Source organism: Flavobacterium hydatis, assembly GCF_000737695.1.
GTDB lineage: Bacteria > Bacteroidota > Bacteroidia > Flavobacteriales > Flavobacteriaceae > Flavobacterium > Flavobacterium hydatis.
Genome location: NZ_JPRM01000004.1, coordinates 1 through 57,671, shown reverse-complemented (window position 1 = coordinate 57,671; position 57,671 = coordinate 1). Strand labels below are relative to the sequence as shown.

At 32.3% G+C, this 57,671-nt stretch carries 52 protein-coding genes (1 of these 52 running past the window's edge); 20 read left to right on the top strand and 32 right to left on the bottom strand.

Annotated features, from left to right (window positions below; genetic code table 11):
* Together IW20_RS03730 and IW20_RS03725 are read left to right on the top strand one after the other, a co-directional pair.
* On the top strand, nt 1–790 hold the 3' portion of the coding sequence (locus IW20_RS03730) for a glycosyltransferase family 2 protein (RefSeq protein ID WP_035618994.1). The gene continues 95 nt to the left of window position 1, outside the view; 790 of the gene's 885 nt are visible here — the last part of the coding sequence; its start codon lies beyond the left edge, outside the window; the stop codon is at nt 788–790.
* Between the two features lie 5 nt (nt 791–795).
* Entirely contained in the window at nt 796–1,731 is a 936-nt protein-coding gene (locus tag IW20_RS03725; RefSeq protein WP_035618991.1) for a glycosyltransferase family 2 protein, read from the top strand.
* Here IW20_RS03725 and IW20_RS03720 read toward each other — a convergent pair.
* The 8 genes from IW20_RS03720 to IW20_RS03685 all read right to left on the bottom strand — a co-directional run bounded on the left by IW20_RS03720 (nt 1,718) and on the right by IW20_RS03685 (nt 9,994).
* Nucleotides 1,718–2,131, bottom strand: coding sequence for a sugar 3,4-ketoisomerase (locus IW20_RS03720; RefSeq protein WP_035618990.1), 414 nt, complete (start codon nt 2,129–2,131; stop codon nt 1,718–1,720). The genes IW20_RS03725 and IW20_RS03720 overlap by 14 nt on opposite strands.
* Complete coding sequence (locus tag IW20_RS03715) at nt 2,115–2,951, bottom strand: glycosyltransferase family A protein (protein ID WP_051885533.1); 837 nt, start codon at nt 2,949–2,951, stop codon at nt 2,115–2,117. Before IW20_RS03715 ends, IW20_RS03720 begins: the two co-directional genes overlap by 17 nt.
* A gap of 147 nt (nt 2,952–3,098) precedes the next feature.
* Nucleotides 3,099–4,184: a glycosyltransferase gene (locus IW20_RS03710; protein ID WP_035618987.1), complete on the bottom strand. Its 1,086-nt coding sequence runs from the start codon at nt 4,182–4,184 to the stop codon at nt 3,099–3,101.
* A 199-nt stretch (nt 4,185–4,383) separates the two neighbouring features.
* On the bottom strand, nt 4,384–5,844 hold the full coding sequence (locus IW20_RS03705; RefSeq protein ID WP_035618985.1) for a lipopolysaccharide biosynthesis protein: 1,461 nt from the start codon (nt 5,842–5,844) through the stop codon (nt 4,384–4,386).
* Nucleotides 5,845–5,949: 105 nt separating this feature from the next.
* The gene (locus IW20_RS03700; RefSeq protein ID WP_035618982.1) at nt 5,950–7,278 is read right to left on the bottom strand and encodes a CDP-glycerol--glycerophosphate glycerophosphotransferase; all 1,329 of its coding nucleotides are present in this window, start codon (nt 7,276–7,278) and stop codon (nt 5,950–5,952) included.
* Nucleotides 7,279–8,382 (bottom strand): DegT/DnrJ/EryC1/StrS family aminotransferase, encoded by a 1,104-nt coding sequence (locus IW20_RS03695; RefSeq protein WP_035618980.1) that lies wholly within the window; start codon nt 8,380–8,382, stop codon nt 7,279–7,281.
* Nucleotides 8,379–9,356: a GNAT family N-acetyltransferase gene (locus IW20_RS03690; protein ID WP_035618978.1), complete on the bottom strand. Its 978-nt coding sequence runs from the start codon at nt 9,354–9,356 to the stop codon at nt 8,379–8,381. Before IW20_RS03690 ends, IW20_RS03695 begins: the two co-directional genes overlap by 4 nt.
* A gap of 32 nt (nt 9,357–9,388) precedes the next feature.
* Nucleotides 9,389–9,994, bottom strand: a complete 606-nt coding sequence (locus IW20_RS03685; RefSeq protein WP_035618977.1) for a trimeric intracellular cation channel family protein — start codon at nt 9,992–9,994, stop codon at nt 9,389–9,391.
* A gap of 177 nt (nt 9,995–10,171) precedes the next feature.
* On the opposite strand from IW20_RS03685, the gene IW20_RS03680 reads away from it, so the two are divergent.
* The 6 genes from IW20_RS03680 to nudK all read left to right on the top strand — a co-directional run bounded on the left by IW20_RS03680 (nt 10,172) and on the right by nudK (nt 17,523).
* A complete protein-coding gene (locus IW20_RS03680; protein ID WP_035618974.1) occupies nt 10,172–10,969 on the top strand; it encodes a TrmH family RNA methyltransferase in 798 nt (265 codons plus the stop codon).
* 10 nt (nt 10,970–10,979) lie between these two features.
* The gene (locus IW20_RS03675) at nt 10,980–12,521 is read left to right on the top strand and encodes a serine hydrolase (RefSeq protein WP_035618971.1); all 1,542 of its coding nucleotides are present in this window, start codon (nt 10,980–10,982) and stop codon (nt 12,519–12,521) included.
* A 219-nt stretch (nt 12,522–12,740) separates the two neighbouring features.
* Nucleotides 12,741–14,963 carry a RelA/SpoT family protein gene (locus IW20_RS03670; protein WP_035618968.1) on the top strand — a complete coding sequence of 741 codons (2,223 nt, stop codon included), beginning with the start codon at nt 12,741–12,743 and terminating at the stop codon, nt 14,961–14,963.
* Nucleotides 14,964–15,054: 91 nt separating this feature from the next.
* Complete coding sequence (locus IW20_RS03665) at nt 15,055–15,510, top strand: Fur family transcriptional regulator (RefSeq protein ID WP_035618963.1); 456 nt, start codon at nt 15,055–15,057, stop codon at nt 15,508–15,510.
* A gap of 102 nt (nt 15,511–15,612) precedes the next feature.
* Nucleotides 15,613–16,884: an adenylosuccinate synthase gene (locus tag IW20_RS03660; protein ID WP_035618960.1), complete on the top strand. Its 1,272-nt coding sequence runs from the start codon at nt 15,613–15,615 to the stop codon at nt 16,882–16,884.
* A gap of 57 nt (nt 16,885–16,941) precedes the next feature.
* Complete coding sequence (nudK, locus tag IW20_RS03655; protein ID WP_035618958.1) at nt 16,942–17,523, top strand: GDP-mannose pyrophosphatase NudK; 582 nt, start codon at nt 16,942–16,944, stop codon at nt 17,521–17,523.
* A 13-nt stretch (nt 17,524–17,536) separates the two neighbouring features.
* Here nudK and IW20_RS03650 read toward each other — a convergent pair whose 3' ends face one another.
* Genes IW20_RS03650 through IW20_RS03615 form a run of 8 tightly spaced genes read right to left on the bottom strand, consistent with a single transcriptional unit; the run spans nt 17,537 to nt 26,424 of the window.
* Nucleotides 17,537–18,256 (bottom strand): urease accessory protein UreH domain-containing protein, encoded by a 720-nt coding sequence (locus IW20_RS03650; RefSeq protein WP_051885531.1) that lies wholly within the window; start codon nt 18,254–18,256, stop codon nt 17,537–17,539.
* 2 nt (nt 18,257–18,258) lie between these two features.
* The gene (hypD, locus tag IW20_RS03645; protein WP_035618955.1) at nt 18,259–19,335 is read right to left on the bottom strand and encodes a hydrogenase formation protein HypD; all 1,077 of its coding nucleotides are present in this window, start codon (nt 19,333–19,335) and stop codon (nt 18,259–18,261) included.
* A 1-nt stretch (nt 19,336) separates the two neighbouring features.
* Nucleotides 19,337–19,966 (bottom strand): FKBP-type peptidyl-prolyl cis-trans isomerase, encoded by a 630-nt coding sequence (locus IW20_RS03640; RefSeq protein ID WP_051885529.1) that lies wholly within the window; start codon nt 19,964–19,966, stop codon nt 19,337–19,339.
* Nucleotides 19,967–22,240 (bottom strand): carbamoyltransferase HypF, encoded by a 2,274-nt coding sequence (gene hypF / locus IW20_RS03635; RefSeq protein ID WP_035618953.1) that lies wholly within the window; start codon nt 22,238–22,240, stop codon nt 19,967–19,969.
* Nucleotides 22,241–22,246: 6 nt separating this feature from the next.
* Nucleotides 22,247–22,756: a HyaD/HybD family hydrogenase maturation endopeptidase gene (locus IW20_RS03630; RefSeq protein ID WP_051885527.1), complete on the bottom strand. Its 510-nt coding sequence runs from the start codon at nt 22,754–22,756 to the stop codon at nt 22,247–22,249.
* 10 nt (nt 22,757–22,766) lie between these two features.
* Nucleotides 22,767–23,531 (bottom strand): Ni/Fe-hydrogenase, b-type cytochrome subunit, encoded by a 765-nt coding sequence (cybH, locus tag IW20_RS03625; RefSeq protein WP_035618949.1) that lies wholly within the window; start codon nt 23,529–23,531, stop codon nt 22,767–22,769.
* 15 nt (nt 23,532–23,546) lie between these two features.
* The gene (locus tag IW20_RS03620; protein WP_035618947.1) at nt 23,547–25,283 is read right to left on the bottom strand and encodes a nickel-dependent hydrogenase large subunit; all 1,737 of its coding nucleotides are present in this window, start codon (nt 25,281–25,283) and stop codon (nt 23,547–23,549) included.
* Nucleotides 25,284–25,299: 16 nt separating this feature from the next.
* Entirely contained in the window at nt 25,300–26,424 is a 1,125-nt protein-coding gene (locus tag IW20_RS03615; protein ID WP_051885525.1) for a hydrogenase small subunit, read from the bottom strand.
* A gap of 199 nt (nt 26,425–26,623) precedes the next feature.
* Here IW20_RS03615 and IW20_RS03610 point away from each other — a divergent pair, with 199 nt between their 5' ends.
* The 4 genes from IW20_RS03610 to hypE are packed head-to-tail and all read left to right on the top strand — an operon-like array spanning nt 26,624 to nt 29,113.
* Nucleotides 26,624–26,965: a hydrogenase maturation nickel metallochaperone HypA/HybF gene (locus IW20_RS03610; protein WP_035618945.1), complete on the top strand. Its 342-nt coding sequence runs from the start codon at nt 26,624–26,626 to the stop codon at nt 26,963–26,965.
* Between the two features lie 5 nt (nt 26,966–26,970).
* The gene (gene hypB, locus IW20_RS03605; RefSeq protein WP_035618942.1) at nt 26,971–27,849 is read left to right on the top strand and encodes a hydrogenase nickel incorporation protein HypB; all 879 of its coding nucleotides are present in this window, start codon (nt 26,971–26,973) and stop codon (nt 27,847–27,849) included.
* Nucleotides 27,850–27,853: 4 nt separating this feature from the next.
* Nucleotides 27,854–28,090, top strand: a complete 237-nt coding sequence (locus tag IW20_RS03600; RefSeq protein WP_035618940.1) for a HypC/HybG/HupF family hydrogenase formation chaperone — start codon at nt 27,854–27,856, stop codon at nt 28,088–28,090.
* 9 nt (nt 28,091–28,099) lie between these two features.
* Nucleotides 28,100–29,113, top strand: coding sequence for a hydrogenase expression/formation protein HypE (hypE, locus tag IW20_RS03595; protein ID WP_035618938.1), 1,014 nt, complete (start codon nt 28,100–28,102; stop codon nt 29,111–29,113).
* 117 nt (nt 29,114–29,230) lie between these two features.
* On the opposite strand, the gene guaB is transcribed toward hypE, so the two are convergent.
* From guaB to IW20_RS03570, 5 genes are all read right to left on the bottom strand, one after another.
* Entirely contained in the window at nt 29,231–30,703 is a 1,473-nt protein-coding gene (gene guaB / locus IW20_RS03590) for an IMP dehydrogenase (RefSeq protein WP_035618937.1), read from the bottom strand.
* 232 nt (nt 30,704–30,935) lie between these two features.
* Nucleotides 30,936–32,339 carry a DUF5723 family protein gene (locus IW20_RS03585; RefSeq protein ID WP_035618935.1) on the bottom strand — a complete coding sequence of 468 codons (1,404 nt, stop codon included), beginning with the start codon at nt 32,337–32,339 and terminating at the stop codon, nt 30,936–30,938.
* Complete coding sequence (locus tag IW20_RS03580) at nt 32,336–32,887, bottom strand: hypothetical protein (protein WP_035619137.1); 552 nt, start codon at nt 32,885–32,887, stop codon at nt 32,336–32,338. Before IW20_RS03580 ends, IW20_RS03585 begins: the two co-directional genes overlap by 4 nt.
* Nucleotides 32,888–32,986: 99 nt before the next feature.
* Nucleotides 32,987–33,319 carry a hypothetical protein gene (locus IW20_RS03575; protein ID WP_035618933.1) on the bottom strand — a complete coding sequence of 111 codons (333 nt, stop codon included), beginning with the start codon at nt 33,317–33,319 and terminating at the stop codon, nt 32,987–32,989.
* Between the two features lie 21 nt (nt 33,320–33,340).
* A complete protein-coding gene (locus IW20_RS03570; protein ID WP_035618931.1) occupies nt 33,341–34,207 on the bottom strand; it encodes a hydroxymethylglutaryl-CoA lyase in 867 nt (288 codons plus the stop codon).
* Nucleotides 34,208–34,639: 432 nt separating this feature from the next.
* Here IW20_RS03570 and IW20_RS03565 point away from each other — a divergent pair, with 432 nt between their 5' ends.
* Together IW20_RS03565 and IW20_RS03560 are read left to right on the top strand one after the other, a co-directional pair.
* The gene (locus IW20_RS03565) at nt 34,640–35,251 is read left to right on the top strand and encodes an RNA polymerase sigma factor sigma-70 region 4 domain-containing protein (protein ID WP_035618926.1); all 612 of its coding nucleotides are present in this window, start codon (nt 34,640–34,642) and stop codon (nt 35,249–35,251) included.
* Nucleotides 35,248–35,961, top strand: a complete 714-nt coding sequence (locus IW20_RS03560) for a DUF3307 domain-containing protein (RefSeq protein ID WP_035618923.1) — start codon at nt 35,248–35,250, stop codon at nt 35,959–35,961. The genes IW20_RS03565 and IW20_RS03560 overlap by 4 nt, the downstream gene beginning before the upstream one ends.
* Here IW20_RS03560 and IW20_RS03555 read toward each other — a convergent pair.
* Nucleotides 35,947–36,966 (bottom strand): quinone-dependent dihydroorotate dehydrogenase, encoded by a 1,020-nt coding sequence (locus tag IW20_RS03555; RefSeq protein WP_035618920.1) that lies wholly within the window; start codon nt 36,964–36,966, stop codon nt 35,947–35,949. The genes IW20_RS03560 and IW20_RS03555 overlap by 15 nt on opposite strands.
* Before the next feature lie 155 nt (nt 36,967–37,121).
* Between IW20_RS03555 and IW20_RS03550 the strand changes: the two genes are divergently transcribed.
* Both IW20_RS03550 and pepT read left to right on the top strand, forming a co-directional pair.
* Nucleotides 37,122–38,258, top strand: coding sequence for a formylglycine-generating enzyme family protein (locus tag IW20_RS03550; RefSeq protein WP_035618916.1), 1,137 nt, complete (start codon nt 37,122–37,124; stop codon nt 38,256–38,258).
* 126 nt (nt 38,259–38,384) lie between these two features.
* Nucleotides 38,385–39,662 carry a peptidase T gene (gene pepT, locus IW20_RS03545; protein ID WP_035618913.1) on the top strand — a complete coding sequence of 426 codons (1,278 nt, stop codon included), beginning with the start codon at nt 38,385–38,387 and terminating at the stop codon, nt 39,660–39,662.
* A gap of 129 nt (nt 39,663–39,791) precedes the next feature.
* Here the strand turns inward: pepT and IW20_RS03540 are convergent, their stop codons facing one another.
* On the bottom strand, nt 39,792–40,748 hold the full coding sequence (locus tag IW20_RS03540; RefSeq protein ID WP_035618911.1) for an aldo/keto reductase: 957 nt from the start codon (nt 40,746–40,748) through the stop codon (nt 39,792–39,794).
* 180 nt (nt 40,749–40,928) lie between these two features.
* Nucleotides 40,929–41,531, bottom strand: a complete 603-nt coding sequence (locus IW20_RS03535) for an HdeD family acid-resistance protein (protein ID WP_035618910.1) — start codon at nt 41,529–41,531, stop codon at nt 40,929–40,931.
* Nucleotides 41,532–41,821: 290 nt separating this feature from the next.
* Between IW20_RS03535 and IW20_RS03530 the strand changes: the two genes are divergently transcribed.
* Nucleotides 41,822–42,328, top strand: coding sequence for a C40 family peptidase (locus tag IW20_RS03530; protein WP_035618906.1), 507 nt, complete (start codon nt 41,822–41,824; stop codon nt 42,326–42,328).
* 96 nt (nt 42,329–42,424) lie between these two features.
* Here the strand turns inward: IW20_RS03530 and IW20_RS03525 are convergent, their stop codons facing one another.
* Nucleotides 42,425–42,832 (bottom strand): DUF1573 domain-containing protein, encoded by a 408-nt coding sequence (locus IW20_RS03525; protein ID WP_035618903.1) that lies wholly within the window; start codon nt 42,830–42,832, stop codon nt 42,425–42,427.
* Nucleotides 42,833–43,001: 169 nt separating this feature from the next.
* Here IW20_RS03525 and IW20_RS03520 point away from each other — a divergent pair, with 169 nt between their 5' ends.
* Together IW20_RS03520 and IW20_RS03515 are read left to right on the top strand one after the other, a co-directional pair.
* Nucleotides 43,002–44,264, top strand: a complete 1,263-nt coding sequence (locus IW20_RS03520; protein WP_035618900.1) for a sensor histidine kinase — start codon at nt 43,002–43,004, stop codon at nt 44,262–44,264.
* On the top strand, nt 44,261–44,950 hold the full coding sequence (locus IW20_RS03515; protein ID WP_035618897.1) for a response regulator transcription factor: 690 nt from the start codon (nt 44,261–44,263) through the stop codon (nt 44,948–44,950). Before IW20_RS03520 ends, IW20_RS03515 begins: the two co-directional genes overlap by 4 nt.
* A 397-nt stretch (nt 44,951–45,347) precedes the next feature.
* Here IW20_RS03515 and IW20_RS03510 read toward each other — a convergent pair whose 3' ends face one another.
* Nucleotides 45,348–47,552, bottom strand: a complete 2,205-nt coding sequence (locus tag IW20_RS03510; protein WP_035618894.1) for a B12-binding domain-containing radical SAM protein — start codon at nt 47,550–47,552, stop codon at nt 45,348–45,350.
* A gap of 167 nt (nt 47,553–47,719) precedes the next feature.
* On the opposite strand from IW20_RS03510, the gene IW20_RS03505 reads away from it, so the two are divergent.
* Entirely contained in the window at nt 47,720–51,793 is a 4,074-nt protein-coding gene (locus tag IW20_RS03505; protein ID WP_035618891.1) for an Ig-like domain-containing protein, read from the top strand.
* Nucleotides 51,794–51,837: 44 nt separating this feature from the next.
* Here IW20_RS03505 and IW20_RS03500 read toward each other — a convergent pair whose 3' ends face one another.
* The 6 genes from IW20_RS03500 to IW20_RS03475 all read right to left on the bottom strand — a co-directional run bounded on the left by IW20_RS03500 (nt 51,838) and on the right by IW20_RS03475 (nt 57,660).
* Nucleotides 51,838–52,362, bottom strand: coding sequence for a hypothetical protein (locus tag IW20_RS03500; protein WP_035618887.1), 525 nt, complete (start codon nt 52,360–52,362; stop codon nt 51,838–51,840).
* A 35-nt stretch (nt 52,363–52,397) separates the two neighbouring features.
* Nucleotides 52,398–53,087 (bottom strand): peptide chain release factor H, encoded by a 690-nt coding sequence (gene prfH / locus IW20_RS03495; RefSeq protein ID WP_035618884.1) that lies wholly within the window; start codon nt 53,085–53,087, stop codon nt 52,398–52,400.
* On the bottom strand, nt 53,075–53,680 hold the full coding sequence (locus IW20_RS03490; protein ID WP_035618879.1) for a hypothetical protein: 606 nt from the start codon (nt 53,678–53,680) through the stop codon (nt 53,075–53,077). The genes prfH and IW20_RS03490 overlap by 13 nt, the downstream gene beginning before the upstream one ends.
* Before the next feature lie 14 nt (nt 53,681–53,694).
* Nucleotides 53,695–55,086, bottom strand: a complete 1,392-nt coding sequence (locus IW20_RS03485; protein WP_035618877.1) for an RtcB family protein — start codon at nt 55,084–55,086, stop codon at nt 53,695–53,697.
* 15 nt (nt 55,087–55,101) lie between these two features.
* Nucleotides 55,102–55,875, bottom strand: coding sequence for a hypothetical protein (locus IW20_RS03480; protein WP_051885523.1), 774 nt, complete (start codon nt 55,873–55,875; stop codon nt 55,102–55,104).
* Between the two features lie 507 nt (nt 55,876–56,382).
* A complete protein-coding gene (locus IW20_RS03475) occupies nt 56,383–57,660 on the bottom strand; it encodes an MFS transporter (RefSeq protein ID WP_035618874.1) in 1,278 nt (425 codons plus the stop codon).
* Nucleotides 57,661–57,671 lie beyond the last annotated feature (11 nt).

The window sequence follows — 57,671 nt, the reverse complement described above, 5'->3', positions numbered from 1 at the left end:
AATTATTTGTTTGGATGATGCTTCAAATCTGCACTTAACTGAAAACAACCAAATAAACTACTTAAAGAACAATTCTTATACTATTTTAGAGCATAATATAGGACGTAGTGCCATTCGAAATTTGTTGGCTCAGAAAGCTCATTTTGAAAACCTACTTTTTCTGGATGCTGATACGTTACCAATTCATTCTGATTTTATTTCTAATTATATCCTTCATATAAATAACATAGAAAAAGTTATTTACGGCGGAATTCAATATCAAAAAGAGAAACCTATAAAATCTGAAATTCTAAGATGGATTTACGGTAAATCTAGAGAAGCTTTATCTGTCGAAAAAAGACAAGAAAATCCATATCTTTCTTTATTAACATTGAACTTTTTAATTTCAAAATCAATCTTTAAGAAAGTACATTTTAATGAAGAAATTCCAAATTTACGACATGAAGATACTTTATTCTCTTATGAATTAAAACAAAATAACATTCAAGTAATTCATATTGAAAATCCTGTATATCACTTAGGAATTGAAAGTAGTGAAACTTTCCTTAAAAAATCTGAAGAATCGGTTATTGGATTAAAATATCTAGTCGACAAAAAACTTATCAATGTAGAATATGTCAAACTTTCACATTATTATAGAATACTAGAAAAGTATAAACTTTCTGGCTTTTTCGGAAAGTTATTTTCATATTTTAAATCATCCATAAGTAAAAATTTATTGAGTGATAATCCGTCACTTTTCGTTTTTGATTTATATCGCTTGGGCTATTATTTCACTTTGAAAAAATAAAAAATATGACATTTTTTTCTATTATTATACCTCTATACAATGCATCAAATTACATTGAAAAAACTTTAAAGAATGTTTTCGACCAAACCTTTACGGATTATGAAATTATTGTAGTTAATGATGGTTCTATAGATGATAGCGAAATTAAGGTTCTTAACCTAAATGATTCCCGAATACATCTATACTCTCAGAAAAACCAAGGTGTTTCGGTTGCCAGAAATTTAGGAATCGAAAAATCTAATGGGAAATTAATTGCTTTTCTGGATGCAGATGATTATTGGTATCCAAATCATCTAGAAATACTATTTAATCTATATAACGATTTCTCTGATTGTGGTATTTATTGTTCTCGCCATAAAATAAAAACAATATCAAAGCATTTTCTAATTCCTTATCACAATGGAGTCGAAAATTCGTTCTCGGGAATTGTTGAAAATTACTTTTATTCGAATATTCCATTTCGAATTACATGGACTTCTAGCTTAGCAATTCCAAAAGAAATCTTAGAAAAATTTAGAGGTTTTACACCTGGAGTTACAAATGGTCAGGATTTAGAATTATGGACCAAAATAGGTATTCATCACGATGTGGCAATTAGTAATGAAATTACAGCTATTTATAATTACGACATCCCTAATAGTTTATCAAAAAACAACATTAATACTATGAAATTAATGGATTTTCAACAGTTTGAAATATTCGAACAACAAAATTCTTCTCTTAAACGTTTTTTAGATTTATACCGAATCGAATATGGTTTAAGATATTACATGTTCGGTTTTACGACTAAAAAGAACTTTTACATAAAAGATGTTGATAAACAAAACATGAGCTTAAAGGTTCGTGCTCTATTAAATCTACCTCCCTTTTCTTTACGCTTATTTCTTAAACTAAAAAGCTCTTTAAAAAAGATTGGTATAAATTTTTCTATTTATCAATAGTATAACTCATAAATTCTTCAAAATCTCTAATATAATCATCTTCAATATAAACCTCTGAAGCAACTACCAAACAAACCGATCCAGAAGAAAAATTTTGAAGTTCTCTCCAAATCCCTTGATGAATCAAAAGTCCTTCATAAGGCTTATTTAAGGTAATAATTTGTTCCTTTTTCCCATCTTTTAGAACTACATCAAAACTACCGCTTAAAGCAATCAAAAATTGTTTCAGGTTTTTATGTGCATGCCCACCACGCTCTGCTCCACTTGGGACATCGTATAGATAATAAACCCTTTTAATATCAAAAGGAATAGTATCATTTTCTATTACTGAAAGATTTCCTCTTCGTTCTTCTATTTTAGGAATTGGGATAATTTGTACTCCACTATTTTTTATTTCCATACCTTATTATTTCAAATTTTTCATGTCCTCTTTTTGCAGTTTTCAAAGCAATTTTAATATTTTTAAATTGTATTTTTTTCTGTTTTAGATCAAAAAACAATTTGATAAAAATCCAAAAAATATATTTATTTTTAAATATTCTTGAGAATAGCGCACCTTGAATATAATATTTATTAATTATATTTTTCTTTTCTGAAGAAGTTTGACTTTCATGCATTACAATTATTTGCGAATCAAAAACAAGCTGCTGATGTATTTCTTTTAAATCAGATAGAAAAACAGCTTCCTCTCCCATTTCAAAAATTTCTCCTAAACCAAAATTTTCATCAAATCGAATTTTAGATGCATCAATAATAGCTTTGTTTAATGTCATTTCTATTGAGCTCACATTCAGTATATCGAAGATATTCAAATTAACTTTAGAAGTGGAAGGATATTTTTTAATTAAATCTTTATTTGAATTTATCACTGAAAAATTTATTACTGCTGCTTCAGGGAACTTATGATAAGCATTCACTATTTTAGCCATAAAGCCTTCCTGATAAACAATATCATCATCAGCAATAACAAGAATTTTTCCAATAGAATTATCAAGAGCTAAATTTCTACTTTTTGTCAAACCTCTTTCAAACGAATTTATAACTCTTACTTTAGAATAATTCGAAGTTAGAATTTTCTCATTTTGAGTCTGATTAATGATTAAGATTGAAAAATTAGAAAAATGTGTAAACGGAAACATTGGAACCAAAAAATCCAATGAATTTTGATTCATTGTAGAAATTAAAATCTCAATGTCATTTTCCAGAAAAATCTTTATCATTTTTAATTATATACTTACAAATATAGATGTTATTTTAAAAATAAAACAAAGCAGAATTACAGTAAAAAACAGAAATTTATTGATTATAAAAATACTGTACATTATAATTATTCTGCATTTCTAATACTTTTTTTGGAGAATAAATTACTATTTACTATTCCAAAAATCAACATATTGTTGAGCCACTTGTATATAATTATGATGCTGTTCTACAAAACTTCTACTATTACTTGAAATTTCAGGAATAACCTTTTTATTCTCTATTAGTTTTTCCAATTTGTTGTAAATATCCTCTTTCGAAGGAAATACATTTACAATCGGACGATTATTATTTTCATTTAACAATTCATACATTTCTGGTTCTCCTCCCCCTACTAAAACCAAACCTTGCGCCATACCAATCAAACCATTCATACCAGGAGTGTATGAATAAAGCTGATCTAATAAAACGTCTGATTCTGACATAATTTTCACATACTCCATCCAAGGTAAGGAAGTGACTTTATTTACCACAACCTCTTTCGGATAAGCTTGCTGAATTTCCATCACTTCTTCAAGAAATAAATCAGTGCCTTTCAATTTCGTTTTAAACTTTTGAATACCAACAAAAATTTTGATTTTATCCCTTTGAATTCCTTTTTGTTTATACTGAAGCAAGTCAGTATTAATAGGCAGGGGAATATATTCTAATTTATTTTTATAGTAAGGTTCGTATGCTTTATAATATTCATACAAACAAGAAATTACACCATTACAGGTTTCTGCAACTTCGACATTTGCATCTTGAAATTGATTTCCAAACCATTCACATTTATATATATCAAGAGGTTTTTCTCCAATAAATAAATCAGTATATCTAAGTGTTTTATTTTCTACACATAACTTCTCCCAAAAATAATCCGTTCCAAATGCACCTAAAAAAACTTTGGCATTATTTTTTAATAAAAACCTGTAAAAATGAAGGTTTCTTTTAATCTTTAAATCCAAAAATGAGGGATTATTAATCTGTACGACATCATAATCTATAAATTTTCTGAAGATATTTTGTACTCTTCTCAAGTATTTTACTGAGTTGAAAAAATCATATCCAGGACGAAACAAATCAATATCTCTATCATTTCCCATCCATTTACATCCATCAGAAGCTACCGTAACATCATGCCCTAATATCCTTAGCCCTTCTGCCAATGTATTATGAAGAGCACTATATTCACCTAATAAAAGAATTTTCATATTTTTTACATTATTATATTCAGCAAAAAATTAAAATAATCTTTCCTGAAATAAACACTTCAAATTACAAAATCAAAAGAAACACATTTCATTAACATAGTATTTGATTCTTATTTTTTATTAGAAATTCTATGCTTACTTATGTTATAAAAATAATTTTATAAATTATAACCAACGAATACATAACTATTATAACATATTAAATTTTTAAAGTATTATCTTTTTTTAAACTCAAAAATAATTTAAAAACTTCTTTTAGCTCTTCTAGTTTTAATATCCAGCAAATGAATAAATACGCTAAAACGCCAAAAGCACCTCCTAAAAATAACTGAAATATTAAATTATCTATAAAGTAAGATATCGCAAATACTAAGACTGCCATTCCTGTTGTTGCTGCAAAAATGGGTAGCATGTCCTTTAATTGTTGTACTGCCCCATAACCATAAAACTTACCTGGCAAATATGCATTTATTATGAATGATATTGCTGATGTAATAACATGACCAATAATAATTGATTTTACGCCCAATGGAATTGTAATTATCATTGCTATGATGGTTAAAGGTAATTTAGACAGATCAACTTTCAAAAATAAATCTGAGCGACCAATCGCATTTAATAAATTCATGTTAAGCGAACTCATAGGAAAAAAAATACGAGCAAAAACCATCCATTGCAAAAGTGGAATTAAAGAGATCCATTTTTCTGTAAGTAATAATATAACAATTGGTTTTGCCAACAAAGCAATCAGGGTCATTAAAGGAATAATAAAAAAAGCAGACATTCGAATCATACGGCTGTAAACAGAAACTAGTTTCTCTTTATCATTTTGTAATGATGCAAGAACCGGAAAAGTGGCTTGTTGCAAAATGCTGACTATAGTTCCAGCTGATAAATCGGCAAAATTCTTTGCTCTTGTATAATAGCCTAGTGAAGTAATTGGATAAAACTTACCTAAACAAATATTATATATATTACTAAGAACTTGAGCATACAAACCAGCTATTAATAATTTTGATCCATAACCAAATAAAGATTTAAATGCCGTTTTTGAAAAAGTAACAGAAGGCACCCAATTACTTAAAAACCAAAAAGATAAAGATGAGCTAAAAGCTCCAATGAGCATCTGAATAACTAATGACCAAACTCCATATCCATTCATTGCAGCTACTACTCCACACAATCCGCCAGCAATAATTCCAATAACATTACTTTTTGCAATGGATTTGAAATCAATCTCAATTGTCAGTTTAGTTCGTTGAACTATTGCAAAAGCATTTAAAAACAAAACCAATCCTAAGATTCTTGTCAAATCAATTAATTGAGGTTGCTTAAAAAAAGAAGATATAAAAGGTGCTGAGAAAAATAATACCAAATAAAAAAGACTGCTTATAACTAAATTGAATACAAATAGAGTTGAAAAATCAACTTTAGATCTATTTTGTCGTTGAATTAAAGCTACTCCTAATCCACTTTCGATAAAAGTCTGTGATAGCGCTATAAAAATAGTTAACACCCCTATTAAACCAAAATCCTCAGGCAATAAAATGCGTGCAAGTATTACACCTACAACAAATTGGCCGAACTGAGCAGCAAATTTATCTACAGCAGACCAAATAATTCCTCTAGTAGCTATTGCTTTTAAAGAGATCTTGTGCATTTATTAAATGTTTAATTTATTTGTATATAATTTGTGTTCAATCAAAATATCATTATACTCTTTACTAATTATAAATAAAATTTTAAACTTAAAAAACAATCAAAATCATTTAAAGATTTGATTCTCTAAATAATCCAAAATATTTCGGGAAGCAGTTTGTTTGTTTTCTGTAATCAGATTATTTTGCACAAAGTCATTACGCTTCTCTTTCATACAATCATTTTCATTCAGGACAACATTTTCAATAAAATCTATAACCTGCTCTTTATTTCTAGATTGATAATGTGCTCCGATTGCTTTTTCTCCAAAAGCATTCCAATAGTCCATAACCGATTCATCTCTAATCATGAAAAGCGATGGTTTTCCTGTAATAAGGTATTCTGCCATAAAAGAGCCACTGTCATGAATAAGTGCATCTGAAGTTAAAAAAAGATCGATGTAATAACCATCTCCAAACTGACCATTTTCAAGATTTATCCATTTATTAAAGTAACAATCGGTTTTTTCTTTGCCCCAATTTGGGTCGTTTTCTAATTTAACCCTTAGTAAAGGATGCGGATTGAATGCAATTTGTAATTTATCCTTATAATTAATGGCTAATTCTAAAAAGAAATCATGATACTCTAAAAAATTAGAGACTTTGCTTAATTCGTTCATTAAATGATGTGGAGTCCATATAACTTTTTTTAAAATTGGATTTTTATTTTTCCAAACCTCCTTTGGCTTTTTATTAATTAAAAGCGGATCAAATGCTGGATAACCTGTTACAATTCTATTAATCCCTTTATTTCTTTGCTCTTTGGACGCCATTTTTTGATGAATCTCTGTTTCCGAAAAAATTTTCCAAACTAGATTGTGAAAATCTAAATTATAGGTAAACTCATAATTAACCGTTGGGATACTATAAGGTACATAACATGTTAAGGTGTTTGAAAATTGATTTATATAGTATCTGTAATCTTGTATCCCTTTATAAGGACTAGTGTAGAATACTATATCAGGTGAAAAACTTTTTTTTATATCTAAATACTTTCCTGTTTCATTATCATATGTTTTGATAACTTTATATCCTTTATTTTTAAATGATTTAAACGATTTGTTCATTTCAAAAAGCATATTTTCCACACCATAATTAACAATTGGACAAACAAATATTTCTGGTTCGAATCTTGGATGCTCCAACATTAAATTAAAAAGCATATCATATTTCCATACTGATTCATGCGTCAAAAAGAAAGCGACTCTTATTTTTTCTTTTTTTCTAACAATTTCAAGTGCTTTTCTATGTCTATCAGGTGCTTTTTTTATTAAATATCCTTTATAGATGTATCTAAGTTTTAATGATTCATATATTTTAAAAAATGAAAGCCAGATTTTTTCTGGTACATATCGTTTAATACTTAATTTAAGTTCATGCCTTTTTGCAAAATCCATTTAATATTGGTTTAAAATATCAACTATATAACTAACTTCTTCATCCGTCAAAACTGGACTTATTGGCAAACTTAAAACCTCATTATGTATTTTTTCAGTAATAGGAAAAGACAAATTATTCCATTGCGGGAATGCCTTTTGCTTATGTGGAGGAACTGGATAATGAATCATGGTTTGGATACCATTCTCTAATAAATAAGATTGTAAATCATCCCTATTTTGAGTTCGAATAACAAACAAATGGAATACATGATTCTCTGAAAAATCCCAAAAAGGTAGTATTATTTTCTCGTTTTTTATCTCAGCTAAATATCTCTTTGCAATAGTTCTTCGTTGCTCATTTTCAGCATCTAAATTTGGTAATTTCACATTCAGAAATGCAGCTTGTAATTCATCTAATCTCGAATTTACACCAACAAAATCATTATAATATTTTGTTTCTGATCCATAATTTCGAAGCGAAAATAGAATCTTAGCCAACTCTGGATCATTCGTTGTAATTGCTCCACCATCTCCCAAAGCTCCTAGATTTTTCCCTGGATAAAAACTATACCCTTGTGTATTGCTGCTCTTGATTTTTGACTCTTGACTTTTGACTAAAAAAGCGCCGTGTGATTGTGCAGCATCTTCAACTACCAAAAGATTGTTTTGGTTTGCAACCTCATTTATTGAATCCATTTCTGCCAATTGTCCATATAGATGAACTACTAAAATTGCTTTAGTTTTTGGTGTAATTTTTTTCTGAATTAAATCTGGATTAAGATTATATGTTTCTAACTTTGGTTCCACTAAAACGGGAACTAAATCCGCTTGTAAAACAGCTAGAATACTGGCTATATATGTATTTGCAGGAACAATAACTTCATCTCCTTTTTGTAATTTCCCTAACTGAATATAACCTTTAAAAATTAGTGTTAAAGCATCTAGACCATTCCCTACTCCAATACAATATTTTGCACCACAATACGATGCGAATGATGCCTCGAACGCTTTGACTTCTTTTCCTAAAATATACCAACCATTGTCCAAAACTGCATTCATTTTTTCTTGAAATGCCTTTTTGTATGGCTCGTTTATTTTCTTTAAATCTAAAAAAGAAATCATAGCAAAGTGTTGTTTAATAAACTACTATTTATTGTTTCTACTTCGTAAAAATCGTGAACAATTGTACTGGCACCAAAACTTTCTTTCCAATATGATAATCCTTCATTCAGTTTTTTTCCTTGATTTTCATTGGATATTCCAAAATCAAAAAAATGCTTTTCAACGAAAGCTTCTTTTATCAAAAACTCAAATAAAAAATCTAAGCTTCCTAGATTACCTTGATTTTCATTCTTAGAAATATACTGGCAATGTGCTACATTTTTACTTTCAAAAACTGTGGTTCCAGCTACAATTTTATCATTATGATATACATTAAAATGACGAATACTATCTGGAAAAATACTTTTTAGATAATTTATCTCTTCTAAAGTATGAACTGGATTTGTGTTATGTTTTTTATCTAAATTAGGAATCAGAATTTCATTCCAAAATCCTTCTAAATAATCTTCTTCTTTAATTATTAATTCATTAGATAAAGCTTTTTGAATACCTCTTTTCCTAATTTTAGATATTTTATTTTCTTGAGATAAATCTAAAACAGAAAGCGAATCCCGACGAACCAATTTAGCTTCAGCTAAAAATAAAGCATATTGAATTTCTTCTGCAGGTTTTAAATGATAAATAGATGGAAGAGTCTTTAGATGTAATTTTGTAATAACATTCTCTTTAAAAAAAATCAAAATCCTCTTAAAAATTTCAATGATCGAAACCAATTTCGTGTTTTCACCATAAACCAAACCTCCATAAGTCAATCCTTGATGAGAATAAACAATATCATTGACTCTATTTGCAGGTAAAACTGAAACTAATTTTTCATTTTCATAAATCAATAAAGAGAAATCTTCAAATCTGTCTTTATGATATTCCATAAAATCACGATGAAACAAGAAAGTAGCATTTTTGGCTTGACCTATAAAGTCATTCCACTTTTCATAATCTGTTTCCTGATATAATTTTACAGTATAGTTTTTCACAATTTATTATTAGAAATCATTAAAGAAATCATTTAGCGTTTGTGTTCTAAAGCTGGTAAATACCATTTGTATTTTACTGCCATTAATCGAACTAAAATAATAACTACACAAGTTACAAGATATAAGATATCATCATTGAGATTTAATTTTTTTAATGCAAAAAAAACAATTCCACCTAGAATACAAATTGTAGCATAAATTTCTCTTCTGAAAATTACCGGAATTTCATTACATAAAATATCTCTAGTCACACCTCCAAAACAAGCTGTCATGGTTCCTAATGCGATACAAATTATAGGATGCAAACCAGTAATTATTCCTCTTTCTAGACCTATTAAAGTAAAAACACCTAAGCCAATAGTATCAAACAAAAACAACGAAGTTCTTAGTTTATCAAACTTTTTTCTAAAAATAACAGATAAAATAAATCCTAGGATAATAACATACACATACTTTAAATCAAGCATCCATCCCACAGGCGTTCTACCAATTAAGACATCACGCACCGTTCCCCCACCTACCGCAGTTACAAAGGCAATTATAAAAACCCCAAACGGATCCAATCTTTTGTTCATTGCCGTCAACGCGCCAGACATAGCAAATGCCATTGTCCCAATGATATCTAATAAGCTAAACATTTATATGTTTTTAAAATGAAATAAAATCTACAATTCTGACAAAAATAAAGAAATCCCCATTATAAATGTGTGCTAACTCTAATTAATAAATTGTAGTGATTTTGAAAAAATAGTATTGAATTTAAAATTTAAAAAATCTTATTACCTTAGCCACTTACAAACTCAGCACTTTTTCCCTTGAAACAAATTACTTCGATACAAAACCCATTTATAAAATCATTAGTGTTATTGCAAGAAAAAGCAAAAGCACGCAAACAAACCGGAACGTTTTTAATAGAAGGAAAACGCGAGATTTCATTGGCTATAAAAGGCGGTTATGAAATAGAAACTATTTTGTTTTTACCCGAATTAATTTCTGAAAACGAAATCAATAAACTAACTGGTAAACAAGTTGACTTAATCGAAATCAATAAAGAAGTTTATCAAAAACTAGCTTATCGAGATACGACCGAAGGTATTTTGGCTATAGCCAAAACCAAATCGTTACAATTATCTGATTTGAAACTATCTGATAATCCGTTAATTCTTGTTGCTGAAGCTCCTGAAAAACCAGGAAATATTGGTGCTTTATTGCGTACTGCAGATGCAGCTAATTTGAATGCTGTAATTATTGCCAATCCAAAAAGTGATTTATACAATCCAAATATTGTTCGCTCAAGCGTAGGTTGCTTATTTACTAACCAGATTGCTACAGGAACAACTTCTGAAATTATTGCATTTTTAAAAGAAAATAAAATCAATTTTTACTGCGCTACATTACAAAATTCAACTTCATATCACACTCAGGATTTCACAACTCCAACCGCTTTGGTTGTTGGTACCGAAGCCACAGGATTAACACAAGAATGGAGAGATGCAGCTACACAAAATATCATCATCCCGATGGAAGGCGAAATAGATAGCATGAATGTATCTGTTGCAGCAGCCATATTAATTTTTGAAGCAAAAAGACAACGAGGTTTTAATCAATTATAAATTTTAAAGTATGAATTATAAATTATCACTTTTAGCACTATTATTCGGTTTCTCGGTTTCTGCACAAATCACCAATAAAGAGGTTGATGCCTTGGTAGAAAACACTTTAAAAACTTTTAATGTTCCCGGAATTGCTGTTGCCATTATTAAAGATGGAAAAATCGTTCAGGCACAAGGTTATGGTGTAAAATCTATCTTAACTAAAGAAAAAGTAGACGCAAATACGTTATTCGGAATTGCATCTAACAGTAAGGCATTTACAAGTGCTGCCTTGGCAATGTTAGTTGATGAAGGAAAGATAAAATGGGATGATAAAGTTGTAAAATACCTTCCTAATTTTAAGATGTATAACGAATATGTTACACAAGAGTTTACGATTCGTGATTTACTAACTCACCGCAGCGGTCTTGGTCTTGGTGCTGGAGATTTAATGATTTGGCCTGACGGAAGTGACTTTACTGCACAAGATATCACTCAAAACTTACTATACTTAAAACCTGTTTCGGACTTCAGAACCAAATACGATTATGACAATTTATTGTATATCGTTGCTGGTGAAATCGTACACGTAGTTAGCGGAAAAAGCTGGTGTGATTTTGTCGAAGAACGCATCATGAAACCATTAGAAATGAATCATAGTGCTGCTTCATTTTTACGTTTAAAAGATTCTACAAATATTATTGCTCCTCACGTTCCTATTGATGGTAAACTAAAAGTTATAAAGAGATATAAAAACCAACTTTTTGATGCTGCAGCAGGAATTTATTCAAGTGTAAATGACTTGAGCAAATGGGCAATTATGCAAATGAATAACGGTAAATACGGTCCTGACAACACACAATTGTTTTCAGAAAAAGAGCATGACGAAATGTGGCAATTGCAAACTATTATCCCTGCAAGAACAAGACCTCCATATAACACCCATTTTAGCGGGTATGGCTTAGGCTGGTTCCTAAGTGATGTAAAAGGATATAAACAAGTTACTCATACTGGCGGATTAGAAGGAATTGTAACTCAAGTTACTTTAATTCCTGAACTACAATTAGGAATTATTGTCTTAACAAATCAGCAATCTGGAGCTGCATTTACTGCAATTACCAATACAATAAAAGACAGTTATTTAGGTATTAAATCTGAAGATTATGTTGCATTATACAGCAGCAAAATAAAAGCCAACGAAGAAACTGCAGACAAAGTAACCGATGAAGTTTGGGCAACTGTTGCAAAAAACAAAAAGGATAAACTAAAAACTGATTTCACTAAAATTACAGGAACTTATAAAGACAATTGGTTTGGAGAAATTACCATTACAGAGAAAAAAGGAAAAGTATATTTTGCGTCAAAACGTTCTCCACAATTGGCTGGTGAAGTATTCTTTTATAAAGATGGAAATTATGTGGTAAAATGGGATAATGCTTATTTTCATGCAGATGCTCATTTGTTCTTCAAATACGATTCTAATGGGAAAGCTTCTAATTTAAAGATGCAGGCAATCTCTGAATTAACTGATTTTAGTTACGATTTTCAAGACTTAGATTTCACTAAAATTTAGTCTGATTTTTAAACATTTATGAATACAATTTATAAAAACTAATATAATTTTACCATAATGTTAAATGAAGCGGAGTCGAAACTTTTTTATAAAAAAGAATCGTTACTCCGCTTCATTTATTATACCTAGATTTTTAATCTAAAATCTAAAATCAACACTTCATTCCCTTGTGTATATTGAAACTTATTCTTATTTTTAGGGAATTGAACCAGGCGAACTATGATAGAGATAGATATTGAAAAAGAGAATAAAGCAATTGCACAGGAATACAAAGAATTACTTCGAATTAGTTACCAGACTTTAAGTCCTACAGATAAAAAACTAATACGGAAAGCTTTTGATGTTGCTGTTGATGCTCATAAAGAACAACGACGAAAATCAGGTGAGGCGTATATCTTTCATCCTATTGCTGTTGCAAAAATTGTAGCTTCCGAAATTGGTTTGGGAGCCACCTCAATTGCTGCTGCCTTATTGCATGATGTTGTCGAGGATACTCCACTAACTGTTCAGGATATCGAGCGTTTATTTAATCCCAAAGTAGCACAACTTGTAGAGGGATTAACAAAAATATCGATGGTTCAAAGGGATTTAAATGCATCGATGCAAGCGGAAAATTTCCGTAAAATGATTCTTACCCTAAATGATGATGTCCGTGTTATTTTGATAAAATTAGCCGACCGTTTGCATAATATGCAAACTATGGATTCGATGGCTGAATACAAACAAACCAAAATAGCATCTGAGACTTTATACATTTATGCCCCACTTGCTCATAGATTGGGATTATATAACATCAAAACTAAACTTGAAGATTTAGGATTAAAATATACTGAACCAGAAGTTTATAATGATATCGTAAGCAAAATTCGCGAAACAAAAGAAGAGCAAGATGCTTATATCAAAGACATTTCAGATGTTCTTAAAAAATCTATGGATGAAGAAGGAATTGACTATATCATAAAAGGTCGTCCGAAATCTATTTATTCCATCCGAAGAAAAATGCGCGCTCAAAACGTAAGCTTCGACGAAGTTTATGACAAGTTTGCACTTCGAATTGTCTATAAATCCAATCCTCATGACGAGAAATTTCTGGCATGGAAAATATATTCTATCGTAACCGACCATTATAGACCAAGCCCTAGCCGATTACGTGACTGGATTTCGTCACCAAAATCTACTGGATATGAAGCCTTGCACATAACAGTTATGGGACCAAAAGGGCGTTGGGTCGAAGTACAAGTTCGAAGCGAACGTATGGATGAAATCGCTGAAAAAGGATATGCAGCACATTACAAATATAAAAACGGAGCTACAGAAGAAAGCGGTCTTGATGTTTGGCTGAACTTACTTCGCGAAGCTTTAGAGAATTCTGAAACCAATGCGGTAGATTTTGTTGAAGATTTTAAAATGAATTTATATTCAAAAGAAATCTTTGTATTTACCCCAAAAGGAGAAATTAAATCTTTACCCAAAGGAGCAACTTCATTAGATTTTGCTTTTAGTATTCACTCCGAAATAGGAATAAAAACTCGTGGAACTCGTGTTAACGGAAGGTTAGTTCCTCTTAACTACGAATTAAAAAGTGGTGATCAGGTAGAAGTTATTACTTCTCAAAACCAAAAACCAACTGTAAACTGGTTGGATTATGTTACCACATCCCGAGCTAAAAATAAAATCAAGAATGTTCTAAACGAGAACACCAAAAAGATTGCTGAAGAAGGAAAAGAATTACTTACTCGTAAGCTTAAACACTTAAAAATTACGATTAGCGAACAAGTTATAAACGAGCTCGTTAATTTCTTTAAACTTAAAACAAGTTTAGATTTATTTTATAGAGTTGGTGTTGGTGCAATCGAAAATCAGCAATTAAAAGATTATGCTGCTCAAAAAGGTAATACGTTTATTAATTTCTTCAAAAACAAAATAAAACGTAATAATACCAATACAGCCGATACTGATATTCATAAACCTGAAATTAGCAGTAATTATGATATGTTGGTTTTTGGAACGGAGCATGACAAACTAGATTACAAATTATCTCCTTGTTGTAACCCAATTCCTGGCGATGATGTATTTGGTTTTGTAACGATAAACGAAGGTATAAAAGTCCATAAAAAAGATTGCCCTAATGCCATTGGAATGCAATCTAACTATGCGTATCGTATCATGACTGCTAAATGGATTGATTCATCTCAAGAAGAATTTAAAGCCATTATCAACATCACCGGAATGGACGTCTTAGGGCTTACCAACCAATTGACCAAAGTAATCTCTAATAATATGAATGTAAACATCCAGAGTATCTCTTTGAGTACCGATGCAGGGATTTTTCATGGTCAGATTGCCGTAATTGTACGAAACAATTCTATTCTTAAGAAAATGATTAACAATATCAAAAAAATTGATGGTGTAGATAAAGTAACGAGAGAATATAGAACATAAGTGTCTGAATTTTCACTATTAAACATTTGAATGTGAAACTTTAAACAGGAAACTTTTATTCATTTAAAATAATAAATTATCTTTGCAGGATATGACACTCATTTCAACTGACAACAACAAAAATCAAGAAATTGTAAAAAATGTTTTTACATTATATCTTGAACAAAAAGGGCATCGTAAAACTCCTGAGCGTTATGCTATTCTTCAGGAAATATATGATAGTGAAGAACATTTTGATATTGAAAACTTGTATATCAAAATGAAAAACAAAAATTATCGTGTAAGTAGAGCTACTTTATATAATACAATCGAATTATTATTAGATTGTGCTTTAGTTCGTAAACATCAATTTGGGCAAAATCAAGCCTACTACGAAAAATCGTATTTTGATAAGCAACACGATCATATTATTATGACTGATTCTGGTGAGGTAATCGAATTTTGCGATCCTAGAATTCAGACCATAAAAAAAACAATCGAAGAAATATTTGATATCGAAATAACGAATCATTCCTTATATTTTTACGGAAACAAAAAACAAAAATAGACAATCACTAAAAAGATTGTTCTCGAAAATATTTAAATAAATAGATAACTGATTAATCTGTGCAGGCGGTAAAACTGCCTCGACAACAAAATTAAAAATAGAATGACCGTAGATTTATTACTAGGATTACAATGGGGAGATGAAGGTAAAGGAAAAATTGTAGACGTTCTTACCTCGAATTATGACATTATTGCTCGTTTTCAAGGTGGACCAAATGCAGGACATACTTTAGAATTCGACGGAATAAAACATGTTTTAAGAACTATTCCATCTGGAATTTTTCACGAAAAGTCAATTAATATTATTGGTAATGGAGTTGTAATTGATCCTGTAGTTTTCCAAAAAGAAATTGAAGGTTTAGAGAAATTTAATTTAGACATCAAAAGCAAATTAATTATATCTAGAAAAGCACACTTAATTTTACCAACGCACCGTTTACTTGATGCAGCTTCTGAAGCTTCAAAAGGAAAAGCAAAAATTGGTTCTACATTAAAAGGAATTGGTCCAACTTATATGGATAAAACTGGTAGAAACGGTTTACGTGTTGGTGATATCGAATTAGAAGATTTCAAAGAGCGTTACAGAGCATTGGCAGACAAACATGAAGCTATGATTGCTTTTTATGATGTTGCTATTCAATACAACTTAGCAGAACTTGAAAAAGAATTCTTTGAAGCTATCGAAGAATTAAAAAAATTAGATTTTATTGATAGTGAAGAATATATGTACCAAGCTCAAAAAGCTGGTAAATCTATTTTATGCGAAGGTGCTCAGGGATCTTTATTAGATGTTGATTTTGGAACTTATCCTTTCGTAACTTCATCTAATACTACTGCTGCTGGAGCTTGTACTGGTTTAGGAATTGCGCCAAACAAAATTAAAGAAGTTTACGGAATTTTTAAAGCTTATGTAACTCGTGTAGGAAGTGGTCCTTTCCCAACTGAACTTTTTGACGAAGTTGGAGCTACTATGGCAAAAATCGGAAACGAATTTGGATCTGTTACAGGAAGACAAAGACGTTGTGGATGGTTAGACTTAGTTGCTTTAAAATATGCTGTTCAAGTAAACGGTGTTACACAATTAATGATGATGAAAGGTGATGTACTTTCTGGATTCGAAACTTTAAAAGTGTGTACAGAGTACAATTACAAAGGACAAAACATTTCTCATTTCCCTTATAATATCGAGCCAGAAAATGTAACTCCTGTTTACAAAGAGTTTAAGGGATGGCAAGCTGATTTAACTGGAATGACAACTTATGATCAACTACCAGTTGAATTAAAAGAATATATCGAGTTTATCGAGAAAGAAGTTGAAGTGCCTATCAAGATTGTTTCTGTAGGTCCAGACAGAAAACAAACGATACTTAAATAAAAATATTAAACGCTCTGAAATCCAGAGCGTTTTTTTTGCCAAAAAAATATTTTACACATGAGCAATCCTAAAATAAATATAACTGAGACTAAATTACTATCTGATAATTGGTATGTTTTAAACAAAGTAACTTTTGACTATCAAAAGAATAACGGCAAACAAGAAACCCATAATCGAGAAGTTTATGATAGAGGAAATGGGGCGGCAATTTTGCTTTATAATTCCGAAAAGAAAACTGTAGTCTTAACGAGACAATTCCGTATGCCAACTTATCTTAACGGAAATGAATCTGGAATGATGATTGAAGTTTGCGCAGGACTTCTGGACAAAGACAATCCTAAAGAATGCATTATCAGAGAAACGGAAGAAGAAACAGGCTATCGCTTAAAAAATGTAGATAAAGTAATCGAAACTTATATGTCACCTGGATCTGTAACCGAGATTTTATATCTATTTACAGGAGAATACGACGAAAGCATGAAAGTAAGCGAAGGCGGCGGACTTGATATCGAAAATGAGAACATCGAAGTAATGGAAATGACTTTTGATGAAGCATACAATATGATTGCAACTGGAGAAATAAAAGATGCCAAAACTATTTTATTATTGCAACACGCTAAGATAAAAGGGCTGATTTAAATCTAATTTAATCTTATCCTAAAAAATTCTCATAAGCAACCTTAGCTCCATAAGTAATACAAAGTAAAGAAGAAATTATTATTAAAGCATATTGCAATTTTTGAGATTTGAGTATGTTTTTAGTAAAAGGAATACTAAATAATCCAGAGGCTAAAAACATACCAAAAATTGATCCTAAACCAAAAATCAAGATATACATTAATCCTTCGAGAACTGTTTTCATTTGCGAAATTACTAAAACAACCAATGCTCCGCTGCCGGCAAGTCCGTGAATTAGCCCTACTCCAAATGCAGCTTTATATCCCTTAGTATCATTTGGATGTTCATGCTGGAACAAATCTATCGGATGAGAATGAGTATAAGTGTGCGAATGAAAATGTGTGTGAGTAACCCCATTACTATGTGTATGCTCATGCGAATGTGAATAAGTATGTGTATGCGTATTTTTCTTAAATAATTTAAACAATCGAAAAATACCCAATACAATCAACATTAAACCAACAGCTCCTTCAAGATAACTAAAAATACTCTCTTTTATAGCTACCTTAAAACCAATCATAATTATACCAATAACAAAGATTGTAAAAGTATGCCCAATTCCCCAATAGATACCATCTTTACTAGCCTGTTTAATACTATTTCTATTAGTTACTAAACTATTAACGGCTAATAAATGATCCATTTCTAGAGCATGTTCTAATCCTGCATAAAGTGTAATTACTATTCCTATCATAATTACAAATAATTATAATAAGCCGCACAAGCCCCTTCTGAAGATACCATTGGTGCTCCTAAAGGATTTGAAGGTTTGCATTTTTTTCCAAATTCAGGACATTGATTTGGTTTTTTACTTCCTCTTAATATTTCACCTGCAATACAATTTTGTTTTACTTTCTCATTTGTAATTGGGATCGAAAAACGAGAATTAGCATCGTACTTTTTATAGCTTTCTCTCATTACAAGACCACTATTTTCAATTACTCCAATACTTCTCCATTCCTGATCTCCGATTGTAAAAACAGTATTTACGACCTCTTTAGCTCTTTCATTCCCTTCATCTTTTACCAATCTTGTGTATTGATTTTCGACTTCAAATTTTCCCGTTTCTAATTGCAATACCGCATGATAAATAGCTTGTAATAAATCTGCGGGTTCAAAACCAGATATTACAATGGGAATTTTATATTTCTCAGAAATCGGATAATATTCATCCAATCCCATTATTGTACACACATGTCCTGCACCCAAGAAAGCATTAATATTACAAAACTCATCTGATAGAATAACTTCCATTGCAGGTGGAACTAATACATGCGAAACCAACATACTGAAGTTTTCCAAATTTAATTTTTGAGCATGAATAACAGCCAAGGCAATACTTGGAGCAGTCGTTTCAAATCCTACCGCAAAGAATACAACTTCTCTATCAGGGTTTTGTGCTGCAATATTTACGGCTTCTAATGGAGAATATAGTATACGCAAATCTCCTCCTTCTGCCTTAGCTTGCAAAAGACTTTTAGATGAACCTGGAACTCGGGTCATATCTCCAAATGAACACAAAATCACATTTTGTTTCATCAATTCTATTGCCTTATCTATTAAAGAAATCGGAGTTACACATACCGGGCAACCTGGCCCGTGAATCATTCTTATATCAGGAGGCAACAAATCGAGTAATCCATTTTTGACTAAGGAATGTGTTTGTCCGCCACAAATTTCCATTATGTTCCAAGGCTTTGTAGTTATCTTATGTAACTCAGCAATGTAATGTTTTACCAATTCAGGATTTCTATACTCAGAAAGATATTTCATATCAAACAATATTTAGAAGTTCGATAATAAATACTAAAGTTGAGTTCGGCTGAATCATTGGCGGTGCACCAATTTCGGCGTAAGCCAAATGATGAGGGATATATACTTTCCAACGAGATCCTTCTGGCATCAATTGCAATGCTTCTTGCCAGCCCGCAATAGTTTGCAATACTTTCATTTGTTGAGCGCCTGAATCCTTAGTCGAGTCAAAAACATTTTTGTTTAACAAATAACCTTCATAAATTACATTTACTGTATCATTTCTTTTAGGAATGTTTCCATTTCCTTCAGCCAAAACTTCGTATTGCAAACCACTTGGTAAGGATACAATTCCTTCTTTTTTAGCATTTTTATCTAAAAAGGTTTTTCCTATTTCGGCATTTGAAATTTTTAATTCTTCTTGTAAAAGCGCTACATAATTATTAAAAATCTCAATAGACCGTTTAGGAGATATCTTCGAATTTGATTTTTCGAATACAGATTGCATTCCATCAACAAAATCCTCGTATTTTATTTCGTCAAAACCAATATCTTTCAGGCTTAACGCCATCACCACTCCTGCAGAATAAGAAATTTTATCTTTCTCTTCTGTTTTACCCACATGCCCTAATAATTCTAAGATATCCATCATTTATTTTTTTATTTGTAAATAGTAATTAAGCTGCCCAAATGAAATATTTTCGTCATTAGGAGAAATTATTTCATGAAAATGAAGTTTATATTTTGGTTGTAAATGATCTATTATCAAATCTATAAGAACTGCATTTTGAAAAACGCCACCGCTAAAAGCTAATTCTTTTGTTCTGGAAAATTTTGCAACTTTTTCTATGCATTTCACTAAAGTGTAATGAAAATTAAGCGCTATAATTTCGACATTAATATTATTCTTAAGAGCATCCACGATTTGAAATAAAATTTTTCTTGCAGGAATAATGCTGTTTATTACCTCATCTTTTAGATAATCTTCTAATTCTAAAATGTTCTTATTATATTCTCTTTGAGCCAAATTTTCGAGATATAAACTAGCTTCTCCTTCAAATGAAATAACTTCCTTAAAGCCTAAAGCAAATGCAACTGCATCAAATAACCGTCCCATAGAGGATGTTTTTATTTTTGCAAGTTCAATCTCTTTTGTGTAGATCTTTAATTCGTTTTCATTAAAAAACCGCTGAAAAAAAGTAGTATTCCCGCTGATAGAAAGTGCTGCAATTTTTGGATTTTTAGACATCTTATCTCCTAAAATCCATGAATAATACTCTAAATGACCAACCCTAGTTATTTTTCTATTATTATACTGAAGAAACTCACCTCCCAAAATTTCATTTTCATTTCCAAACCCCATTCCGTCCCAAATGACACCCAAAACTTTAGATTGTTCCCATAGCTTCTTTTCGCCTAAAATTGCTGCAAAATGAGCTTCATGATGCTGTATCTTTATAATCTCAGGTTTATAATTATTACGAACTAAATCTTTAATAATCTGATGATTTTGATAATTTGGATGTTTATCTGTAATGATAATTTCGGGTGAGAAATTAAAACTGAATAGATAATCCTCTACTTTTTTTTCAAATCGATTATAAGTATCATAGTTACTTAAATCTCCTATATATTCACTAATATAACATTGATTATTAGGACTAATTGTAATTGTATTTTTTAAATCTCCTCCTAAACAAAGTATCTTTTGGTTGCTCTCATTTAAAAAATCTGATTTAAAATTAGGAGCAAAACCTCTCGATCTTCTTAGGATTATTTTAGCCTTATTTCTTTCTGAAAATTTAACGACTGAATCATCTTGTGGATGTTGTACATCTAAATTATGATGAAGAAAAAAATCAGCAATAGGATTTAAAGCTTCAATTGCTTCTTTTTCGTTTCCACAAATTGGAACTCCATGAATGTTACCACTAGTAGCCACCAAAGGTTTGTTAAACACAAAGGAGATTAGTTGCAGTATTCCTGAATTTGGAAGCATTGCACCAATTGTTTCCATTCTTGGAGCAATTTTATCAATCGCTAAATCATTTTGACTTTTTAAATCCAGAATTACAATAGGAGCTTCCGCAGATTTTAATTGTTGCTCTTCAAATTCATTACAAGATAAATGGGTAATAATCTGACTGAAATTCGGAAATAGTACCGCGAAAGGCTTTGCTAAGCGTTTTTTCCTTTTCCTTAATTCTTCAACAAATTTTGGGTTTGTAGCGTCACAGATTAATAAATATCCCGAAATATTTTTTACAGCTATGATTTTTCCTTGTTTTAATTCATCGGAAATACGTCTGAAAATTTGCAGATTTGTCCCTGAAATCTTTTGATTTTCTTTATCTGTAAATGAAATCTGAACGCCACAATCGGGACATGAATTTGTTTGTGAATGAAAACGAATATCCTCGGGATTACGATATTCCTCCGTACATGTTTGACACATTTCGAATTCATTCATACTCGTATTTTCTCTTTCAAAAGGGAATTTCTTAGTAACAGAATAGCGAGGCCCACATTGTGTGCACGTGGTAAATGGATAAAAATAACGTTTGTTCTCTGAGTCTGTAATTTCCTCTTTACAACTTTCGCAAATTGCAAAATCAGGCGTTAAAGGTAAGTTTACCGAAATGTTTTTCTCCGTCGGTTTTATATAAAAAGTTTCGAAATTTTCTGTTGTCAAAAAATCAGAAATCTTAATTGAAATTATTTCTGCATTCTTAGGACATTTCTTTTTAAGTGCATCATGAAGTTTTAAGGCTCTCTCCTTATTACCATTCACAACTATAACCACTCCCGATTCATTATTTGAAACACAACCAGTCAGTTCAAATTTAGAAGCTAAATTATAAACAAAGGGACGGAAGCCAACGCCTTGTACACGTCCAGAAATGGTTATTTTAAAAGAATGATTCAACGTTTATTATTTATTAAAATTTTCAATTAATTGAATCACTTTTTCCGTCACTTCTTTTATCGCAGCATCTACTTTTGGCGAAAGCTCCATAAACATTGGTTCCATTTTAGAAATTGTAATAGTGTATAAATAAATTTCTGGCATAGTATCAAACATGGTCAAGATTTCGACCATGTCTTTTAAACCAAAATTATGACCGCTTAAAGAGATTGGAAAATCGTTAGAAAATTTAGGTTTCAAGAGCGTAATTGTCCCCTCTTCTTTTCCGTCCATAGTAGCATCTACAATAATTACTCTTTTATGGTTTTCGATATACGGAACTAACGTAAATCCTCCTGTTCCTCCATCTATAAAAGAAATATTTTCAGGAAAATCAGACTGTTTTATTCTATTAATAAAATGTACTCCAACACCTTCATCTCCCATTAAATAGTTCCCAATACCCAATACTAAAATTTCATTCCCATCAGAATGGAATTCATCATATTTTACCATGTTAGTTTTTTCTGCAATCATCATTATTTTTTTATAAATTTTCAGCTTCTTCTTGGTTTACTTCTCTTTTTTGAGCTTCTTCTTTATGATTTAGCTCTTCTTTTTTAACTCTTTCTGCATTGACAAATTTGTATCCACTAATCATAGCCGAAGTTTCTCCACGTCCTTCTAACCAATCATGAAAAAAAACTAGATAAATATGTACAATTGCAAACAGAATAAAAGTCCAAGTGGTAAAGTGATGAACTAGTCTAACATTAAAATCTCCTCCTAAAACATTAGGAACCCAAGCAAACATCTTTGGCAAGAACCATGTTGCTGCTGGTTCATACAAAGCAAAGCCAGTTGCAATCATAACAAGAGCCATCAAAAACATCAAAAAATAAGAAGCGGCTGCAACGCTGTTATGTCCTACAACAGCGTTAGGTGCAATATTCCCTTTTTCGTTTTGCAACAAAATATCATATTTAATTACATGCCACATTCTTGCAAAACCTTCTTTTTTAAATGGAAAAAAAACTCTCCAATTGGCATATTTATTTCCTTTGAAAGCAAAATAAACTCTCAAAATCAAAACGCTAACAAATAAATAAGCACTTATAAAGTGAATCTCGCGTATGTACCCAAGCCAAAATTGCCCTGAAGCTTCTTTATTAGAGATAATTCCTGGTGGGTTTGCGATAATAAATCCTGTAACAACTAATATTGTGATGGAGAAAGCATTTACCCAATGAAAAATACGCACTGGTAATTCCCAAATGTAGGCTCGTTTATAAACACTAGTTTCTACTGACATGACTCTAATTTTATGTTAACTAATACAAGTTGAGATATCGTTTACGGCTTTAATTATATCGCCTTTTTCGTCATATAAATGCACCGCACACGCAATGCATGGATCAAAGGAATGTATCGTTCTAATGATTTCTAATGGAAGTTCCGGATCTGCAACAGGCGTATTTAATAATGAACTTTCATAAGGTGATCTTTGTCCTTTTGGATCTCTAGGCGAAGCATTCCAGGTAGATGGAACTACTTGTTGATAATTAGCAACTTTGGCATCTTTTATAACAATCCAGTGGCTTAAAGATCCTCGAGGCGCTTCGACAATACCAACTCCTTTTGACTCTTTTGGCCAAGTAGATGTTTCCCACTTTTCTGTATTTGCAATATTGGTATCTCCTTTTTTAATATTTTCGATCAAAGTATCAAAAAATTCTAAATTCCAATTAGCAACAAGTTGTGACTCTAAAGCTCTTGCAGCTGTTCTTCCTAAGGTTGAGAATAATGCTTCAGCTGGAATTTGTAGTTTAGATAAAGTAGAATCAACTATATCTTTAAATTCTTCTCTACCAGAAGCATAACCTACTAACATTCTTGCTAATGGCCCTACTTCCATAGCATGTCCTTTCCATCTTGGTGTTTTTATAAAACTGTATTTTTCTTCAACGTTTAGATGGGTATAAGGTGGTTTTGGCCCAGTATAGTTTATTTTTGTTTCTCCACTCCAAGGGTGTCTTCCTGTGTTCCCATCTCCTTCATAATCATACCAAGAATTATTTACGTACTCTTCTACCGTTTTTAAATCTCTTAAATCTAAATCATGAAGCCTCGATAAATCCTTATTTAAAATAACTCCCGACGGAAATTTAAAATTAATATCGTTTGTGTTATTATGCCCTTGCATTGGGAATTCTCTAGAGGACATGAAATTATGAAACCCTCCTATAGCTCCCCAATCTTTATAAAACCCTGCAATCGCAATTACATCTGGAACATATACCTGTTCTACAAATCTTTTTCCATCTTCCAGAAGTTGTCTAACATACGCCAGCCTTTCTGCATTTAATCCACTTGCATCATCTAGGTTAATTGAGCAAGCCATTCCTCCTACCAGAAAATTAGGATGCGGGTTTTTACCTCCAAAAATAGCATGTACTTTCACTATTTCTTTTTGCCATTCTAAGGCTTCTAGATAGTGTGCTGTTGCCATCAAATTGGCTTCGGGTGATAATTTCATTTGTGGATGCCCCCAATAACCATTGGCAAAAATTCCTAATTGACCACTCTCTACAAATCTTTTGAGTCTTTTTTGTAAATCCGAGAAATATCCTGGTGAGCTTTTTGGCCAATTTGAAATAGATTGTGCCAATTGAGAAGTTTTTACCGGATCTGCATTTAGCCCACTTATTACATCTACCCAATCAAATGCGTGAAGATGATAAAAATGAACTACGTGATCATGCAAGTATAAAGCTCCAAGCATAATATTTCGAACCATCTCTGCATTTGGAGGAACTACAATTCCTAATGCATCCTCAACAGCACGTATGGATGCTGTGGCGTGCGAAGCCGTACAAACTCCGCAAGTGCGTTGTACAAAAGCCCAAACATCTTTTGGGTTTCTATCTTTAACAATATTTTCAAGTCCTCTAACCATAGTCGAGGATAAAAAAGCTTCTTTTATAGTTCCATCTGATATCTCTACTTCGGCTCTAAGATGCCCTTCTATTCTTGTAATGGGATCTACAACTATTCTTTCTGACATTTTTCTATTTATTTAATTATAAATCCTCTAATTTTTTTTCATTTTCAATACCCTGGTCAATCCCATCTTTTAATTCTTTCCTTTTGGATGCATTAGCTAGAATCGCATGAACTCCAATTCCTACTGCAGTTGCTCCAAGAGCTACTTTTCCTAATGTATCAGCATTTGATTCGACATCGCCTCCTATAGATAAATCTCTGGAATAAAAACTTCCTGCATCCCAAAAATCTTTGGCACTACAACCTAAACAACCATGTCCAGACTGAATTGGGTAACTTACTCCTCCATTCCATTTCATATTACCACAAGCGTTGTAAGTACTTGGTCCTTTGCAACCCACTTTGTATAAGCAATATCCTTTTTTTGCGTTTTCATCGTCAAAATTTTCAACAAATAATCCCGCATCAAAATAAGGGCGGCGGTAGCAACTGTCATGAACTCTTTTTGAATAAAATGCTTTTGGTCTACCTGCATTATCTAATTCTGGCATTTTTCCAAAAGCAACAATATGTACAATAATCCCTGCCATAACTTCGCCAATTGGCGGACAACCTGGGACATTAATTATTGGTTTATCGGTAATGATTTTATTAATTGGTACAGCTCCTGTAGGATTTGGTTTTGCTGCCTGAACACATCCTGATGTTGCACAACTTCCCCAAGCTATTATTGCTTTGGCTCCTGCAGCCGATTCTTTAAGTATCTCTACAGCACTTCTTCCTCCTATACAGCAATAATTTCCGTCGGCACCAAGAGGTATCGATCCTTCTACACAAAGGATATATTCTCCTTTATACTTATCCATCGTCGCTTTTTTAGCGGCTTCTGCCTGATGCCCCGAAGCAGCCATTAGCGTTAAGGTATAGTCTAATGAAATTTTATCCAAAATAATATCTGCCACAATAGGGTGATCTGAACGAATAAATGATTCGCTACAACAGGTACATTCCTGAAAGTGTTCCCAAATAACAGGCAATCTGGGTGTCCGCTCTAGTGCCTTTGTAATTTGACCTATTGCAGAACTCTCTACCCCCATGTAAGCTCCTATATAAGCAACAAATTTTAAAAAATCTCTCCTATTATATCCCTGTCTTTCTATACTACTATAATAGGTCTCATTAACTTTGTCTTTATCCTTCATTCTTAATTAGTTTTTAAAACTCATCATACCCCTTAAACTTAGAACACTGCTTCCTCTCAATTAATACTTTTTCTTTAAAAATGAGAACATCAAATTTTATTTTATTTTTCCTACAAATACATGATAATTGTCATAATATGAATCTTTTAATAAACTTAAATTGACCCTCAAATTTTTATTGTATTAAAATATTATTTGCATGCACGAACTTTCCATTGTTTCATCAATAGTAAAAACGGCTCAACAAGAAGTTGAGAAAATAAAAGCAGAAAGGGTCCTAGAAATTTATCTTGAAATAGGAAAATTGTCTGGAGTAGAGCTAGATTCTTTCCATTTTGTTTGGCCATTAGGTATTTATAGAAGTGTTTTGGTTGATGCCAAATTATTTATTGACGAGCCTATCGGAAAAGCAAAATGCGCAGAATGCAATCATGAATTTTTTATCGAAAAAATATTTGATAGTTGTTCCAATTGTAATAGTCCTTTCAAAGAAATTCTGACTGGCAAGGAATTAAAAATTAAAAAGTTAATTATAAAATAAAAATTATGTGTACCACTTGCGGATGTAGTTCTGATGAAAATGAAATAAAATATACTAAGATGGGAGAAAAACAGAATCATTCTAATAATGGTAGTTTTCATCACCATCATAATAATGAGTTACATCATGACCACGATCATGACGACCACAATCATGACCACAATCATGACCATGATCACTTTCATGATCATAGCCATCATGGGCACAGTCACTCTCACAATCATAGTCACGAGATAAGTGTGATACAATTAGAAAAAGATATTTTGCATAAAAACCAATTAACTGCCGAAAGGAACAGAGGTTTTTTTGAAGCTTTAAATATTTTTTCAATCAATTTAGTGAGCTCTCCCGGATCAGGAAAAACATCTTTATTAGAGCGAACAATAACCGATTTAAAAAGCAAAATAACTTTCTCGGTTATTGAAGGTGATCAACAAACAACAAATGATGCAGACAGGATTCATAAGCTTAATGTTCCTGTGATTCAAATAAATACTGGAAAAGGATGCCATCTTGATAGTGAGATGATTTCGAGAGCTGTTAAGGAACTAAAACCTAAACAAGATTCGATTATGATGATCGAAAATGTTGGGAATCTAGTTTGCCCTGCGATGTTTGATTTAGGAGAATCTAAACGTATTGTAATCATATCCGTAACTGAAGGTGAGGACAAACCCCTTAAATATCCTGATATGTTTTATGGCTCGCAAGTTTGTATCATTAACAAAATAGATTTGCTGCCGTATTTAAAATTTGACTTAGAAAAATTAAAAGAATATGCCAGAAAAGTGAATCCTAAATTAGAGTTTTTTGAAGTTTCTACCACATCCGGAGAAGGTCTGGAAGCGTGGTATAAATATTTAACTCAATCAATAAACCAATAATCGTATGTGTTTAGCAATCCCTGGTTTACTTAAAAAAGTAACGATACAACTTGATGAAACTTTTAGAATAGGTGAAGTTTCGTTTGAAGGAATTATTAAAGAGGTTAACCTAACTCTTGTTCCCGAAGCCAAAGAAGGCGATTATGTTTTGGTACACGTAGGTGCTGCCATAGGTATTATTAATGAAGAAGAAGCTAAACGAACTATGGAAGTTTTAAAGCAAATGGGAGAAGAAATTTAAATATAAAAGATGGAAAGTTCTAACAGTGAAGCGATTTATCTCCATCATGGTAGTGGCGGAGAACACATGACACAATTATTAAATGATGTTATTTTAAAGATTTTAAAAAACGATATTTTAGATGTTCGTCATGATGGTGCGTTTATAAATTTACAAGGTAATTTGGCTTTTTCGACTGATAGTTATGTTATCTCTCCTATCTTTTTTAAGGGTGGAAACATTGGCGAACTTGCTGTAAACGGAACAGTAAATGACTTATCTATGTGTGGCGCGATTCCTAAATATCTCTCCTTATCACTAATAATCGAAGAAGGTTTTAGTTTAGACGAATTTACTCAGATTATTAAATCGATAAAATCGGCAGCAGACAAAGCTGGTGTTTTTATTGTTACTGGAGACACTAAAGTGGTTGAACGAGGAAAAGGGGATAAAATTTACATCAATACTTCTGGGATTGGTATTATACATGAAAAGGCCGATATAAAAATTAGAAATATTCTTGAAAATGATGCCATACTTGTTAATGGCGCTATAGCATCCCACGGAATGGCAATTATGTCTGAACGTGAAGGTCTTCAGTTTGAAAGTGATATTCTGAGCGATACAACTAACTTAAATGAGATTGTTCTTGAATTGATTGAGAAACATGGCAATAAAATTCATTTCTTAAGAGATGCAACTCGTGGAGGATTAGCCTCTGTATTGCACGAAATTGTAACCGAAAGCAATTTTGGAATGAATCTTCTTGATGAAAATATAAATGTAGAAAACCAAGTAAGAAGTGCCTGCGAATTATTGGGCTTAGATCCTTTATATGTAGCCAATGAGGGCATATTTGTTTGTATTGTTGATGCTGATATTAAAGACGAAGTTCTAGCTATTTTACAAAAAACAAATCCAAATGCTTCTTGCATAGGTTTTGTAACTCAAGACCATCCTTCAAAAATTATTGTAGAAAGTGCTTTTGGCGGCAAAAGGGTTTTGTCTCCATTAATAGGCGAACAATTGCCTAGAATTTGTTAATCATTTTAGTTTTAATATAATCAGTTTCTATTTTGAAATAATTATTGTTTTTAGATAAAATAAAAAAGGCATAAGAAACTAATCTTATGCCTTTTGTTTTATATAGAACGCTCTGGATTATCTTGAGTAATTTGGAGCTTCTTTAGTAATTGTTACGTTGTGAGGATGACTCTCTGTGATTCCGCTAGAAGTGATTCTAACAAAACGTCCTGACTCTTGTAGAGTAGGAATATCTTTAGATCCGCAATATCCCATTCCTGCACGAAGTCCTCCGATAAACTGAAGCATACTTTCGTTTAATTCTCCTTTGTAAGGAACACGACCTACAATTCCTTCTGGAACTAATTTTTTAACGTCGTCTTCAACATCTTGGAAATAACGATCTTTTGATCCCGTTTGCATAGCTTCAACAGAACCCATTCCGCGGTAAGATTTGAATTTTCTTCCTTCGAAGATAATCGTTTCTCCTGGAGATTCTTTTGTTCCTGCAAGTAATGATCCTAACATTACACAGTCGGCTCCAGCAGCTATTGCTTTAGGAATATCTCCTGTATAACGTATTCCACCATCGGCAATTACTGGTACACCAGATCCTTTGATTGCTGCAGCAACTTCTAAGACTGCCGAGAATTGAGGAAATCCAACTCCTGCTACGATACGTGTTGTACAGATTGAACCAGGTCCAATACCTACTTTTACACCATCGGCACCGTTTTCTACTAAATATTTAGCAGCTTCTGGAGTTGCAATGTTTCCAACAATTACATCTATTTGCGGGAATTTTGATTTTACTTCTTTTAAGGTATTTACAACACCTTCTGTATGTCCGTGCGCTGTATCGATGATAATAGCATCTACTCCCGCAGCAACTAATGCTTCTGCTCTTTGTACCGCATCACCAGTAACTCCAATTGCAGCAGCTACTCTTAAACGACCAAAAACATCTTTGTTAGCAATTGGTTTTTGAGTAAGTTTAGTAATATCTCTAAAAGTAATTAACCCAACTAATTCATAGTTAGCATTAACAACTGGTAATTTTTCGATTTTGTGTCCTTGTAAAACTACTTCGGCTTGTTCTAGTGAAGTTCCTTCGGCTACGGTTACCAAATTTTGGCTTGTCATAACTTCTACAATTGGTCTTGTTCCATTTTTTTCGAAACGTAAGTCACGATTAGTAACAATTCCTTTTAGGATTCTGTTTTCGTCAACAATTGGGATTCCTCCAATTCCGAATTCTTTCATTGCCATTTTTGCATCGGCAATTGTAGAACTTAATGGTAATGTAACCGGATCGATAATCATTCCTGACTCTGCACGTTTTACTTTACGTACTTTGCCAGCTTGTTGCTCGATGGTCATGTTTTTATGCAAAACACCTATTCCTCCTTCTTGTGCCATAGCAATTGCCATTGCACTTTCGGTAACGGTATCCATAGCAGCAGATACGATTGGAACGTTTAGTGTAATATTTCGAGAAAATTTTGATTTTATGCTCACTTCGCGAGGAAGCACATTCGAGTAGTTAGGTACTAATAATACATCGTCGTAAGTTAAACCTTCGCCGATAATCTTGGAGTTGTGTGCTATCATGGTGCAATTTCTAGTTGAATTGCGTGCAAATATAGTAAATAAATTGAAAACATTTACGTTATGCTATTCAGAAATTTTAGTTTTAATAATTTCTGATAGATATTTTCTATAAAAAAAGCCATAAAAACTACAGCTGTCCTAGCCCGGATAGTAGCGAAAATCCTTTATTGTTTTTCTTTAAAACAATAAAGATTATAGCGAATAGCCGGATTAGCTCCTTAAAAAAAATAACTTAATAGTATTCAGAATTTTCTTTGAAAATAAAATTAAGTCCAAATTGAAACGTGGCACTATTGGCTTTTGTAATGTCCTTGTATTCCAGAATATTATCGACCATGGCGTATAAATTAAACTTGCCAAGATTTGTTGAAAGCCCGAATCCTATGTTTTTTGAAGAATAAGAATCTATAGTATAAGTTGCTTTTACCTGAAGATTTTCGAAAAGGGTACGTCTATAAAAAGCTGTTAAAGCGACCAATGGCGTTCTAGGTGTAGACATCGCAAATAATTGTGCTCCTACTCCATTAAGATATTCGGTTTCGCCCTTTGAGACACAATTGCATTCTTCGTCGGATCTGGATTCTCCGAAAGAATACTGAAATGAAGAGTTAAATTTTACTGGTCGCCAAGTGGTGTATTTACCATAAAGTGTGTCGCGTGGTATTGCTGCTTCGAACTCATCGAATACATTTTCTGGTTTTTCGGGATTGGTAAAATTAGGATTTACGCCTTCGTATTGGTAATACCCTTTGTAGGTAAGATTCTCTACTTCTTTGCTATGGCGAATAAATCCTACATCGATGATACTTGCCGTGAATTGAATGTTTTTTTTAGGATAATAGGTTATCCCCGCATCAAAACCGAGGCCGTAATTTCCTCCTCCCAAGAAAGTTTTATGTGCAATGTCTGAAGCGACACTTCCATTATAATCATCTTCACGATATTCGGCAATTCCTGAGGTTTTTAATTCTAAATTAGAAGATATAATTTGGTTATACATTGTTGTGTTTGACCTTCCTGTATAAATGTATCCTGAATTCTTGGTAGAAGTTGCGTTTAATCCGCTTGAATATAATTTGGCTCGACCTCCTAAAACTAACTTATCGCTTACTTTTTTGTGGTATCCTATATGAAAAACTGAAAGTACTTCGGCCTTTACACTTAGTTGACTCAAATCGAATGATTTTCCGATATATTTTTGATTTCCATCTAATGCTAATAATGCCAAATCTTTAGGAACATACATAAAAAAGTCTGCTTCCTGATACACTCCAAATGAAACGTAGGCTTTACTTTCTCGACCTCCAACCTTGAATCCTCCTGAAAACAATTCGAGTTGTTGATTAACTGAAACCTTATCATTTTTGGATGCTTTGTTTACTGCATTTCTTAGCTTGGTATTAAAGTCGACTCCATTATTTGCAAATAAATCGTAAGCCGAAAAACTGCTTGAACCAACATTTGCCGAAATACCAGATAACAACGGAACTCCAAAATAAAACTTATACGCAACATCTGTTCCTGGATTTACTAGTAACGATTGCGGAATTGAAGAGAAATTATACAGTATTTGTTTATTCTGTGCCATTCCAGAAATAGATACTGCTAACAACAAAATTAAATAGATTTTTCTCATTTGATTTCGAAGTAAACGGTTGCTCCTGAACGCAGTTTTAAACTTCCGGGACTATCTTTGGTTAATGGTGTTCCTGGCAACATGGTAATTCCTATTTCTAGTTTAACTGATTTTTTTAGTAATTCTAATGTTTCGTTTTCGAAAACATCTGTGTATTTTACAATATTTGGTGTGTTTGTATAAGCTGGAACATCTATTTCGGTATGATGAACCACCTGATTATCTACATCTAGAAAAACAAAATTAACTATGTAGGCTCTGGCTATTGTATTATCAATTTCGAAATTAAACTCGGCTTTCTTTAAATTGTCTCTAAAAAAACTATCTCTAAATACATCAAAATCCTGCACATTAAAAACAACATCTTGTTCTTCTCCGTTATCGATAAATGTATTTGCCTTAACATCAAAGTAAGTTAAATTGGCAACAAAAACAGGTTCTAGTTTAAGATCTTTGGTTTGATCAAAATCTAAATCACTGGCGCACGAACAAAACATTAATGCGACGATTATAAGTCTGAAAAACATATTATTATAATATAATTTCATTACAAGATTATTTTTAGTTTGGTGTAATGGTAACAACGATTTTTAATTGTTAGTTATTACTGAAAAATGGGATGTTTTTTTTCTATTATGCTAGATACACTATTCTTCCATGTCTTTTTCTGCGACTATTCTTGGATTCAAGATTTCTTCAAGATTTCCAATATTTAATAAGTCAGAAATTGTATTTTCAATACAGCTTCGAGTTAACTCCTTGACAAATAAATCTGGTGGAACTTGATACAAACCATTAAGATTATTTCCATCTTTTTTATCTAATTCGACAATAGTTTTCAAAAAATCATAGGTCCAGATATTTAGCCCATATTTCCTTCCATCTTTCATGTAAACATGAATATTACAAAACTCATTCTCTATTTCCCAATTATCCGGGGCTACTTCTTCAAACTCTAACCAAAGTTCAAAATCTTTCATGAAATCATCTTGAATTATGTATTAATGATAGGCTCCAAACAACTTAGACGCTTCATTATAAGCGCTCTCAAAACTCATAGCTCTAACATTGGTATCTTGTTTTTGCGCTGTAAAATACGACACCATTTTTTCTGTTGGCATATTACCTGTAAGTTTATCAGTCGCCATTGGACAACCTCCAAAACCTTGAATTGCTCCATCAAAACGGCGGCAACCTGCAAGGAAAGCAGCATCTATTTTCTCAAACCAAGTATTGGGTGTGGTATGTAAATGTGCGCCAAACTCGATTTGAGGATATTGTGCAATTAAATTAGAAAACAAATAGGTGATAATATCTGGTGTTGAACTACCTACGGTATCTGAAAGCGAAAGTGTTTTTACGCCCATTTTAGATAATCGCTCTGTCCACTCCCCAACAATCTCTACGTTCCAAGGGTCTCCGTAAGGGTTCCCAAATCCCATCGAAAGGTATGTTATGACTTCTTTGTTCTTTTTATCTGCAATTTCTAATATTTCCTGTAGTGTAATTATAGATTCGGCTATAGTTTTATGTGTATTCCTCATTTGGAAATTCTCAGAAATTGAGAATGGAAATCCTAAATATTGAATCTCTTTATGTTCCGAAGCTATTTCGGCTCCTTGAGTATTGGCTATAATTGCTAATAATTTGCTGGTGGTTTGCGACAAATCTAGTTGTGCCAAAACCTCAGCTGTATCTTGCATTTGCGGAATTGCTTTTGGAGAAACAAAACTCCCAAAATCAATGGTATCAAAACCTACTCGTAATAAAGACTGGATATAAGAAACTTTATTCTTGGTAGGAATAAATGTTTTGATGCCTTGCATAGCATCTCGCGGACATTCGATAATCTTAATTTCTTTACTCAAAGCAGTTCTGTTTCTGAATGCTAAGTTACTGTCTTTTTTATATAAATAAAAAATATCGCTTTGTTTATTTTATTACATAAAATAGTAATATTTATAAATATTACCTAAAAACGTAATAACAAATAATATTACTTATATTTGTAATACAATTTTATTAAAACTTCTTATCTTGACAAAAGGTGAATGACTAGTTTGTGATTATATTGTCTATAAAATAGAGTAAATACTCAATTGTTTTAATCGCAATTCTTTAATTCTAAAAGTTACTCGTTTGAGGTAATATACTAAATCTTAGTTTCGACTGTGCTTGGTCTGGCAAGTTTATAAATAGCATCCTGAGCAAAATCGGAGAGTGTATTTATAATAGATAATCTAAAAGAAATGGAACAAATTGAAACAAAAATGGTATTTAATTTTTAATTATATTTGAATATGATAAGCGTAATTACTGGTGACATTATAGGTTCAAGACAACTAAAATCTAAAGATTGGATTGATAGTTTAAAAAAACTATTTAATCAGTTTGGCAAGAATCCAAGTGAATGGGAAATTTATCGTGGCGATGAATTTCAGATAGAAATAAGTAATCCTGAGGATGCTTTATTAGCCGCTTTATTAATAAAAGCCTATCTAAGATCTATAAAACTTGATGCTAGAATGAGCATTGGCTTTGGGGATAAAACACATAAAGCAAAGAAAATATCTGAGAGTAATGGAACTGCTTTTATAAATTCAGGAGAACTTTTTGAAACATTAAAAAAGCAAAAAACTACTTTGGCTTTAAAATCTGGAAATGTAGATTTTGATACAAAGCTCAATTTGATGTTACGCCTAGGTTTAACTTTTATGGATAACTGGCTGGTTCCTGCTGCAAAATTTGTAGTAATTGCAATTCAGAATCCTACATTATCTCAGGAAGAAATCGGGGTAAAATTAGGGATTAACCAAGCTGCTGTAAGCCGAAGACAAAAACGAGCACAATTTGAATTAATGATGGATTTAGACCGTTATTTTAGATCGCAAATAAACGAATTTACTTTATGATACTATTTGTAAAATTATTTTTGGCACACATACTCGGTGACTTTATATTTCAGCCTAATTCATGGGTTATTGATAAAGAAACCAAGAAACAAAAAAGTATCTACCTATATATACACGCTGCTTTTCATGGGGCTTTAACCTGGATTCTTGTTTGGGAATTATCTTTTGGTTGGTATGCGCTTTTATTAGCGATTACACATGGTTTTATTGATTTTTTAAAACTTCATTATCAAAAAGATACTACCAGAAGATCTTGGTTTATTGGTGACCAAATTGCGCATTTGATAGTTTTAATAGTGATTACTATTTTATACAATCATCAAAAAATAGACTTTCTTTACTTTAATAGTCAATTCTGGATTATACTTACCGGTGTTTTGTTTTTAACGAAACCAACTTCGATTTGTATTAGAAACCTCATCTCGATTTGGACTCCCGAAAATAAAAATGGAACCGACGATTCTCTTGCCAATGCAGGAAATTACATTGGCATACTAGAACGTCTATTTGTGTTTTGTTTTATAATCACCGGACATTTTGAAGCCATTGGTTTTTTATTGGCTGCAAAATCTATTTTTAGGTTTGGCGATTTAAAAGAGGCCAAAGATCGTAAACTAACAGAATACGTCCTTATAGGAACTCTTTTAAGTTTTGGGATTGCATTACTTACTGGCCTGATTGCTCAAGTTATGTTTTTACAAACCTTTTAAAATCTCTTTATTAATTGCTTTTATCAAAGCTGGACCTTTGTAAATAAAACCTGTATATAACTGAACCAGACTTGCTCCCGCGTTTAATTTCTCGATAGCATCTTGAGCAGTATGTATTCCGCCTACTCCTATAATAGGGAATGCTTTGTTACTTTTTTCAGAAAGAAAACGAATTACTTCGGTTGATCTTTGGGTTAAAGGTTTACCTGATAAACCTCCCATTTCTTCTTTATTTACAGATTGTAATCCATCTCTAGATATTGTAGTATTGGTTGCAATTACACCTGCAATTTGTGTAGTTTTTATAATATCGATAATATCCAATAATTGCTCATCGGTTAAATCTGGAGCAATTTTTAATAAAATCGGCTTTGGCTTTGCATGCGTTAAATTTTTATTTTGTAACGTTTGCAATAATTGCGTCAATGGCTCTTTGTCCTGTAGTGCCCTTAAGTTTGGTGTGTTTGGAGAACTTACATTCACCACAAAATAATCGACATGGTTGAATAAGGCATCAAAACAAATGATATAATCATCTACAGCATTTTCATTTGGAGTGATTTTGTTTTTACCGATATTCCCTCCTATTAAAACACCTTTATTTTGTTTTAAACGCTCTACTGCTTCGATAACTCCACCGTTATTAAATCCCATTCTATTAATAATCGCCTGATCTTCTTTTAAGCGAAATAATCTCTTTTTAGGGTTTCCTTCCTGTCCTACTGGCGTTACTGTTCCTATCTCTATAAAACCAAAACCAAAATCTGAAAGTTCTTTGTATAACTTGGCATCTTTATCAAATCCTGCTGCAAGACCAACTGGGTTACTAAATTTTATCCCGAAAACTTCACGCTCTAATCGAGGGTCATTTTCTTTATAAATCGCTTTTATAATCGATGAAACTCCTGGTATTTTGGAAATAAATCTAACAAATGAAAAAGTAAAATAATGGACTTCTTCTGGATCAAACCTAAAAAGTATCGGACGAATAAGCAATTTGTACATAAGTGTGTTGTTGTTTTTGTGGGTGCAAATTTAGCTATTATATGCTAAAATGCACCCAATTTGTATAAAAAAACAGCTTCTTAATTTGATCTCTTTTAACTTTTTATTGTAATTTTATTCAGTAAAACAATAACTATATAAAAACAGTCGAATTAATGAAAAAAATAAACAAATATTGGTTATTTGGAATAATAGCCTCTGGTATTCTATTTATTAGCTTTGGCTATACAAATTTTATAAAGCCAACTACAGAAAAAACAACTCAGGATTGTAACGAAGTTCAAATGGTTTCATCAGAATCTAAATTTGAACCTACAATCGTAAATAAAAAAACAGCACCATCCAAAGCTCCCGAAGGAATGGTTTGGATTCCTGGAGGAGAATTCTCGATGGGAAGCAATGTCGAGGACGAAAGCTTATGCAGCTTAAAAGGTGTTACCAAAGATGCTGCGCCAATACATCGTGTATACGTAGATGGGTATTGGATGGATAAAACAGAAGTTACCAATGAGCAATTTGAAAAGTTTGTAAAAGCTACTGGTTATATAACCGTTGCCGAACAAAAACCTACTAAAGAAGAATTCCCTACGGCTAACGAAGAAGACTTAATTACAGGATCGGTTGTATTTAGTCCTACCCCAGCATCTGTAAACTTAAACAACTTCTTGCAATGGTGGTCTTATATAGGAGGAACTGATTGGAGACATCCCGAAGGACCAAATAGCTCTATAAAAGGAAGAGAAAAATATCCTGTTGTACAAATAGCTTATGAAGATGCTGTTGCTTATACAAAATGGGCTGGCAAAAGACTCCCAACCGAAGCCGAATGGGAATTTGCTGCACGAGGTGGTAAAACTGGAGAAATATATGCTTGGGGAAATGTATTAAAACCTAAAGGAAAATTTCAAGCCAATATATACCAAGGTCATTTCCCGATTAAAGATGGAGATACTGGCGAAGACGGATTTAAAGGTATTGCTCCTACAGCCCAATATGCTCCAAATGCATACGGCTTATATGATATGGCAGGAAATGTTTGGGAATGGGTAAATGACTGGTATAGCTACGATTATTTTAAAACATTAAGCGAAGCTGGTCTTGCCAAAAATCCTCAAGGTCCAGATGCAAGTAATGATCCTTCCGAACCAGGTCAGCTTAAAAAAGTACACCGTGGTGGTTCTTTTTTATGTACCGACCAATATTGCACTCGCTATATGGTAGGTACTAGAGGAAAAGGCGAAGTTCGTTCTGCAGCAAATCATCTTGGTTTTAGATGCGTTAAAAGTATTTAAAGAAATAAAATTAACACGAAAAGGATTCTACTAAAATAGAATCCTTTTTTGTTTACATCAGGATGTTTTAATCTAAAATAAGACAGCTAAAAAAAATGTCTATATTTGTTGCTTAAAAAAATAAAAATGCAACATATTATAGATCGTTTTATTAGTTATGTAACAATTGATACGGAGTCTGATCCAAATTCACAAACTACACCAAGTACTGCAAAACAATGGGATCTTGCTAATAAACTTGTCGAAGAACTAAAAAACATCGGTATGCAAGATGTTACTATAGATGACAAGGCTTATATCATGGCTACTTTACCAAGTAATGTAGAGCATACTGTTCCTACTATTGGTTTTATTTCTCATTTTGATACTTCTCCAGATTTTTCAGGAGCTAATGTAAAACCACAAATTATCCCTAATTATGACGGTAAAGACATTGTATTAAATGCAGAACAAAACATAATTCTATCTCCAAGTTACTTTAAAGATTTATTACAATATAAAGGGCAAACCTTAATTACAACTGACGGAACTACTTTATTAGGTGCCGACGATAAAGCTGGAATTACAGAAATTGTTTCGGCAATGGAATTCTTAATTAAAAATCCAGACATTAAACACGGGAAAATTAGAGTTGGGTTTACACCCGATGAAGAAATTGGTCGTGGTGCAAATCATTTTGACGTAGATAAGTTTGGTGCTGAATGGGCTTACACCATGGACGGAAGTCAAATTGGTGAACTTGAATACGAGAACTTTAATGCTGCTGGTGCAAAAATCACTTTTAAAGGTAAAAGTGTTCATCCTGGTTATGCCAAAGGTAAAATGATTAACTCGATGCTTATCGCTAATGAGTTTATTAATGAATTACCTAAAGGTGAAACACCACAAGAAACCAAAGGTTATGAAGGATTTTTTCACGTACATCATTTAACTGGAAGTATCGAAGAAACTGTTCTGGAACTTATTATTAGAGATCACAGCGCTAAAAGATTTGAAAGACGTAAAAAACTGATTGAGAGAATTACTAGAAAAATCAATCATAAGTTTGCCAAAAAATTCGGTGAACCAATCGTAATTGCCGAAATAAATGACCAATACTACAATATGAAAGAAAAGGTTTTACCTGTAAAACATATTGTTGATATTGCAGAGAAAGCAATGAGAGAATTAGACATAAAACCATTAATAAAACCTATTAGAGGTGGAACTGATGGTTCTCAATTATCATACAAAGGATTGCCTTGTCCTAATATTTTTGCTGGCGGTCATAATTTTCATGGTAAATACGAATATGTTCCTGTAGAAAGCATGCAAAAAGCAACTGATGTTATTGTAAAAATTGTTGAGTTGACTGCAATTCCAGGTATTTTTGATGCGCCTACAAAGCCTACAAAAAAGAAATAATTTTATTTGGCTTAAAGCCAAAAGCCATAAAAAAATCCCAATCTAAAAATTTAGATTGGGATTTTTGCTTTTAATTCTAGACTGAAAATTGTAACTGGATACTAAAAAATATTCATCTCTGCATTATCTCTATCCTAAAATAGTTTCAATCGCTTTTAGTTCTTCTTGAGAAAAATCAAGATTTTGCAAACTATCTATATTGTTATTTAACTGTCCTACTGAACTTGCACCAATTAAAACCGATGTAATGCGATTGTCTTTTAATAACCAAGCTAATGCCATTTGTGCCAAAGATTGATTTCTATTTTGAGCAATTTCATTTAAAGCAATTATCTTTTGTACTTTTTGTTCTGATACTTCCTCGAGTTGCAAATGTCCGTTTGGGTTTGAAGCTCTGGAATTCTCTGGAATCCCTTTCAAATATTTATCCGTTAAAAGTCCTTGTGCCAAAGGCGAAAATGCAATACAACCCACTCCTTTTTCTTCGAGAACATCTAGCAAACCTGCTTCGGCTTCACGTACAAACATCGAATATTTAACTTGATGTATTAAACAAGGCGTGCCTAATTGTTTCAGAATAGCAGTTGCTTCTCGGGTTTGTTCTGCATTATAATTAGATATTCCTGCGTATAATGCTTTTCCGCTTCTTACCGCATAATCCAAAGCCATCATGGTTTCTTCCAGAGGTGTCTCAGGATCAAAACGGTGCGAATAAAAAATGTCTACATAATCCAGTTTCATTCGCTTTAAACTCTGATCTAAACTTGATAGTAAGTATTTACGAGAACCCCAATCTCCATAAGGTCCGTCCCACATCGTATAACCCGCCTTGGTAGAAACCACGATATGATCACGTAGATTTCCTTGGAAATTGTGCCACAGTATTTTTCCGAAATTTTCTTCAGCAGAACCCGGAACTGGTCCATAATTATTAGCCAAATCAAAATGTGTAATTCCTTTATCAAAAGCTTCTTTAATGATACTTTCGCCATTTTCAAAATTATCTACCGAACCGAAATTATGCCATAATCCCAAAGAAATTTGCGGCAATAATAATCCGCTTTTTCCACATCTATTGTATTTCATTTTTTTGATTTAAAGATTGAAAAATTAAAGAATTTAAAAATACAAAGCACATAAATTCTACTTCTGTAAAAATAAGAAATCGAAAGTATTATACAATTAATTTATACTAATTGAAATACTTTCGATTTATAGTTTTATGCTTTTAGTTCGTTTTCCTAATAACCTAAAAAACACTATTCTTTATGAATTAATTTTATCTTCTAAATCATGTAACCTTTCAGGGATATCATGTATTTTTTTCAACTTGAAAGAGAAATAAATATAAAAAACGCCAATTGCTATAAAAGCAAAAGCTGTCCAATATACTAGCGAAAGTCCTGCAAAAATAGGATTCCATAATAATATGAATGAAAATATGATTCCTAGTATTCCCAAAGCCAAAAGATTTCCCCAATCAGGTACGGAATAACTCTTTAAATCAAAAGCAATAACTAATGCCATTATAGAACGGAATAAAATAACAAATCCTACATACAACGGAAGTATAGTAATAGAAATTAATGGATTAGAGATTAATAATATCCCTACAACTAATCCTAAAATTCCTGAAGCTAATGTCCAACCCCAATTATCAATTTTTTTTCTATTTGAAAGTGCAAAAATGATTTCAAAAATTCCACTTCCTAAAAACGAGATACTAAAAATAAGAGCAAGAGTTAAATAAGCTGCTAAGGGAGTTATAAAAGACCAAATTCCGATTCCCACAAAAAGTATTCCCACTAATAATGGAATGTACCAGTAATCAATAGCTTTTTTTACTTTTTTAAATAAAGAATTTTCCATAAGTATAATTTAAAATCATGCCTACTCTATAAAGTTTTCAGCTTACCTTTAATCATTAACCTCATCGCAAAACAGTCATATTTAAGCTATTTTATTACGAAGTCTCTCAAAGATAAGAAATAAAAACTCCTATTTGTAAAAATTAACTCATAAATACCCTTTAATTCTTCTTTAAAATTAGCTTATAAATCATCCTCAAAAACACTTTCCAATCCTTATAATCTAGCATTCCTTTGATATTAAAAAGTAACCACATATCTTTATAAATTAAATTACTTCCCCCTTAAAAAATGAAATCCCCAATTTATATATCATTTGCAGCAGCAATTTTATTCTCGTCTTTTACCATAAAAAAAGAAGAAAATATTAAAATAAATCGAATTGAAAAAACACAAACAACAATAGATAGAGATTCTATTATCACATATTCTAAACAATATTTAGGAACTCCTTATTTATACGCTAGCAATAATCCAAATAAAGGTTTTGATTGTTCTGGTTTTGTTAATTATGTTTTTCAGCATTTTGATGTTAGCGTACCACGAAGTTCAAGTGGTTACAAAAATTTGGGAATTACTAAAAAAGCCGAAGACTTTAAAGTTGGTGACGTTTTAGTTTTTTACGGTTACAAGAACAAAACTATAGTTGGACATGTTGGGATTATTTGCGAAGCCAATGGTATGAAATCAAAATTTATACACGCTTCATCAGGGAAAATAAAAAGTGTCACAATTAGCGCACTAGACTCTGATCATTACAGTAATCGCTTTTATAAGTGTATTGATGTATTACCCTAAATAACATTGTTCGAATCGATTAATTTCATTACAAAACATAAAAAAACTCCAAGCAAGTTGAGCTGCTTGGAGTTTAGAGACATAACGAACTACTTATTATAAAACTGTCCCTTTCAAAGTAAGTACTTTTGGTGTTGTTTCTGCACTTGTTATAACTGTAACAGTTTTAGAAAAAGCACCTTTATTAGCTGCATTGTAAGTTGCTGTAATTTTTGCCGATTTTCCAGGAAGAATCGGTTCTTTTGTATAATTTGTTGCTGTACACCCACAAGAACCTTGAACACTAGTAATAACTACTGCTGTTTTTCCTGTGTTTTTAAATTCAAAATCAATAGCTTTTGGTACATTCTGAGGGATTTGTCCCACATCAATCGTTTCCGCTTTCCATGTAATTCCTGCTGCTACCACAACATTACTTTCAACAATTGATTGTACTGGTGCAATTGCAGAGAAAGACATTAACCCTAATGTTAACACTAATAGTAAAGGTCTGATAATTTTCATAAGTCTAAAATTTAAATTATTATTTGGTTATTTATTTTTGAACATTACAAATGTAAATCACATAAAAACGGAACGCTGTTAATCGATCTCAAATGTTTGTTAACGACTTGTTAATCGCTATTTTTAAAGATATTTTTGATTAATATTACACCTTCAAAACTCTATTTAAGTGAAAATAAACAGACTCAACAGTATTATTCTTCTGGGGTTTATAGCAATTATCGGCATATTGGTCGCTCAATTACTATGGACCAAAGAGGCTTTTATGCTTGAGCAAAAAAAGCTAAACCAGAAAACACATATTGCGTTACTTGAAGTTGCCAAAAAACTACATGAAAGCAGTAGTAATGAATTGCCTGCACAAAGCCCTATCCAAAAGATATCTAATGACTATTATGTTGTAAACATCGAAAATGACTTTGAACCTGATATTTTAGAGTTTTATTTGAAATCGGAATTCAAAAAAATGAATATTACAACCGATTTTGAATATGCTATGTACAATTGCCAAAGCAACGAAATGGTTTATGGAAACCATGTTTCTTTATCCAAAGATTCAAAAGAAAAACAATCGGTTTATTTCCCGAAACACAAAGATTTAGTTTATTACTTTGCTGTACGTTTTCCTAATGAAACCAGTTATATCTTTAGCTCGATGCGCTTTTGGTTTGTACTTTCGATAATGCTTATTATCATTTTACTAATTTATATCTATTCGATTTTTACGCTTTTACAGCAAAAAAAATACTCTGAGCTACAACGTGACTTTATTAATAATATGACGCATGAGTTTAAAACACCTTTGGCTTCTATTTTAATTGCCTCTAATTATTTAATAAAACAGAATCCGATTAAGGAAGATAAGAAACTCGAAAAATATACCGAGATTATCATTAGCCAGAGTGGTAAATTAAACAATCATATTGAGAAGATTTTAAGCATTGCAAAATCAGATTATACGCCTTTAGAACTCGAACCAAAAGATATTTCGATTATTCCAGCAATTGAGGAAACGATAGAGAACATAAAGCTAAAATATCCTGATACGGAGATAAAAATTGAATCTGATGCTGCAAATTATCATATTGTTGCCGATGTTTTTCATTTTGTAAACATCGTTTACAACCTTCTTGATAATGCGATAAAATATTGTGACATTAAACCAAAAGTCACAATTCGCTTAACTACTGAAAATCAAATACTAAAAATTGCTTTTATAGATAACGGAATTGGTATTGCTAACAAGAATATTTCTTTTATCTTCGATAAGTTTTATAGGATTCCAAATGAAAAAAGTACGCAATCTAATGGTTTTGGATTGGGCTTGTATTATGTAAAAAAGATTTGCAACTTGCATCAATGGAAAATCAATGCTATTAACAATCCCGAAAAAGGGATAACCATAACCATCTTAATTCCGTACAAAAAATGAGTGTTTTTAAAATTCTTTACACTGAAGATGATGAAACCTTAGCGTTTCTTACCAAAGATAATTTGGAACAAAATAATTACGAGGTAACACATTGTTGTGATGGAGAATTAGGTTTGGAAGCCTTTAATAAAGGAAATTTTGATATTTGTATTCTAGATATTATGATGCCCAAAATAGACGGATTTGAACTCGCTACCGAAATACGAAAAATCAACTCGGATATTCCTATTATTTTCCTTTCGGCAAAAACACTAAAAGAAGACAGAATAAAAGGATTGCGATTGGGAGCCGATGATTATCTCGTAAAGCCTTTTAGCATTGAGGAATTACTCCTAAAAATTGAAATTTTCCTAAAGCGTTCTCAAAAGAATGACTCCATAGATAAATCCGTTTATAGAATTGGAAAATACCATTTTGACATTCAGAATTTCATTTTATATAATGAAAACGAAAAAACAAGTCTAACACAGCGCGAGTCAGAATTGCTGAAGCTATTTATAGATAACAAAAACACTGTCTTAAAAAGAGAGCAAATTCTAACTTCTCTTTGGGGCGATGATGATTATTTTATGGGACGAAGTCTGGATGTTTTTATTTCACGTCTTCGCAAAATCCTTGTAAACGAGAAAGGAATTGTTATCGAGAACTTACACGGAATTGGGTTTAGATTTAAAGTTGATTGTTGAACAAAGGCACTGAGATTCTGAGAGGCTAAGATTCTAAGGTTTAAAAAATAGCACAACAGTTATTACGTAATGCTTGTAGAGACATACCGCAGTGCATCTTCTCAATATAATTCTACAGACTGAATCCTAAACAATAAAATTTAAAACATGCATTAAAAAAACTGTTATATTGTGGTAGACGCACTACGGTGCGTCTCTACAGACTTGGCTTGTAAACTATTGTGTTTAGATTCTGGAAAGAGAATGAGCAGAAAAAAATCTACTAAATCTGCGTGAAACAAATTAACACAATTCTGTTTGTCATCCTGAGCGAAGTCGAAGGACTTTTTATGTAATCCAACAATAAAAATTTGTGCTTTTCTGCGATTCCCTTTAAGAAACTTTGCGTAATAATCTACTACAACACCAATAATCCAAATTCTCTTAAAGTATTCACAGGTTTAGAATACCAAAACAACTCAAAATCTTCAAAATTGGTTTCGAAGTCAGCTTTGATTTCTTGAAATATATATGTCTTAGTTTTTGAAACTGAAATTTTCTGTAATATTTCTACTAACCATTCCCCTTCATTTTTATTGGTTTGAATACTGAAACTTTCTTTTTTATCATGAAAAGTAAGTGTTAGCATTTCCCATGAATTTCCTTTTTTAGATTTGGTAAAAGATTCTGTAAAAGGCTTTCCTCCCAACCAAACAATTTTAGCGGTTGGCTTTATATTAAAATCTTCCGATTCTTGTAAAGCATCATAAATAAAGTCAGGTCCTATTTTAGTTTTTGGAATTTTGAAATCAAACCAATCTTGAAGTTCATAATCAAAACAGATTCCGTGCATAAAATTAAAGAGTGATTTCTTTAGTCCAAAGCTGAATTTATCGTGATCAATTCCTGTTTTGTCAGTATAATTAATATCATTATTCGCAAAAGTTCCAATCGCTTCAGTTTCTTTAACCACACCAAATTTTTCAGGATACATTCCTACTGGACTATGCGCTGTCATAGCAAACTGATGCCAAAATCCTGATTGCAAAATTCCAGCTTCAAACAACTGACGCACCATCTCGAGACTATCAACCGTTTCCTGAACTGTTTGCGTTGGATATCCGTACATTAAATACGCATGAACCATAATTCCGGCTTCGGTAAAATTGCGAGTTACTTTTGCAACTTGTTCTACTGTAACACCTTTATCTATAAGTTTCAATAATCTATCTGAAGCAACTTCTAAACCACCCGAAACGGCAATACAACCCGAAGCTTTTAGCAACAAACATAAATCAGCTGAGAAGCTCTTCTCAAAGCGAATATTTGTCCACCAAGTTACCGCTAACTTTCGTCGAAGAATTTCGAGAGCCAACGCACGCATTAGTGCTGGCGGAGCAGCTTCATCTACATAATGAAAACCATTTTGTCCTGTTTGCTTCATCATGTCTTCCATTCGGTCACATAACAAACTAGCTGCAACAGGTTCGTAAACCTTTATATAATCTAATGAAATATCACAAAACGTGCATTTACCCCAATAGCAACCGTGTGCCATCGTGAGTTTATTCCAGCGTCCGTCGCTCCACATACGGTGCATCGGATTCACTATTTCTATAACTGAAATGTACTTATCTAAAAGCAAATCAGAATAATCTGGTGTTCCAACCTGAGATTGTTTATAATCATGTCGCAACGAATTGTTTTTATAAACTACTTTCCCATCTTCGAGTAAAAAAGTTCTTTTATACTCATCAGAAACTACCGCTTCGCAATTATCAACTATCAATTCGATAGGCACTTCCCCGTCATCCAAAGTAATAAAATCAAAAAACTCAAAAACACGAGCATCAGATAATGAACGTAACTCGGTATTTGGAAAACCACCACCCATCGAAATTTTAATTTCAGAATGATTCTGTTTTACCCATTGTGCACATCTAAATGCGCTATATAAATTCCCCGGAAAAGGAACAGAAATTAAAAATAGAGTTGGCTTTACCGATTCTATTCTCTCTTTTAAAATAGATATTAAAACTCTGTCATTATAAGTTAGCTCTTGTTGTAAAGCCTCATATAACTCATCAAAAGAATTAGCACTTCGACCTAAACGTTCGGCATAACGGCTAAAACCAAAATTTTCATCGACACATTCCACGATAAAATCCGAGATATCTTCAAGATATAACGTTGCCAAATGTTTTGCTTTATCCTGAGTTCCCATTGTTCCAAAAGCCCAATCTAGCTCTTCCAATTGTACAAATCGGGAAGCCTCTGGCAAGAAATCTTCCTGACAAATTTGTAATGCCAATGTTGGATTTTTTCCTTGCAAAAAAGCAATAACAGCATCTATGGTTTTAAGATACTCGTCTTGCAAAGCAAAAATACGTTTGGAATTATCTGTAATTGTATTCCCTGAAACTTCAAATTTTGAACTTGAAAAATCAAACAAATCTTGTAATCCTTTCTTCGAAAACAATTCTAAAATCACTTCGATACCTAAATCTGCCTGAACCGATTCTATATTTTTAGTATTCAGAAACCCTTTAATATAGGCAGTTGCCGGATATGGAGTATTCAGTTGTGTAAAAGGTGGAGTAATTATAAAAAGCTTGGTTTTCAAAGGGAAATGTTTTTGTGCAAAAATAAGGCATATTTAGAGACTTTTTATAAAAAGATTTGGCGGCTCGTATAACAGTTTTTACTCGTCCGTTTTTTTTAAACTCATACTTTACTCATACATGTTTTAATAGATATTTAATTACATTTACACCCGTTTAAAATACCATCATGAAGCATACTTTACTTTTTCTATTTTTAATAATTAATATTGCAACATTTGCTCAAAACAAAAATCAATCTATTGGATTTAAAGAGAATAAAGGCCAGGTTATTGATCAAAAAGGAAAACCAAATAATGCTGTAAAGTATTTACTGAATTCGGGAGGTTTAAATGTTCAACTAAAAAAAAACGGTTTCTCTTATGACATTTATGAAGTAAAGAAAATTCCAATTACGCATTCTTCAACGGCAAAAACACTTCCTTTCTTAATTCCGGAAAAAGAAGAAAAGCAAGAGTATAATTTAGAATATTTATTCCACAGAATAGATATCAATTTTGCAAACTCTAATACTAAAGTTGAATTAATTGCAGAACAAAAATCTAGCGACTTTGATAACTATTACAATGTTCCAAATAAACCCGAAGGTATTATTGGTGTATGTCAATACAAACAAATTACATATAAAAATATCTACCCTAATATCGATGTTATTTTTACAATTCCTGATGACCCTAAAAAAACTGTAGAATATAATTTTGTCATACATCCGAAAGGAAAAATATCAGATATTCAATTAAAATTTAATGGTGCCGAAACCGATTTGGTTGATAATAAAATCCAAATGAATGTTCGCTTTGGAAAAATGGAAGAAACACTTCCTGCAAGTTGGATTGAAGAAGGAAATAATAAAAAGGAAATTGAGGTTGGATATAGAAAAATTAAAAAAGATGTTTATGGGTTTGATAGCTTAGAAGCTGTTTCCGGAAAAACTATTGTTATTGATCCTGTGCCTGTAAGACTTTGGGGAACTTTTTATGGAGACGAAACTGGAAATGCTGGTTCAAATTGGCACGAAGTTGATTTAACAACTGATTCCCTTGGCAATGCTTATGTTTCAGGATCTACAACATCGCAAAGCCCTTCTTATGCAACTTCTGGAGCACATCAAACAAGCGGAAGCCATCAGTATATCAATTCAATTACAAATGGTATACTTTTTAAGTTTGATAAAAACGGCAATAGATTATGGGGAACATACTATTCTGGTACACAGGCTATTTATCTTTATGGTGTGAAAACTGATTCACAAAACAATGTTTTAATTACGGGCTATACCTGGTCAGAGACAAACATTAGTACTATAGGATCTTTTCAACCAAATTTGAGAGGATCCTCAGACGCTATATTAGTAAAGTTTAATAGTAATGGCGTAAGACAATGGGGAACTTATTTTGGTGGTGAAGATAGCGATTATGCAACTAAATTGGATATTGACATTAATGATAATGTTTACATTGTTGGTACAACTTCCAGTAAAACAAATATAGCTATAAATAGTAATTTTCAAACTGAATTAAGTTATTCAGCAAGTCCATATGGGATAAATACAGACGCGTTTATTGCAAAATTTAATACAAATGGAAATTTAATATGGAGTACTTATGTTGGAGGGGACGGAAATGATAATTTAAGTGCTATTACAATAAAGGATTCTTACTTAGTTGCTGGAGGGGCTACTAAAAGTACAAACAATATGGCAACTACTGGTGTTTTTCAGGAAAAACCGAACTCTAATTTTCTCGGAGATGGATACGTTTGTAAGTTTTCCTTAAACGGAGAAAGAATTTGGGGTTCTTATTATGGCGGCAGCTCACCCATGGAAGAAATTCGATCGGTAGAAATTGATAATGACGAAAATATTTATATTGGAGGATATACTTATAGTAGCGATAACATTGCTACATCTGGAACATTTGAAGACTCAAATGCAAATCTTTATAAAGGTTTATTAGCAAAACTAAATGCTCAAGGACAAAGAATGTGGGGTACTTACGTGGGAGATATTAACATTTCTTCTATAGTCTTTCAAAATAATTCACTTTACATTGGAGGCGGAAATATTGATTTTAGAACTGACTTAAAACTCACAACTCCCTGCTCTTATAAACCTAACCGAATTAGAAGTCATTATGGATATGCAGGTAAATTTTCTAAAGAAGGACTTTTTATTTGGGGAACATATATTGGAAATGATAATACTGTAAAAATAGCTTTACATACTGACGGTGCAATTTTTGTAGCTGGATTATCAAGTTTCAATGATGATATTGCCGATGGAAGTTCTTATCAATCTAATATTTTGGGCGATAAAAATTTTTTTTTAATGAAATTTTCTGAAGATCTTTCCTTTAAAATTCCAGAAATTTCATCAAATTCACCAATCTGTACAAACAAAACATTAGAACTTAAAGCATCAGGTGGTACCAATTATTTATGGACAGGTCCAAATGGATTTACCTCAACAGATCAAAATCCAACAATAATAAATGCTACAGTTAACAATAGTGGCGAATATAGTTGCTTAATTACAGGAACAGGAGGTTGTGATGGTACAGGGAAAACCGCCGTCATTATTGGCGACGTTCAAGCTCCAATTCCAGACATTATTAATCTTCCTACTATAACAGGAAATTGTCACACGACAATAACAACAATTCCTACTGCGACAGATGTTTGTGCAGGAGCAATAACTGGTACAACTACAGATCCTTTATCTTATAGTTTACCTGGAAGTTATACAATAGTCTGGAATTATAATGATGGTAACGGAAATACAGCTACTCAAAATCAAACCGTTACTATTACAAGTCAACCACTTCCTGTTGCTAATACTCCACAAACCTTTTGTATTCAGCAAAACGCAACAATAAATGACATAGCAATTACTACAGGTCAAAATATAAAATGGTACGATGCTCTAACAGCTGGGAATCTTTTATTAAATACAACATTACTACAAAACGGAACTACATATTACGCTTCGCAAACGATAAGTGGCTGCGAAAGCGAAAGAGTTTCAGTTGTAATAAATATCCAGAATACACCTCCTCCAACTGGAACTGCAAACCAGCCTTTTTGCTCAGGGCAAAACCCTACAATTGCAAGTATTCAAGTTAATGGAGATCTTATAAAATGGTATGATGCAATTTCAAATGGAAATCTTCTGCCAACTACAACTAATCTTCAAAACGGAAAAACTTATTTTGCATCGCAAACTCTTAATAATTGCGAAAGTAAAAGATTTGGAATTACCGTAACAATTGGTAATACACCTATTGCTCCGACAGGAAATCCCAATCAATTCTTTTGTAAAAATCAAAAAGGAACTTTAGACAATATTGCTGTTTTTGGCACAAATATAAAATGGTATGAATCAAACACTTCGACCGCTACATTAGCAAATAGTACATTATTACAAGATAATACGACTTATTATGCTTCACAAAATATAGGATGCGAAAGCCAGAGAACTCCAATTTCTATCAAAGTTTATGATACTCCTTTACCAAATGGAAATAACAAACAAACTTTCTGCATCTATGAAAATGCTACTATAAATGACATCAATATTACCGGAACATTAATCACATGGTATGATGCCAAAACAGCTGGGAATATTTTACCAATTACTACGATACTACAAAACGGTACTTATTACGCTACACAAACAATAAATGGTTGTGAAAGCGAAAGATATGCCGTTGCTATAAAAATTCAAGATACACAAGCTCCGTTTGGAAGTGCAATCCAGACTTTTTGCGAACAACAAAATGCTACACTTAGTACTATCAAAATTACTGGCGAAAATATAAAATGGTACGATACGGCAACATTAGGAACTGATTTATCCAAATCGACTCCACTTGAAAATGAAAATACTTATTACGCTTCTCAAACTATTAATGGCTGCGAAAGCAATAGAACTCCTATTACAATACAAGTTCTTAAACCAACTACTGTAGAATGTATTAATTACATGAAGGAATTTCCTTTTCCGAAATTTTTCACTCCAAATAATGACGGTTATAACGATACATGGACTATAGATTTTGATTATTTAGCACCAAATACTGGAATTAAAATTTTTGACCGTTATGGTAAATTCATCAAAGAATTACATAAAAACGACTCCTGGGACGGAACATACATTGGTCGCGAAGAACCTGCTTCTGATTATTGGTTTACAATAACCCGATTAGACGGTACACCATTTAGAGGACATTTCACTTTAAAACGATAAATTATATAACTAAAAAGGATGCCTTACAGCATCCTTTTTTCCTTTTACTTCGTTTTCTTTTTCTTCTTATTTGGCTTATTTTTTCCAGAACCTTTATCTAATTTTTTGTTTAGTCTTTTTTCTGTTTCTTCAATACTATAATCATAAGCTGAATTTAAAGTTACAAGTTTAGCTTCTTTCATTGCTTTCAAGGCATTTTTAAGCTCTTGTTTGCTTTCTAAAAGCATCACTTTCTTCAAAAGAATTTCTGTTTTATTGATTCCTTTTACAGTCAATGCAAAATCAATTAACTTCATTGCTTCTTCGTAATCCTCATTCAAAATTAAAGTATGAATATAAAAAGAATATACTTCGATTGCATTAATATTAATGGAGATAGCTTGCTGAAAATATTCTTTGGCTTCTTCATATTTAAATAACTGATCGCTTAAAACCTGCCCATATAAACATAACGCCATTGTATTTTTATCATCATAAGATAATGCATAATCCAATGATTCGATGGTATCTTCCAGCGAATACGGATAATTATCTAATGCCTGAAAAAGGTATTTATCTACTGTTTTCATAATTTATTCTATTAAGAAATTCAAATTTCCTGAGATCAATCATTATCAAAATAATCTTCTCTTTTTAATCTTTGCCTTTCCTGTTTGTAATTTTTTGTTTGCTTTTGTTTTTTAAAATCCGAGCCTTGAAAAACCCGAATTGGATTCCCTCGCTGAATTTGTAACTGATTCATCCATTGTGCCTGAAATTCGGCTTTAAACTGCTTTACGGTTTCATCCTTGAATTTCTGTAATAATCTCTCAGTAGCTAGTTTTTTATTCTGATGCTGCGAACGTGAATCCATAGACACAACACTTATTCCCGTAGGAACATGAGTTGCTCTTACTGCCGAACTCACCTTATTTACGTGTTGTCCTCCTGCACCTGAACTACGCATTGCCTGATACTGAATATCATTCTCAGAAATTTGCGTTGTAGTAGCTTTATCAATTTCAAAAATGCCGATAAACCAATTTTTACGTTTATGAAATTTCCTAAACTGACTCTGCCCTATCCATTGAATTGTTCCAATCCAAGAGTTTACAAACTCATTAAGATTAGTACTTTCTAATAAAATTGTTGCCGTTTCTACAGTTCCATTTTCAATTCCTGTTTCTCGCTGAAGCAACGTTGTTTTTATTTTATTCTCGTTTGCTTCTTCCAAGAATGTTTTTAGCACCTGAGCCACAACCCAGCTACATTCTGCTGGGCCACGACCTGATGTTATTTGAATTATTTTTTCCATTTTTCTATAATTTTCAACAGTTTTTCTCTGTTCTTAGCTTCTTTTACAAATTTCGGAAGTCTGGAAACCATTGTCCCGTTACCACTTCCGTTATTGTTTCTTTCTCTTAAATCAGCTTTAATGTATCTCTCTAAGTAATTGATATGTCCTAAATTATAAGCCCAAAAAATTGATTGGTCAAATTCTTTCTGATACCATATTTCAGCATTAAAAGCACTTTCTCTTTGTAATGATTTATCAGTATCAAACACAAAAGGAACTTCCTTAATCATCGGCTTGAACTCTTTTATCTCATTACATACAGAACATTTTAACTTGATTGTTTCTGGTTTTTCATTCAGAAATTGCGACTCAAACTTTATCTTGTCTTCATTATTACAGCAATAAGTATCTACAGAAGCAATGTATTTTACCATCCCTTCTTTTAAAGAATAATAGCATTTTTTACATTCTAAGATTCTTTTATCTAGATAATAAAATTCAGATTTCAAAGCTCTCCTAACAACTGCTTGAGAAGCACATTTTGGGCATTTTACATTTATGCTATTTCCAAAACTCCCTAACCATTTATTTTCATCTTTAAACCTTTCCATAATCTTGAATTTATTTATCTGTCCATTCTCACGATTTTTGGTGTAAACGTACCTAGTACATCCACCAATTCTGTCTGATTGGCCATTACTTTATTAATGTCTTTATATGCCATTGGAGCTTCATCTATATTACCTCCAATCAAGGTTACGTCGTTTGCTTTTAAGACTTTATTAATCTCACTTTGCGTAAACGATTCTTTGCATTTTCTACGAGAAAAAAGTCGTCCAGCACCATGAGAGGCAGAGTTTAAACTCTCTGTATTTCCTTTACCCTGAACAATAAATCCAGGTGCAGTCATCGAACCCGGAATAATCCCAAGTTCACCTGCATTAGCTGGAGTTGCACCTTTACGATGTACAATGGCTTCTTTGCCATTTACCATTTCTTTCCAAGCAAAATTGTGGTGGTTTTCGATTGTTACAACCACACGTTTACCAATAGCTTTAGCAATACGGCGATGAATATCATCATGACAAGCCTTGGCATAATCTCCTGCTAAATTCATAGCCAGCCAATATTCTTGTCCGTCGTGTGTATTTAAATCTAACCATGCCAAATGCTGCACATTTTTGGGTAACGGACATTGTTTTGTTGCCAAATACGTATAATGTTTAGCAATATTTGCTCCCAGACCTCTTGATCCACTATGTGACAGTACTGCAAAATATTCACCTACACCAATTTTCCACTCATTAAGCGGGTCAGTTATTTTAGCAATTCCAAACTCTACAAAGTGATTTCCACCACCAGATGTCCCGAGTTGCTTGTACGCTTTACCTAACAAATTTTTTATAATCGGAATATCCTGAAACTCACTTCGGCTAAACACTTCATGGTCTGCTCGTATGGTATGGGTTTCGTACATTCCAAACTTAGTATTGTCTTTTAAAATCGCTTGCAACTGATGCTCTTTTCCTTTAAAAAAAGAGGCGGGAATATCAAAAATTGACAAACTCATTCGGCAACCAATATCTACTCCTACTCCATAAGGAATTACAGCATTATCTGTTGCAAGTACACCACCTATTGGTAATCCGTAACCAGAATGCGCATCCGGCATTAAAGCACCAGCAACCGAAACAGGAAGTTTTAAAGCATCATATAACTGATACTTAGCTTGCTCATCGATTTCATTTTCTCCAAATATGGAAAAAGGAGCTCTTGTGTTATTAAGCTGATGCATTCTTACTTGAACTGGATTTACTAATCCTTCGGCAACTTTACCCCAAGTACCATGTCCTGTAAACTTTTCTGGCGATAGTAAAACTTCTTTCGCTTCGTTTAATATACTTTCTTTTTTTTCTCGTTTTCTGTATCTGTTAATTTGCCCCAAGGCAATGTTGATACTATTGTTTTTTGGAAAACCTATTTTAATCAGGTCCTTTCCAGATAATTTATTTCCCATTGTATTTTTTTATCTTCAGAGTGCAATGACTCCTTTATTTAGATATTCTATTTCTTTATAATATTCATCCATTATGTTATGAATTTGTTTATTGTTTAATGGATTTTGGTATTTTAAATCCTTATTACCTTTCCATCTCCAATATTTTGCGCTACCGTGTGCAATTTTCATCATTAAATTTCGAAGAAAATGATTGGTGATATAATTACTTATCCTATCAATCTCACTTTCCAAAACTCCATCAACCATTTTTGTATGTGTTATCATATTTGGTCTAACACGCAATACATAGCGCCAAGGCTCATTAAATATGTAATGAACTTTATAGCGTTTACAATTAGGACACCATCGTTCTCTTTTATAAAAATGCATTTTTTCTTTATCTGTCAATGCTAGTTTTGGACTTCTCCATTCTGATTCTGAAAACTCTTTTACAGTTTGAAGTTTTTCAACATAAACATGCTTTCTTTTTCTCTTTTTCTTTTTCTTAAAAGCTTTATCAGAAGAATATTGCACCGTATTTATCTTTTCCAATATCGTTTTATAAAACAATGCTTCTTTAGATCTCGCAATATCCTCCCTAAGTACAAAATTGCGTTCCCACCCTTTTTGATAAGGTGTTGCCAAAGGAACTAATGGTAAAGCCCTACGCTTACGTAATAGTTCATCTTCAAGCTTATCTAACTGAATTAATTGTTTTTCAAAATCTTTTTTAACTGCGCTCTTTTTTTGCTTTTCCTTTTTTAAACGACTACACAAGATGTAATCATCTAAAAGATAATTGTCCATTTAAAAAATTTAAATTATAGTTTCCTGCCAAGTATTAGAAAATACAAGGCAAAAGCATTTTATCTCCAATAGATAAATTGAGTTCGGGGTATCGGGAATTTTTTGAAGTGTCTAGAATAAAAAAAGCCCGAAAGTTAATTTCCTTCGGGCTTGTTCATATATCTAAAATTGATTTGCTATGATTGCGAAAAGCCACGAAGACACATAACAACAGAATCTAATCCTGATGCGATGTTTTGAGAGGTAAAGTTTGGTACAAACATTGTCTTCGTTATTAATTTGGTTAATGATTTATTTTCTGATGCAAATTTTGTGATTTTTTTTTGAAATAACCAAATTTAAAAACAAATATTTTCTTACTAAGAAATCAAAATACTGATTTTCAATAAAATAAACATCTCTATAAAATCAAAATTATGAGTAAAAATTAGTTTTAAATCCTTAAAATCTTATTTATGAACATAAAGCTTTCTGTTTTTCTAACTATTTATATCAGCAGATACGTTTCTAAAACTGATGCACTTTTTTAGAAATCACCAAAAATGAAACTAAAGAAATCAAGGCAGCCGCTGTCAGATAAAACCCTACATAACTCAAGCCATAAGTTGTTGCCAACCAAATTGCAATCATTGGTGCAAAAGCAGCACCCAAAATACCAGCCATATTAAAAGTTAATGAAGCTCCGGAATAACGAACTGTGGTAGAAAACAACTCCGACAAAAAAGTTCCCAACGGACCATACGTAAACCCCATCAATGACATTCCAATACACACAAAAGCTGTTACCAAAATAGAATTTCCTGAATTAAGGAAATACGAGAAGAAAAAACCGAATGCTGCAATGGCAATCGTAGTAATAATTAGGATTTTTCGACGACCAATTTTATCAGCAACCAAAGCCGAAATAGGAATAAATGCTGCGAAAAATAATACCGAAAACAATTGTATTAGCAAAGCATCTCTTTTAGTAAAACCTAAGTCAGAGGTAGCCCAACTCAAGGTAAAAACTGTCATCAAATAAAACACCAAAAAGGTTGTAATTGCAGATAAAGTTCCAAAAATCAATTGGTTTTTATATGATTTCAATAAGGTAAAAAATGGAATTTTAACTTCTTTCTGTTCCAATTTAGAATTTTCGAAAGCAGGAGTTTCACTAATTTTTAAACGAATATAAAAGCCAACAATTACCAAAAGAGAACTCGCTATAAATGGAATTCTCCATCCATAATTCATAAAATTTTCACTGGTCATAGTATCCGTTAAAATTAAAAAAGTCCCGCCTGCAAGTAACAATCCGATAGGTGCTCCCAATTGCGGAAACATTCCATACCAAGCACGTTTATGCGGAGGCGCATTTTCTATCGCTAGTAAAACAGCTCCACCCCATTCGCCTCCTAAACCAACTCCCTGACCAAATCGACATAACATCAATAAAATAGGCGCAGCAATTCCGATACTTGCATAACTCGGTAAAAAACCTATCGCAATTGTCGATAATCCCATGGTTAGCAAAGCCACTACCAAAGTAACTTTACGACCTATTTTATCTCCATAATGACCAAAAACAGCTGAGCCTATTGGTCTGGACAAAAAGGCTATCGAAAAAGTAGCCAAAGATTCAAGTGTAGAATTGGTACTACTAGCTCCCGGAAAAAATAACTGAGGAAACACCAATACGGCAGCATTGGCATAAATATAAAAATCAAAAAATTCAATTGTCGTACCTATTAAGCTCCCAAAAAGAACATGTTTCAAGGAGTTTTCCTTATTAGAATTATTTTTCATGTGGTTTATAT

Excerpts from the sequence above, each read along its gene's own strand:
- IW20_RS03725 (WP_035618991.1), top strand. The coding sequence starts at position 796 with ATGACATTTTTTTCTATTATTATACCTCTATACAATGCATCAAATTAC.
- IW20_RS03720 (WP_035618990.1), bottom strand. The coding sequence starts at position 2,131 with ATGGAAATAAAAAATAGTGGAGTACAAATTATCCCAATTCCTAAAATA.
- IW20_RS03715 (WP_051885533.1), bottom strand. The coding sequence starts at position 2,951 with ATGATAAAGATTTTTCTGGAAAATGACATTGAGATTTTAATTTCTACA.
- IW20_RS03710 (WP_035618987.1), bottom strand. The coding sequence starts at position 4,184 with ATGAAAATTCTTTTATTAGGTGAATATAGTGCTCTTCATAATACATTG.
- IW20_RS03705 (WP_035618985.1), bottom strand. The coding sequence starts at position 5,844 with ATGCACAAGATCTCTTTAAAAGCAATAGCTACTAGAGGAATTATTTGG.
- IW20_RS03700 (WP_035618982.1), bottom strand. The coding sequence starts at position 7,278 with ATGGATTTTGCAAAAAGGCATGAACTTAAATTAAGTATTAAACGATAT.
- IW20_RS03695 (WP_035618980.1), bottom strand. The coding sequence starts at position 8,382 with ATGATTTCTTTTTTAGATTTAAAGAAAATAAACGAGCCATACAAAAAG.
- IW20_RS03685 (WP_035618977.1), bottom strand. The coding sequence starts at position 9,994 with ATGTTTAGCTTATTAGATATCATTGGGACAATGGCATTTGCTATGTCT.
- IW20_RS03675 (WP_035618971.1), top strand. The coding sequence starts at position 10,980 with ATGAATTATAAATTATCACTTTTAGCACTATTATTCGGTTTCTCGGTT.
- IW20_RS03670 (WP_035618968.1), top strand. The coding sequence starts at position 12,741 with ATGATAGAGATAGATATTGAAAAAGAGAATAAAGCAATTGCACAGGAA.
- IW20_RS03665 (WP_035618963.1), top strand. The coding sequence starts at position 15,055 with ATGACACTCATTTCAACTGACAACAACAAAAATCAAGAAATTGTAAAA.
- IW20_RS03660 (WP_035618960.1), top strand. The coding sequence starts at position 15,613 with ATGACCGTAGATTTATTACTAGGATTACAATGGGGAGATGAAGGTAAA.
- nudK (WP_035618958.1), top strand. The coding sequence starts at position 16,942 with ATGAGCAATCCTAAAATAAATATAACTGAGACTAAATTACTATCTGAT.
- IW20_RS03650 (WP_051885531.1), bottom strand. The coding sequence starts at position 18,256 with ATGATAGGAATAGTAATTACACTTTATGCAGGATTAGAACATGCTCTA.
- hypD (WP_035618955.1), bottom strand. The coding sequence starts at position 19,335 with ATGAAATATCTTTCTGAGTATAGAAATCCTGAATTGGTAAAACATTAC.
- IW20_RS03640 (WP_051885529.1), bottom strand. The coding sequence starts at position 19,966 with ATGATGGATATCTTAGAATTATTAGGGCATGTGGGTAAAACAGAAGAG.
- IW20_RS03630 (WP_051885527.1), bottom strand. The coding sequence starts at position 22,756 with ATGATTGCAGAAAAAACTAACATGGTAAAATATGATGAATTCCATTCT.
- cybH (WP_035618949.1), bottom strand. The coding sequence starts at position 23,531 with ATGTCAGTAGAAACTAGTGTTTATAAACGAGCCTACATTTGGGAATTA.
- IW20_RS03620 (WP_035618947.1), bottom strand. The coding sequence starts at position 25,283 with ATGTCAGAAAGAATAGTTGTAGATCCCATTACAAGAATAGAAGGGCAT.
- IW20_RS03615 (WP_051885525.1), bottom strand. The coding sequence starts at position 26,424 with ATGAAGGATAAAGACAAAGTTAATGAGACCTATTATAGTAGTATAGAA.
- IW20_RS03610 (WP_035618945.1), top strand. The coding sequence starts at position 26,624 with ATGCACGAACTTTCCATTGTTTCATCAATAGTAAAAACGGCTCAACAA.
- hypB (WP_035618942.1), top strand. The coding sequence starts at position 26,971 with ATGTGTACCACTTGCGGATGTAGTTCTGATGAAAATGAAATAAAATAT.
- IW20_RS03600 (WP_035618940.1), top strand. The coding sequence starts at position 27,854 with ATGTGTTTAGCAATCCCTGGTTTACTTAAAAAAGTAACGATACAACTT.
- hypE (WP_035618938.1), top strand. The coding sequence starts at position 28,100 with ATGGAAAGTTCTAACAGTGAAGCGATTTATCTCCATCATGGTAGTGGC.
- guaB (WP_035618937.1), bottom strand. The coding sequence starts at position 30,703 with ATGATAGCACACAACTCCAAGATTATCGGCGAAGGTTTAACTTACGAC.
- IW20_RS03585 (WP_035618935.1), bottom strand. The coding sequence starts at position 32,339 with ATGAGAAAAATCTATTTAATTTTGTTGTTAGCAGTATCTATTTCTGGA.
- IW20_RS03580 (WP_035619137.1), bottom strand. The coding sequence starts at position 32,887 with ATGAAATTATATTATAATAATATGTTTTTCAGACTTATAATCGTCGCA.
- IW20_RS03575 (WP_035618933.1), bottom strand. The coding sequence starts at position 33,319 with ATGAAAGATTTTGAACTTTGGTTAGAGTTTGAAGAAGTAGCCCCGGAT.
- IW20_RS03565 (WP_035618926.1), top strand. The coding sequence starts at position 34,640 with ATGATAAGCGTAATTACTGGTGACATTATAGGTTCAAGACAACTAAAA.
- IW20_RS03560 (WP_035618923.1), top strand. The coding sequence starts at position 35,248 with ATGATACTATTTGTAAAATTATTTTTGGCACACATACTCGGTGACTTT.
- IW20_RS03555 (WP_035618920.1), bottom strand. The coding sequence starts at position 36,966 with ATGTACAAATTGCTTATTCGTCCGATACTTTTTAGGTTTGATCCAGAA.
- IW20_RS03550 (WP_035618916.1), top strand. The coding sequence starts at position 37,122 with ATGAAAAAAATAAACAAATATTGGTTATTTGGAATAATAGCCTCTGGT.
- pepT (WP_035618913.1), top strand. The coding sequence starts at position 38,385 with ATGCAACATATTATAGATCGTTTTATTAGTTATGTAACAATTGATACG.
- IW20_RS03540 (WP_035618911.1), bottom strand. The coding sequence starts at position 40,748 with ATGAAATACAATAGATGTGGAAAAAGCGGATTATTATTGCCGCAAATT.
- IW20_RS03535 (WP_035618910.1), bottom strand. The coding sequence starts at position 41,531 with ATGGAAAATTCTTTATTTAAAAAAGTAAAAAAAGCTATTGATTACTGG.
- IW20_RS03530 (WP_035618906.1), top strand. The coding sequence starts at position 41,822 with ATGAAATCCCCAATTTATATATCATTTGCAGCAGCAATTTTATTCTCG.
- IW20_RS03525 (WP_035618903.1), bottom strand. The coding sequence starts at position 42,832 with ATGAAAATTATCAGACCTTTACTATTAGTGTTAACATTAGGGTTAATG.
- IW20_RS03515 (WP_035618897.1), top strand. The coding sequence starts at position 44,261 with ATGAGTGTTTTTAAAATTCTTTACACTGAAGATGATGAAACCTTAGCG.
- IW20_RS03505 (WP_035618891.1), top strand. The coding sequence starts at position 47,720 with ATGAAGCATACTTTACTTTTTCTATTTTTAATAATTAATATTGCAACA.
- IW20_RS03500 (WP_035618887.1), bottom strand. The coding sequence starts at position 52,362 with ATGAAAACAGTAGATAAATACCTTTTTCAGGCATTAGATAATTATCCG.
- prfH (WP_035618884.1), bottom strand. The coding sequence starts at position 53,087 with ATGGAAAAAATAATTCAAATAACATCAGGTCGTGGCCCAGCAGAATGT.
- IW20_RS03490 (WP_035618879.1), bottom strand. The coding sequence starts at position 53,680 with ATGGAAAGGTTTAAAGATGAAAATAAATGGTTAGGGAGTTTTGGAAAT.
- IW20_RS03485 (WP_035618877.1), bottom strand. The coding sequence starts at position 55,086 with ATGGGAAATAAATTATCTGGAAAGGACCTGATTAAAATAGGTTTTCCA.
- IW20_RS03480 (WP_051885523.1), bottom strand. The coding sequence starts at position 55,875 with ATGGACAATTATCTTTTAGATGATTACATCTTGTGTAGTCGTTTAAAA.
- IW20_RS03475 (WP_035618874.1), bottom strand. The coding sequence starts at position 57,660 with ATGAAAAATAATTCTAATAAGGAAAACTCCTTGAAACATGTTCTTTTT.